General features: G+C 41.7%; 55 protein-coding genes and 3 pseudogenes (1 of these 58 running past the window's edge). 42 read left to right on the top strand and 16 right to left on the bottom strand.

The features are described 5' to 3' along the window. A protein-coding gene (locus A6049_RS26570; protein WP_063567490.1) for a CocE/NonD family hydrolase crosses the window boundary here: on the bottom strand, nt 1–196 show its 5' portion. Its footprint begins 1,562 nt before the window's first position; only the first 196 of its 1,758 coding nucleotides appear in the window; it begins with the start codon at nt 194–196; the stop codon falls past the left edge of the window. 530 nt (nt 197–726) lie between these two features. Here A6049_RS26570 and A6049_RS26565 point away from each other — a divergent pair. Next, nucleotides 727–1,344 (top strand): TetR/AcrR family transcriptional regulator, encoded by a 618-nt coding sequence (locus A6049_RS26565; protein WP_063567489.1) that lies wholly within the window; start codon nt 727–729, stop codon nt 1,342–1,344. A gap of 575 nt (nt 1,345–1,919) precedes the next feature. Continuing rightward, the gene (locus A6049_RS32745; RefSeq protein ID WP_082935059.1) at nt 1,920–2,048 is read left to right on the top strand and encodes a sporulation protein YjcZ; all 129 of its coding nucleotides are present in this window, start codon (nt 1,920–1,922) and stop codon (nt 2,046–2,048) included. Nucleotides 2,049–2,360: 312 nt separating this feature from the next. Here the strand turns inward: A6049_RS32745 and A6049_RS26560 are convergent, their stop codons facing one another. Further along, nucleotides 2,361–2,711 (bottom strand): winged helix-turn-helix transcriptional regulator, encoded by a 351-nt coding sequence (locus tag A6049_RS26560; RefSeq protein ID WP_063567488.1) that lies wholly within the window; start codon nt 2,709–2,711, stop codon nt 2,361–2,363. A 128-nt stretch (nt 2,712–2,839) separates the two neighbouring features. Between A6049_RS26560 and A6049_RS33780 the strand changes: the two genes are divergently transcribed. Genes A6049_RS33780 through A6049_RS26535 form a run of 5 tightly spaced genes read left to right on the top strand, consistent with a single transcriptional unit; the run spans nt 2,840 to nt 6,802 of the window. Beyond that, the gene (locus A6049_RS33780) at nt 2,840–3,499 is read left to right on the top strand and encodes an ABC transporter permease (RefSeq protein ID WP_063567487.1); all 660 of its coding nucleotides are present in this window, start codon (nt 2,840–2,842) and stop codon (nt 3,497–3,499) included. Nucleotides 3,500–3,508: 9 nt separating this feature from the next. Beyond that, nucleotides 3,509–4,423: a glycine betaine ABC transporter substrate-binding protein gene (locus A6049_RS33775; protein WP_063567486.1), complete on the top strand. Its 915-nt coding sequence runs from the start codon at nt 3,509–3,511 to the stop codon at nt 4,421–4,423. Continuing rightward, nucleotides 4,407–5,207: an ABC transporter ATP-binding protein gene (locus tag A6049_RS26545; RefSeq protein ID WP_256336225.1), complete on the top strand. Its 801-nt coding sequence runs from the start codon at nt 4,407–4,409 to the stop codon at nt 5,205–5,207. Before A6049_RS33775 ends, A6049_RS26545 begins: the two co-directional genes overlap by 17 nt. Next, nucleotides 5,204–5,830, top strand: a complete 627-nt coding sequence (locus A6049_RS26540; protein ID WP_063567485.1) for an ABC transporter permease — start codon at nt 5,204–5,206, stop codon at nt 5,828–5,830. Before A6049_RS26545 ends, A6049_RS26540 begins: the two co-directional genes overlap by 4 nt. A 6-nt stretch (nt 5,831–5,836) precedes the next feature. Then, nucleotides 5,837–6,802, top strand: a complete 966-nt coding sequence (locus A6049_RS26535) for a zinc-binding alcohol dehydrogenase family protein (RefSeq protein WP_063567484.1) — start codon at nt 5,837–5,839, stop codon at nt 6,800–6,802. 518 nt (nt 6,803–7,320) lie between these two features. Here A6049_RS26535 and A6049_RS26525 read toward each other — a convergent pair. After that, nucleotides 7,321–8,340: an alpha/beta fold hydrolase gene (locus A6049_RS26525; protein WP_063567482.1), complete on the bottom strand. Its 1,020-nt coding sequence runs from the start codon at nt 8,338–8,340 to the stop codon at nt 7,321–7,323. Between the two features lie 143 nt (nt 8,341–8,483). On the opposite strand from A6049_RS26525, the gene A6049_RS26520 reads away from it, so the two are divergent. The 7 genes and pseudogenes from A6049_RS26520 (at nt 8,484) to A6049_RS26495 (ending at nt 14,756) form a co-directional block, all read left to right on the top strand. Continuing rightward, nucleotides 8,484–9,392 (top strand): LysR family transcriptional regulator, encoded by a 909-nt coding sequence (locus A6049_RS26520; RefSeq protein ID WP_063567481.1) that lies wholly within the window; start codon nt 8,484–8,486, stop codon nt 9,390–9,392. A gap of 263 nt (nt 9,393–9,655) precedes the next feature. Then, the gene (locus A6049_RS26515; RefSeq protein WP_063567480.1) at nt 9,656–10,063 is read left to right on the top strand and encodes a GNAT family N-acetyltransferase; all 408 of its coding nucleotides are present in this window, start codon (nt 9,656–9,658) and stop codon (nt 10,061–10,063) included. A 298-nt stretch (nt 10,064–10,361) separates the two neighbouring features. Then, nucleotides 10,362–10,797: pseudogene (locus tag A6049_RS26510) on the top strand (hypothetical protein). A 284-nt stretch (nt 10,798–11,081) separates the two neighbouring features. Beyond that, nucleotides 11,082–11,228 (top strand): hypothetical protein, encoded by a 147-nt coding sequence (locus A6049_RS33655; protein ID WP_162842462.1) that lies wholly within the window; start codon nt 11,082–11,084, stop codon nt 11,226–11,228. Nucleotides 11,229–11,609: 381 nt separating this feature from the next. Beyond that, nucleotides 11,610–12,347 (top strand): hypothetical protein, encoded by a 738-nt coding sequence (locus tag A6049_RS26505; protein ID WP_063567479.1) that lies wholly within the window; start codon nt 11,610–11,612, stop codon nt 12,345–12,347. A 241-nt stretch (nt 12,348–12,588) separates the two neighbouring features. Beyond that, the gene (locus tag A6049_RS26500; RefSeq protein WP_145921956.1) at nt 12,589–12,843 is read left to right on the top strand and encodes a hypothetical protein; all 255 of its coding nucleotides are present in this window, start codon (nt 12,589–12,591) and stop codon (nt 12,841–12,843) included. Then, nucleotides 12,825–14,756: a fructose-bisphosphatase class III gene (locus A6049_RS26495; RefSeq protein ID WP_063567477.1), complete on the top strand. Its 1,932-nt coding sequence runs from the start codon at nt 12,825–12,827 to the stop codon at nt 14,754–14,756. The genes A6049_RS26500 and A6049_RS26495 overlap by 19 nt, the downstream gene beginning before the upstream one ends. A gap of 191 nt (nt 14,757–14,947) precedes the next feature. On the opposite strand, the gene A6049_RS26490 is transcribed toward A6049_RS26495, so the two are convergent. Then, nucleotides 14,948–15,871 carry a helix-turn-helix transcriptional regulator gene (locus tag A6049_RS26490; protein ID WP_063567476.1) on the bottom strand — a complete coding sequence of 308 codons (924 nt, stop codon included), beginning with the start codon at nt 15,869–15,871 and terminating at the stop codon, nt 14,948–14,950. A 111-nt stretch (nt 15,872–15,982) separates the two neighbouring features. Between A6049_RS26490 and A6049_RS26485 the strand changes: the two genes are divergently transcribed. Both A6049_RS26485 and A6049_RS26480 read left to right on the top strand, forming a co-directional pair. Further along, nucleotides 15,983–16,564, top strand: a complete 582-nt coding sequence (locus tag A6049_RS26485) for an LOG family protein (protein WP_063567475.1) — start codon at nt 15,983–15,985, stop codon at nt 16,562–16,564. Nucleotides 16,565–16,879: 315 nt separating this feature from the next. Continuing rightward, the gene (locus A6049_RS26480; RefSeq protein ID WP_063567474.1) at nt 16,880–17,854 is read left to right on the top strand and encodes a phosphotransferase enzyme family protein; all 975 of its coding nucleotides are present in this window, start codon (nt 16,880–16,882) and stop codon (nt 17,852–17,854) included. A gap of 270 nt (nt 17,855–18,124) precedes the next feature. On the opposite strand, the gene A6049_RS26475 is transcribed toward A6049_RS26480, so the two are convergent. After that, nucleotides 18,125–19,528 carry an MFS transporter gene (locus A6049_RS26475; protein ID WP_063567473.1) on the bottom strand — a complete coding sequence of 468 codons (1,404 nt, stop codon included), beginning with the start codon at nt 19,526–19,528 and terminating at the stop codon, nt 18,125–18,127. Between the two features lie 452 nt (nt 19,529–19,980). Beyond that, nucleotides 19,981–20,514 (bottom strand): YbhB/YbcL family Raf kinase inhibitor-like protein, encoded by a 534-nt coding sequence (locus A6049_RS26470; RefSeq protein WP_063567472.1) that lies wholly within the window; start codon nt 20,512–20,514, stop codon nt 19,981–19,983. A gap of 179 nt (nt 20,515–20,693) precedes the next feature. Between A6049_RS26470 and A6049_RS26465 the strand changes: the two genes are divergently transcribed. The 7 genes from A6049_RS26465 to A6049_RS26435 all read left to right on the top strand — a co-directional run bounded on the left by A6049_RS26465 (nt 20,694) and on the right by A6049_RS26435 (nt 27,999). Continuing rightward, nucleotides 20,694–21,359, top strand: coding sequence for a GntR family transcriptional regulator (locus tag A6049_RS26465; protein ID WP_063567471.1), 666 nt, complete (start codon nt 20,694–20,696; stop codon nt 21,357–21,359). Nucleotides 21,360–21,663: 304 nt separating this feature from the next. Continuing rightward, complete coding sequence (locus A6049_RS26460) at nt 21,664–21,930, top strand: CD3324 family protein (protein ID WP_063567470.1); 267 nt, start codon at nt 21,664–21,666, stop codon at nt 21,928–21,930. A 156-nt stretch (nt 21,931–22,086) separates the two neighbouring features. After that, nucleotides 22,087–23,169 (top strand): hypothetical protein, encoded by a 1,083-nt coding sequence (locus A6049_RS26455; protein WP_063567469.1) that lies wholly within the window; start codon nt 22,087–22,089, stop codon nt 23,167–23,169. Between the two features lie 216 nt (nt 23,170–23,385). Continuing rightward, a complete protein-coding gene (locus A6049_RS26450; RefSeq protein ID WP_063567468.1) occupies nt 23,386–25,359 on the top strand; it encodes an elongation factor G in 1,974 nt (657 codons plus the stop codon). A gap of 160 nt (nt 25,360–25,519) precedes the next feature. Continuing rightward, on the top strand, nt 25,520–26,083 hold the full coding sequence (locus A6049_RS26445; protein ID WP_063567467.1) for a GNAT family N-acetyltransferase: 564 nt from the start codon (nt 25,520–25,522) through the stop codon (nt 26,081–26,083). 96 nt (nt 26,084–26,179) lie between these two features. Then, on the top strand, nt 26,180–26,755 hold the full coding sequence (locus tag A6049_RS26440; RefSeq protein ID WP_063567466.1) for a TetR/AcrR family transcriptional regulator: 576 nt from the start codon (nt 26,180–26,182) through the stop codon (nt 26,753–26,755). 203 nt (nt 26,756–26,958) lie between these two features. Continuing rightward, a complete protein-coding gene (locus A6049_RS26435) occupies nt 26,959–27,999 on the top strand; it encodes an NADH:flavin oxidoreductase (RefSeq protein ID WP_205412046.1) in 1,041 nt (346 codons plus the stop codon). A gap of 882 nt (nt 28,000–28,881) precedes the next feature. On the opposite strand, the gene A6049_RS26430 is transcribed toward A6049_RS26435, so the two are convergent. After that, nucleotides 28,882–30,732 carry an ABC transporter substrate-binding protein gene (locus A6049_RS26430; protein WP_063567465.1) on the bottom strand — a complete coding sequence of 617 codons (1,851 nt, stop codon included), beginning with the start codon at nt 30,730–30,732 and terminating at the stop codon, nt 28,882–28,884. 125 nt (nt 30,733–30,857) lie between these two features. Here A6049_RS26430 and A6049_RS26425 point away from each other — a divergent pair, with 125 nt between their 5' ends. Together A6049_RS26425 and A6049_RS26420 are read left to right on the top strand one after the other, a co-directional pair. Beyond that, nucleotides 30,858–31,472 carry a non-canonical purine NTP pyrophosphatase gene (locus A6049_RS26425; protein WP_063567464.1) on the top strand — a complete coding sequence of 205 codons (615 nt, stop codon included), beginning with the start codon at nt 30,858–30,860 and terminating at the stop codon, nt 31,470–31,472. After that, nucleotides 31,465–32,430 carry a DMT family transporter gene (locus A6049_RS26420; RefSeq protein ID WP_240321552.1) on the top strand — a complete coding sequence of 322 codons (966 nt, stop codon included), beginning with the start codon at nt 31,465–31,467 and terminating at the stop codon, nt 32,428–32,430. Before A6049_RS26425 ends, A6049_RS26420 begins: the two co-directional genes overlap by 8 nt. Nucleotides 32,431–32,762: 332 nt before the next feature. Here A6049_RS26420 and A6049_RS26415 read toward each other — a convergent pair whose 3' ends face one another. Next, entirely contained in the window at nt 32,763–34,088 is a 1,326-nt protein-coding gene (locus A6049_RS26415; RefSeq protein WP_063567463.1) for a hypothetical protein, read from the bottom strand. A gap of 1,071 nt (nt 34,089–35,159) precedes the next feature. Here A6049_RS26415 and A6049_RS26410 point away from each other — a divergent pair. After that, nucleotides 35,160–35,882 carry a class I SAM-dependent methyltransferase gene (locus A6049_RS26410; protein WP_161490639.1) on the top strand — a complete coding sequence of 241 codons (723 nt, stop codon included), beginning with the start codon at nt 35,160–35,162 and terminating at the stop codon, nt 35,880–35,882. A 214-nt stretch (nt 35,883–36,096) separates the two neighbouring features. Here the strand turns inward: A6049_RS26410 and A6049_RS26405 are convergent, their stop codons facing one another. After that, on the bottom strand, nt 36,097–37,086 hold the full coding sequence (locus A6049_RS26405; RefSeq protein WP_240321551.1) for an NAD-dependent epimerase/dehydratase family protein: 990 nt from the start codon (nt 37,084–37,086) through the stop codon (nt 36,097–36,099). 166 nt (nt 37,087–37,252) lie between these two features. Continuing rightward, nucleotides 37,253–38,263 (bottom strand): type I glyceraldehyde-3-phosphate dehydrogenase, encoded by a 1,011-nt coding sequence (gene gap / locus A6049_RS26400; protein ID WP_063567461.1) that lies wholly within the window; start codon nt 38,261–38,263, stop codon nt 37,253–37,255. A 211-nt stretch (nt 38,264–38,474) separates the two neighbouring features. Here gap and A6049_RS26395 point away from each other — a divergent pair, with 211 nt between their 5' ends. The 6 genes from A6049_RS26395 (at nt 38,475) to A6049_RS26370 (ending at nt 44,993) form a co-directional block, all read left to right on the top strand. Continuing rightward, nucleotides 38,475–39,074 (top strand): TetR/AcrR family transcriptional regulator, encoded by a 600-nt coding sequence (locus tag A6049_RS26395; protein WP_063567460.1) that lies wholly within the window; start codon nt 38,475–38,477, stop codon nt 39,072–39,074. Between the two features lie 502 nt (nt 39,075–39,576). Further along, a complete protein-coding gene (locus A6049_RS26390) occupies nt 39,577–41,535 on the top strand; it encodes a beta-glucoside-specific PTS transporter subunit IIABC (RefSeq protein WP_063567459.1) in 1,959 nt (652 codons plus the stop codon). Nucleotides 41,536–41,594: 59 nt separating this feature from the next. Further along, entirely contained in the window at nt 41,595–43,037 is a 1,443-nt protein-coding gene (locus tag A6049_RS26385) for a glycoside hydrolase family 1 protein (RefSeq protein WP_063567458.1), read from the top strand. A 17-nt stretch (nt 43,038–43,054) separates the two neighbouring features. Further along, nucleotides 43,055–43,906 (top strand): PRD domain-containing protein, encoded by an 852-nt coding sequence (locus A6049_RS26380; protein WP_063567491.1) that lies wholly within the window; start codon nt 43,055–43,057, stop codon nt 43,904–43,906. Nucleotides 43,907–44,325: 419 nt separating this feature from the next. Continuing rightward, nucleotides 44,326–44,673, top strand: coding sequence for a hypothetical protein (locus tag A6049_RS26375; protein ID WP_063567457.1), 348 nt, complete (start codon nt 44,326–44,328; stop codon nt 44,671–44,673). 29 nt (nt 44,674–44,702) lie between these two features. Next, nucleotides 44,703–44,993: a beta-xylosidase family glycoside hydrolase gene (locus A6049_RS26370; RefSeq protein WP_143806487.1), complete on the top strand. Its 291-nt coding sequence runs from the start codon at nt 44,703–44,705 to the stop codon at nt 44,991–44,993. A 187-nt stretch (nt 44,994–45,180) separates the two neighbouring features. Here the strand turns inward: A6049_RS26370 and A6049_RS26365 are convergent, their stop codons facing one another. Further along, nucleotides 45,181–45,726: a TetR/AcrR family transcriptional regulator gene (locus A6049_RS26365; protein ID WP_063567455.1), complete on the bottom strand. Its 546-nt coding sequence runs from the start codon at nt 45,724–45,726 to the stop codon at nt 45,181–45,183. A gap of 323 nt (nt 45,727–46,049) precedes the next feature. Between A6049_RS26365 and A6049_RS26360 the strand changes: the two are divergent. The 3 genes and pseudogenes from A6049_RS26360 to A6049_RS26350 form a co-directional block, all read left to right on the top strand. After that, nucleotides 46,050–46,343: pseudogene (locus tag A6049_RS26360) on the top strand (cyclophilin-like fold protein); the annotation flags it as partial. A gap of 86 nt (nt 46,344–46,429) precedes the next feature. Next, nucleotides 46,430–46,996, top strand: a complete 567-nt coding sequence (locus tag A6049_RS26355) for a sugar O-acetyltransferase (RefSeq protein ID WP_063567453.1) — start codon at nt 46,430–46,432, stop codon at nt 46,994–46,996. Nucleotides 46,997–47,065: 69 nt separating this feature from the next. After that, nucleotides 47,066–47,290, top strand: a complete 225-nt coding sequence (locus tag A6049_RS26350) for an alpha/beta hydrolase (RefSeq protein WP_063567452.1) — start codon at nt 47,066–47,068, stop codon at nt 47,288–47,290. 137 nt (nt 47,291–47,427) lie between these two features. Here the strand turns inward: A6049_RS26350 and A6049_RS26345 are convergent, their stop codons facing one another. Continuing rightward, nucleotides 47,428–47,685, bottom strand: coding sequence for a GlsB/YeaQ/YmgE family stress response membrane protein (locus tag A6049_RS26345; RefSeq protein WP_024630063.1), 258 nt, complete (start codon nt 47,683–47,685; stop codon nt 47,428–47,430). A 153-nt stretch (nt 47,686–47,838) separates the two neighbouring features. Here A6049_RS26345 and A6049_RS26340 point away from each other — a divergent pair, with 153 nt between their 5' ends. Further along, nucleotides 47,839–48,018, top strand: a complete 180-nt coding sequence (locus tag A6049_RS26340) for a response regulator transcription factor (RefSeq protein WP_063567451.1) — start codon at nt 47,839–47,841, stop codon at nt 48,016–48,018. 239 nt (nt 48,019–48,257) lie between these two features. Here A6049_RS26340 and A6049_RS26335 read toward each other — a convergent pair whose 3' ends face one another. After that, nucleotides 48,258–49,280 (bottom strand): MBL fold metallo-hydrolase, encoded by a 1,023-nt coding sequence (locus A6049_RS26335; RefSeq protein WP_063567450.1) that lies wholly within the window; start codon nt 49,278–49,280, stop codon nt 48,258–48,260. A 166-nt stretch (nt 49,281–49,446) separates the two neighbouring features. Between A6049_RS26335 and A6049_RS26330 the strand changes: the two genes are divergently transcribed. Together A6049_RS26330 and A6049_RS26325 are read left to right on the top strand one after the other, a co-directional pair. After that, nucleotides 49,447–50,457: a fumarylacetoacetate hydrolase family protein gene (locus A6049_RS26330; protein WP_063567449.1), complete on the top strand. Its 1,011-nt coding sequence runs from the start codon at nt 49,447–49,449 to the stop codon at nt 50,455–50,457. A 92-nt stretch (nt 50,458–50,549) separates the two neighbouring features. Continuing rightward, nucleotides 50,550–51,125, top strand: coding sequence for a TetR/AcrR family transcriptional regulator (locus A6049_RS26325; RefSeq protein WP_063567448.1), 576 nt, complete (start codon nt 50,550–50,552; stop codon nt 51,123–51,125). A 52-nt stretch (nt 51,126–51,177) separates the two neighbouring features. Here A6049_RS26325 and A6049_RS34230 read toward each other — a convergent pair. Beyond that, nucleotides 51,178–51,308, bottom strand: a pseudogene (locus A6049_RS34230) (transposase); the annotation flags it as partial. Nucleotides 51,309–51,842: 534 nt separating this feature from the next. Here A6049_RS34230 and A6049_RS26320 point away from each other — a divergent pair. Continuing rightward, nucleotides 51,843–52,226 (top strand): DUF2750 domain-containing protein, encoded by a 384-nt coding sequence (locus A6049_RS26320; RefSeq protein ID WP_063567447.1) that lies wholly within the window; start codon nt 51,843–51,845, stop codon nt 52,224–52,226. Nucleotides 52,227–52,582: 356 nt separating this feature from the next. On the opposite strand, the gene A6049_RS26310 is transcribed toward A6049_RS26320, so the two are convergent. After that, nucleotides 52,583–52,783 (bottom strand): hypothetical protein, encoded by a 201-nt coding sequence (locus A6049_RS26310; RefSeq protein ID WP_063567445.1) that lies wholly within the window; start codon nt 52,781–52,783, stop codon nt 52,583–52,585. A 494-nt stretch (nt 52,784–53,277) separates the two neighbouring features. Beyond that, nucleotides 53,278–53,493: a response regulator gene (locus tag A6049_RS32730; RefSeq protein WP_275078675.1), complete on the bottom strand. Its 216-nt coding sequence runs from the start codon at nt 53,491–53,493 to the stop codon at nt 53,278–53,280. A 426-nt stretch (nt 53,494–53,919) separates the two neighbouring features. Between A6049_RS32730 and A6049_RS26305 the strand changes: the two genes are divergently transcribed. From A6049_RS26305 to A6049_RS26285, 3 genes are all read left to right on the top strand, one after another. Beyond that, on the top strand, nt 53,920–55,110 hold the full coding sequence (locus A6049_RS26305; protein WP_063567444.1) for a glycine C-acetyltransferase: 1,191 nt from the start codon (nt 53,920–53,922) through the stop codon (nt 55,108–55,110). Between the two features lie 37 nt (nt 55,111–55,147). Continuing rightward, complete coding sequence (locus A6049_RS26300; RefSeq protein ID WP_063567443.1) at nt 55,148–56,107, top strand: L-threonine 3-dehydrogenase; 960 nt, start codon at nt 55,148–55,150, stop codon at nt 56,105–56,107. Nucleotides 56,108–57,081: 974 nt separating this feature from the next. Further along, nucleotides 57,082–57,279, top strand: coding sequence for a hypothetical protein (locus A6049_RS26285; protein WP_063567440.1), 198 nt, complete (start codon nt 57,082–57,084; stop codon nt 57,277–57,279). Nucleotides 57,280–57,671 lie beyond the last annotated feature (392 nt).

Genomic DNA, 57,671 nt, shown 5'->3' with positions numbered 1-57,671 from the left:
CATCTCTAAGTTTTACCGGTACATCTTTTTCAAAAATCACATCACACGGCAGTGGCATAAAACGTTGATCTACTTGATAGCCTTTCTTTAGCACCGTTGTACCCGGGTTAAATTGGCTCAGTATACCGTGCTCTACTCCATCATCGATATATTCGAATGATGGGTTGAATAACATCATTTCTTTTACTTTATCCATAGTTGCTTCCTCCTTAAAATTGAATTGCATTCTTTGATTTAAAAATCTTCACTCGTTAGTTGATATCGTCCCCGTGCATCAAAACGTTATTCGCATTTTAGAAAACCTCGTTTGGGGTACGGAAGAAATTTACCAGGCTTGTCCGGATGTAACAAATTAACATAAATTATAATATCAACCTTCATTTTGAGGGGAACATCCATTTTGATGATTATCTCTTGATTTCCATAAGTGAAGTAGTCACGACTATTTTGCTCAAACCTTATACAGTGTCATGGGGATGTGTTGGTTTCAACTTTGCATAAAAACTCCGTTTATTTATATCGATTTTTGCTTAGCTTTTATATTCGTTTTAATTTTGCCTGTATCCCCTCCCAGATGATAAGTTATAATAAATGAACAACCTGTTGTTTATTACAATTCAAATTATAAAATTGGAGAAGTCTATGTTCAATAATTAAAAATGGCAAATGTGTTGGTTACGGAACACCTTTAATCATTGTGTTGGATAAAATTAAGGAGGAATTTACTTGCGCAATATTAACCCTGATTTACGTGTCATTCGGACAAAAGAATCCATTCGACAAGCACTAGTTGAACTAATAAATGAAAAAGGTTTTAAAGCAATTACGGTTAAAGACATAACAACGAAGGCGAACATTAATAGAGGTACGTTTTATGCTCACTATCAAGACAAATTTGATTTAATGACTAAATGTGAGGAAGAAATTATGCTTGATATGTCCAGAATTACAAAACAAAACTATCCAAGTGTTATTGCCGCACTTGAAAGTGACTCTGAAAAATTAATTCCATTTTCCTTAACCGTTTCAATATTTGAGTATTTAAATTTGAATGGTGGATTTATGAAAGCTGTGTTAGGTCCAAACGGGGATTTAACATTTCAAACCAGATTGAAACAATTTATGTGGGAAACACTCTATGGAAATAATCCAAACTCATTTGTAAAAGAAGAAAATCTTCTTGTTCCAGGACAATATTTAGCTGCTTATATGGGGACTGCAATAATAGGGGTAATTCAGCAATGGTTGGAAAGTGGTACGAAAGAAACTCCTCAAGAAATGGCTCGTATCCTAACGACCATATCAGTTAATGGTCCATTCTATGCAGCTGGTTTAAAAAAATAATTCAGTACAAAATCATTCATTGTAGAGAACGCCGAAAACAGCCTGTGTTTATTAAATGACCGCTAAATTTCATTTCAAACCGTTGGCAAAAGCACGTCTACGATGATGGAGGAACGATCAACCGGCATTATTACGAAATGGCCGTTCTGACAGAGCTGCGCAATTACGTTTGTTCCCATTGTCGGGAGCCGTCAGTATAAAGATTTCGAGAAATAACTTGTGCCGAAAGAGGATTGGAAAGGTTATAGAAACTCTGATGGAACTTTTCTTGAGTTTGTAAGATAAGAAGATGTAATTGAGGGAAAATCTTGATAATTATTATTCACATCTTATTTTTATTAGCATATCTTAAAGTAACACCTTTTTTTCTTCATTGGTATTCCAAAACCACGCTTTGTGGGGGGGGTTGTTTGTCGAATTGAAAAAGGGTGATACTCTTGTTCTAACATAACTCGTGAATACGATAACAAGACGAGATTGAACTAAACTCTCTTGTAGAAACCTTTCATTTTAGCCGTGTCAAATTAAACATTTCTGAATAGCTTAATATATATCGAAAATGAGGGGGAAGAAATATGAGTGAAGTTGGATATGAGTATGGCAATGGAAGTATCGGAGGGTTTGGTGGAGGTTATAGTAGCACAGGTGCAATATTGGTACTCTTCATCCTGTTAGTCATCATTTCTAAAGCATTCTTAGTTTAATATAGTAAACTTTAAAAAATTTCCGCTACATTTCCTTGGCGGATTTTTACATAGAACCAAGTAAAGGCTAAAAACTAACCCGGATAATTGGAGAAATGAATTATAACGATTGCCGGAATGGGTAAGAACATGTTCCCATTACCGATTAGATATCTATCTAATCTTTTTTTCCTCAGCGGAGGTACTTATAAAACCTGCTTTTTATACCTTTAGTTAGGAAGCATGAACACTTTTACAATTTCACAAAAGGACTCACCAAAAAACGAGCGCATCCTGAACATGGATTCGCTCATTTTTCTACTATCCGTAATCCTATTCGTCTGTATCGGTCGAAGTATCCTCATTGAGCTTTTTATAATCCATTCCCCATGTTTCCATCACACTAATGATGGGTCTCAGCGTATTACCTAAATCGCTCAAGCTGTATTCGACTCTGGGCGGTACCTCCGCATAGACGGTACGAATGACGATACCGTCTCCTTCCATGGAACGCAAATTTTCGGTCAATACCTTTTGGCTAATTTCCGGAATACTTTTGCGAAGCTCACCGAACCGTTGGGTTCCTTTCAGAAGATCTCTCATGATAAGTAATTTCCATTTGTTACCTATCAAACCGACAGTTGTTGCTACAGGGCATTCAGGCAACTCTTTTTTGGTAAACATTTAAGCTAATCCTCCAATAGTTACTTTTTGGTTCCTATCTAATAAAAAGGTGCCTACTTTCAAAACGATTATAATGCTTATATTATAAAGCTGTCGAGGGAAAAGCAACTTGAATGAAAGGAGGGAACATGTTGCAAGAAAGCTTGGGAATGCAATTGGCAACCTATTTCTCAGACAATTGGAGTGCTTTCTTCGCTCTGGGGCGAGAGCATATAGAGGTCAGTTTACTGGCATTGCTTTGTTCTGCATGGATCGGAATTACACTGGGATATCTGACCATCACATACAAACGCTCGGAAAAGTGGATTGTATCGCTGATTCAGATTCTGCGGATTGTACCTAGCCTGGCTGTTTTACTCCTATTAATTCCGTTGATGGGCACTGGCATGAAGCCAGCATTGGTTGCTTTAATCTTATTGGGGGTACCTCCCATATTGATGAATACCATTTCCGGTTTGAATCATATTCCTCTATCTGTTCTTGAATCTGCTAAAGGGGCGGGGATGTCTGATCGTCAAATGATGTGGAAGATCAAGTTCCCTCTTGCTGCACCACTCATTCTGACAGGAATCAAAACAGCTGCCATTGAAATTATCGCCAGTGCCACCTTGGCAGCCAAGATCGGAGCTGGTGGATTCGGTGAGATCATTTTCACCGGTCTAGGACTCAATCGAATCGATTTGCTTCTAATTGGCGGGGGATCTGTGGCGATATTGGCCATCTTAATCGGAGTCTTGCTTGATATATCCGAACGAATTTTATTTCGATATCAATTTTTGCAAAGGTAGGAAAACGACATGAAAAACAAAAAGAAAAAAATCTATATCATAACTTCACTTATCATCGTATTATCGCTCCTGTTGAGCGCCTGTGGTGAGCAAAAAAATCAGCCTTCGGAAAATAAAGAGACATCGATTCGAATCGGCACCAAAGATTTCACTGAAAATCTGATTGTGGGAGAACTTTACGCCTTGGCCTTGGAGGATGCCGGCTACCAAGTAGAGCGTGTACCTAACATTGCAGGATCTGTGATCCATTCTTCCATTGTGAATCAAGATATTGATATGTATCCGGAATACACAGGCACCGGTTTGTTAGCCATCCTGAAGCTGGAGTTGTTGACTGATCCGGATGAAGTATATGCCAAAGTGAAGGAAGAATACAAAAAGCAATTCAACTTAACCTGGCTCGACTATTCCAAAGCCAATGATGGAGCAGGGCTCGTCATACGTGCAGAAGCCTCGGAACAATGGGGAATTAAGACGATTACTGATTTACAGAAGCATGCAACCGAGCTTCGATTTGCCTCTCAAGGAGAAGTGGATCAGCGTGCGGACGGTATTCCAGCATTGGAGAAAGTATATGGCAAACTAAACTGGAAGTCCTCCAAAGTCTACGACAATAGTTTGAAATATGAAGTGCTTAAAAATAATGAGGCAGATGTTGCACCTGCATATACGACGGAAGGACAACTCGTAAATAAAGATCAGTACATCCTATTGGAAGATGACAAACAAGTATGGCCCCCTTATAACTTGGCTCCTGTCATCCGTGATGAAGTACTGTCTGCACATCCAGATATTGCTGAAGTCATCAATAAGATCAGTTCGGCACTGGACACAGACACGATCACGGCACTTAATGCCAAAGTTGATGTCGATCAAGAAGAATATGAAGACGTCGCAAAAGCCTTCTATGAATCCATCCAATAAACGTAGTGGTAACATGGGGCCACCAGCCATCAAATTTCATAATGTGTGCAAAACATATTCAAAATCCAATGAATACGCAGTGAATCATGTCAATTTGTCTATTGAAGAAGGGGAGTTTATTACCATACTGGGCTCCTCTGGATCTGGAAAAACGACGCTTTTGAAAATGGTAAACCGTTTGTACGAACCTTCTCAGGGGAACATTAAGCTGTTTGGAGAAGACATTGTATCCATAGATCCCGTGATGCTAAGAAGAAGAATCGGTTACGTCATTCAGCAGGTTGGGTTGTTCCCACATATGACCATCGCGAAAAATATCGCTACCGTACCTCGTCTGTTGAAATGGGATAAAGAGAAAATCGAGGAGAGGGTCTCCGAACTACTGCATCTGGTGGGACTGGACCCTCGGACGTATGAACATCGCTATCCTTCACAATTATCGGGAGGGCAACAACAGCGAATTGGACTCGCCCGAGCTTTAGCGACCAATCCTGCGATCATGCTTCTGGACGAGCCTTTTGGTGCTTTGGACGCGATTACCCGTCTACATTTACAGGATGAATTATTGAAAATTCATGGAGGGTCGAATAAAACCTTCCTGTTCGTCACACATGACATTAATGAAGCGTTCAAGTTGGGCACCCGGGTCATAATTATGAATCAAGGGAAAGTGTGCCAGTTTGACACGCCTAAAGAAATTGTTAATCATCCTGCAGATGAATTCGTAGCGTCGCTTATTCAATCTTCAAGGGAGCAAGAACGTTTCTGGGAGGCCTTAGAATGATCGATTATGCCATCAAACATCCAGATAAGTGGGGAAGCGCACTGTTCGAGCATGTGGAGATACTTGTCATAACCATGGTGATCTCAATTATTGTCGCCGTGCTTCTAACCATCGTAATCCTGACTTCCGACTGGGTGTCACGCATTTTCATTTATGTTTTTTCCATTTTGTATTCCATCCCCAGCCTGGCTTTGTTCACCATCATGATTCCTGTGACGGGACTGGGTACAACGACGGCAATCATCGTGCTGATTCTATATAATCAATACATTCTTCTGCGCCACTTTATCGCAGGTTTGAATCATGTGGAACAACCTATTATTGAGGCAGCTACCGGGCTGGGCATGAGTCGTATGCAAATATTGATTCAGATTCGGGTACCCTTGGCGATTCAAACCCTATTTACAGGACTGCGACTTGCCTCCGTATCTACGATTGGCATGGCGACCATTGCTGCATTCATCAATGCTGGCGGGTTAGGGACGATCTTTTATGATGGTTTACGCACCATGAATATCGATAAAATTCTGTGGGGAAGCATCCTGTCCGCAGGACTTGCCTTGGCGACAAATACATTATTCATTCAGTTGGAAAAACGAATCTACATCGGAGCGGGGAGATGAATTTTGATGAAAGCAGTTGTACTGGAAGGTGCCTGTGAACCTCAAGAACTAAAAGTACGGGAGGTTCCCATTCCCGAAGTTAAACCAGGCTGGGTATTAATCAAGATCAGAGCATTTGGCATTAACCGCTCGGAAATGTATACAAGGCAGGGGCATTCACCATCCGTTCAATTTCCACGGATCATTGGTATTGAGTGTGTGGGGGAGATCGAGGACGCATCGGACAGCACTTTCCAAGAAGGACAGCATGTCGCTTCTCTGATGGGAGGGTTGGGGCGAGAATTTGATGGAAGCTATGCCGAGTATGTTTTGATTCCTTCAGAGCAGGTGTATCTCATTCCTGGTGGAATGGAGTGGACTACGCTCGCTGCCATTCCAGAAATGTATTACACGGCATATGCATCTTTATTTGAAAGTCTTCAATTAACTAAAGGAGAAGTGCTTCTCATTCGAGGCGGGACCAGTTCCGTTGGTCTGGCTGCCCTCCAGCTTGCCAAAAGTGTAGGAGCCACCGTTATATCGACCACTCGTGACAGCGGAAAGCTGACATATCTTCAGCAGGCGGGTGCGGACCTCGCATTACTTGATGATGTACATTTTACGAATAAAGTAGTTGAAATTGCTCCAAATGGAGTGAACAAAGTGTTGGAATTGATCGGGACGGTGACCTTGAAGGAATCTTTGAAATTGGTCTCAGAACGAGGAATCTTATGTATGTCAGGCATATTAGGCAATGAATGGACCCTCGATTCCTTCGAACCATTGATTGATATACCAACAGGTGTTTTCTTTACGGCTTTTACAAGTGAAGTTATTAAAGAAACGGTGCTGGTCGATCTATTTAATCATATAAAGGACCATGCACTTATTCCGCCCATTGCTAAAGTGTTCAAACTAGAAGCAATAGCAGAGGCTCATCTGTTAATGGAGAGTAACTCAGCAAATGGCAAAATTGTAATCATGAATGAATAGGATGTGCCTAAAAGAAAGGAAGAATAAAAATGAATTTCACAGAGATGGTGCGGATTATGGATATCAAGTGGTTATTGCAACGGATGGAACCTCAACTATTAGGGAGGAATGGCAATACTATGCAATGAACAACGTGGCCACTAAAATGACAACTGAAGAAAAAATTGTCCGAGGACAAGAACTTGTTCCTATTCATAGGAAGGTTAATTGAATTTTGTCACATACTTCAAGTATGCGAACGATAAAAAAAGTAAGGTTGACTTACAAGATTAAAGACAGGTTACAGTCTCTTTTTTTACAAAACCTAACATCATCCAATGTGGATAAAAACTAGAACTTCAGACTTCATTTAATTCGTTAAAGCTAGTAAAAACACAGAAAAAAAAAGAAGAGGTCGAACCAGTAGGTTCTGGTGACCTCAAATACGTTAGATTAGGTTGTTAATTCATGAGAGAAATATACCGGCTAAAGAATAGGGATCTTGCTATGCCTGACAGACATCCAATACAGGTGACGATTTATTCTTTTGTCCTAAGCGACAACAATTGCTTCAGATTGTCATCAATAAATTGATTATCGGTACTGTTGATTCCACGACCGGCAAAATGGCCCCAGATCGATTGAATTGGTTTCAAGACAGCATGAGGTATACGCTTAGCTTCGTATTCATTATCGTCCGCTGTGCAGAAGAGATCCGTGCTTCCCGGCATGATACAGGCAAGAGCTTTTATGCTCTGAAGTGCTTTATCAAAGTCTCCCTTATAGGAAGGGTTGGCACTAATATCTGCATGTTGGCCTGTCCATAACATGGACAGAACATTGTGCGGATCCATATTCATAAAGCTCTCTTCCCAGACACCAGCTATAAAATCCTCCAATGTGTCAAATCCCATCTCACGATAAAGCTCTTCTCTATAAAACGCATGCGATAGTCCCCATCCTGCATAGACCCGGCCAACGGCGCGCATGTCAGTAGAAGTCAATTGGTTTAGTTTACTTGAGTCGAAGCGGACTGCAGATAGCAGGGAAGCTTTTACACCTTCCAGAACTACATATGTGTGAGGCCAAGGTTTGGCGATTCCCCCGAAAGGTGCAATTCGTTCGACCATCTCTGGATAACTTGCACCCCATTGAAATGCCTGAATGCCGCCCATGGACCACCCTACGACGAGAGCAATCTTTTGAATGCCGAATTTCTCGGTCAGCAGTTGCTGCTGAAATCTAACGTTGTCATAGATGGTTACCTGTGGAAAATTAGCCCCATCGAATGGATGAGGTGTGTTACTGGGAGATGAAGATAGTCCATTGCCCAGCAAATTTGGAACGATAATAAAATATTTCTCTGGATCCAATGCCATCCCGCTGCCAATTAGCCATTCATTTTGAATATGCTGATCCCCAAAAGCAGTTGGATAGACGATAACATTATCTTTCTGTCCATTTAATTTTCCGTAAGTTTTATAAGCGAGATAAGCGTTAGGTAACGTCACTCCTGATTGTAAGAGTACATCACCCAAATTAAAAATTTCATAGTCCATCGTATGGTCGCTCCCTTCAAAATGAAAAACCACATGTCACTGTGATCTCTTGTGCTCAGTATAGAGCCATGATACCATCAATAAAAGTGAATAAAATTCAAGATAGTATTCAATATAATTGAAAGATGAAGGGGGAGCATCGGATGGAATTGCGTCAACTGAATACGTTTTGTACGGTTGCAACAACATTAAATTTCACGCGGGCAGCAGAAGTGCTGAGCTACGTTCCTTCCAACGTCACGATGCAAATTAAAGCATTGGAAGATGAGCTAGGTGTTCGCCTCTTTGATCGGTTGGGCAAGCAACTCGCGCTCACAACTGCGGGTAAACGCTTTTTAACACACGCCCAAGGCGTTCTTGAAAAAATGGAGGAAGCTCGTAGTGCTGTTCATGACAATGAAAATCTAAGTGGCACCCTAACGATAAGTGCCAATGAGGTTATTTGCTCCTATCGGCTTCCGCCTGTCTTTCAACGGTTTCGTTCGCAACATCCGGGAGTTCGTCTGATCTTTCGCTCAGTTCCAAATCAAGAGCTCAAGCAAACGCTTTTTGAGGGAACCACGGATATTGTTTATATGTTGGATGAACCCATTCGCTCGAGTGGACTTTCCGTGGAACCGCTGCTGGAAGAACATTTCAGATTGTTAGCTGCTCCAGATCACCCGCTCGCCAAACGAACTGTGCTGCAATTGGAAGATTTTCATGAAGAAGTGTTCCTGACCAATGAGAAGGGTTGTCCATATCGAACTATGTTTGACCGGTCATTCGAGAAAGAAGGCGTTGATAGCATTACGTATTTAGAGTTTCAAAGTGCTGAAGCCATTAAAAAATGTGCGATTTCTGGAATCGGTATTGCCTTTCTTCCTGAAATCGTCGTGGAAGCTGAAATTGAACGCGGAGAACTTGTTGTCCTTCCATGGGAAATTCCTGATTTGCAGGTGTATACACAGATGTTGTGGCATAAAGACAAGTGGCTTTCACCAATCATGTTATCTTTCATTGAAGCAGCAAGGGATGTTTTTCGTTTACAGAATGAGAATAAAACCATATAGCCTATGTATAAAAGAGGCATCAAGAAGTATTCTGATGAATTCTTTAATGTAAACAAATCCAAATTCCACTTCAGTTAATCCATTTTCTCTACATATGTTTAATAGTATATTGAGGTAAATAAAGTGATCATTCACTTTGATAAATCCGAAACTGCTTTGTCGGTAATATTTTATGGCTTCGTACAGGTTGTAAAACCATCGAAATATGGGAGTTTAAAACAAATGTTGTGCCGTAGTTAGTTTTATGAAAGGAAGTTATAAGGATGAGGAGTATTTATTACGATTCAAGCAAAGAGGATATCACTAAGGATGCACTCCAGGAGTTATTTCTTTCGGTAGGATGGGAGTCTGGCAAGTATCCAAACGAGCTTTTACAAGCAATCGGAGGGTCTCATTCAATTGTTACCGCTTGGGAGGGAGGAAAGCTTGTTGGTTTAATAAATGCTTTGTCAGATGGTGTTTTAACGGTATATTTTCATTATATGCTTATTAATCCGAGTTATCAGAGTATAGGTATAGGTAAGGAAATGATGAATATAATGCTTGATAGATATAAAGGGTGTAAAACAAAAGTATTAATTTCTTATCCTTATGCAGTGGATTTCTATAATAAATTGGGCTTTAATACAGAGGATGGAGCTACACCAATGTTTATCTCAGAGTTGATATGATTGAACTAACGGGGAACGATAGCTCAATAAAACTAAGAAGAAGGCATCAAAATGATCAGAAAACGGGAATATTATATTAGAGTGATGATGTCTTATTAAGCTATCGGGCAGGTTAACGTGGAAGCATATTTCTCATACTTAAATTCCATGTTATGGTAGTATAGAGTTGGATTTAGGAAAAGTGTACAAGGGTGTGTAAACGAAATGGCTGAAAAACCGTTTGTCTTTCTAGCGTGTATAATATGTTTTATCGTTAAGAATGGAAGAATGTAAATAGTACATATGGAGGTAATTAAGTTTGAAATCTCACTACTATCTCAGTTGGTTTAATGATTTCTTTCCAGAGAAGCTGGTCAAATTGTTGCATGAGGATATAACAGACAGAAAATCGCTTGTTATGATTAGCGCTGATCCGTCTGGTTATACAGGTGAGCAAATTAACTTTGATGATGTTTCTGAATGGATATGGTTGAATCAGGCTAATATTATTTTTGGTTGAAACAAGTACTATTTATGATGGTATTGGCTTTGATCATTTTGCCTATGAATCTCATTCTCAACGCGACTACGCCACGTTTGTTCAAGGCTACCTGTTCCCCTTGTCTGAAGAGATTGATGTTTACGCGGCAGAGCAGGAGAGCGCTATACGTGTAAAGGACGGCAAAATAGAAATAATGGGTCCTGTATATTTAATTTCCCACTCAAAGATTCAGAAATTAGTTGAGACGCTCTAATTAGGGTGAGTGGCCGTGAACTAACAGAATTAATTCCTTTTATGTATAAAATCAAGGCTTACAGTGAATCATCTCAGGTCTCCTCTCTATGCTCGGAGGATACTGTTGAATAGCCCGAGTCTAATACTTTATTTTATTTGAATACAAGGAAAAAATCCCTTTTACAATCATTGTCAGTACGTTATAATACAATCACCAGGTGGATTACCCAACATAAAAAGTGAAATATTGTAATTATTTAGTGAAGTCCTTATTACATAATAGATATCGGAGGAGGTGTAGTTATGGTCAAGAAAAAAATTTCCAAAGCCCTCAGCGCAGCTTTAATCGTTTCTATGCTGGCTACTGGCGTAATAGTCGCTCTTCAAGGTCAAACAACGTTTGATGTAGCGAAGTCAGCTGGGGATAAAAAGGTTGAAGTTATTAAATAGTTAATTCATTTACCTCAGCTTGGTTAACTCAGCTGAGGTTTTTTCATTCCCATTATGCATTGAAAAAAATGAAGATCTAGATGGAGTAAGAATAGAAAAATAAATTGTAGGGTGATAAAAACATTACATAAGATGCTCCAAAAAACTGTCGTTAATCTAAAAATGAGATCGACGGTTTTTTTGTGTGACCGATTTTTAAATGGAATAAAAATGAAGGAAGCATAAAATACGAAGCAAAAGTAGTAAAAACCAACTTGCCGTAACAGGCTGGGAAGTCCTCGATTGGGAGAAAGCGAATGCTATGAGACTATGGAAAAAAGGCAATACAATGAGTAGACATCAACAAGAACTCCATGGGAAAAATAGAGGGAGATGAGCGTATTGTATCTAAAAGCATTTGATCTAGATTTACCTTATATAATTGATGATGAAAATGTTGAATCAATAATGAAAGAAGAAAAATGCGAATATGACGATGCGACAAAAAAGGATTACGAGTTAAATTGGAAATGGAAACGGCGTTCATTTAGTTTGGAGACGCGTTGTATAACTGCTATGTTTGAACGTATATTCGGAAAACAAAAAACGAAAGATTGTTGGAAAATTCTTGTGGATTGCGTTGAAAATATTTCGGATGAGAGGATTATTAATGATTCAGGAGTCTGTGTAGTACAAATCAAATTTAATTTGGATGACTTCAGCGTAAAAAGTGAGACGGAGAAAAAAAGAACAACGCTCCAACTGCTTATGAATGGAATAGAAAAACTGGTTTTGGATAAAAATTGGGATATTACACCATTTAAAGAGACTGCTCTGAAAATTGAAGAGTTAGGGTATGTAAATGAGTGGGTCTGGAAGAAAGTGATCAAGAGTCCTAAAAAGAACTACAGTGCTAAGGTTATTTGTCAACACAATGTAGAAAGCATGGATATATATCTTTCTATTATGCACCGAGACGGGACACAAATACTGTTAGAAAAAGTGATCTCAGAATTTCCAGATGAATTTGCATATGCTAGACATCTAGGTGAGCTTAAATGGATATCTGATTCTGAAGTTGCTTTAATTGATGAAGATAATGATGGGATGGTTTCAATAAATCTAGAGAAAGCAAAATAAATTATTAAGGAATCTGCAACGCGATGGGGGGCTGGGAGGCGGCACTGCTGTCGGGGGACAAGAACATAGTCCCATTGGATGTCGCTATTTTAGCGGCTTTCTTGTTTTATCGGTACAAGTTAGTGTCCCGAGCCAAGGAGCTAATTCCTTTAACGAATGGTTGCTCATAATCTCGCTTCCTTCCTAATCCTGTTTTCAAAAGTTTTAAGCAGCGGGATAACACATGAGTCAGTGGACTTAAATGAGCAACTCCAAAATACATCCCTTTAATGAAATTTGTTCATATATGAGAAACTGGAGTATGATGGGGGAAGGCAATGCTGATAATCACCATATAAATAATTTTATATTTATTGTTAACCATACAGGTAAAGAGTTAGCAAAAACCCAATGTTTTTCTATGGTTCAAAAGGGTTGTCCTTTGAAATTTCCTGTAAAATTAATGCCACATAACTTCCTTGAAGGGGGACATCTGTTTTGGATGAGCAGTTTCTAGATTTATTGGCCCAGAAATATGATACGGAAGAAAAAATTATAACAGAGATCATCAATCTTGAAGCGATCTCCAATCTCCCGAAGGGAACCGAGCATTTTGTCAGTGATTTGCATGGGGAGTTCCAGGCTTTTCAGCATGTACTAAGAAACGGTTCGGGTACCGTCAAAGAGAAAATCAAAGAAATATTCCGGGAGGTTTGGACGGATCAAGAAATCAATGATTTTGCGGCGTTGGTTTATTATCCGGAAGAAAAAATACAGCTGGTTATAGGGGAACTGTGCAATAAACAGGCTTTGAACCAGTGGTATAGACAAACGATTGAACAAATGCTTAAGCTTATTTCTTATGCCTCTTCCAAGTATACGCGCTCGAAATTGCGTAAAGCTCTGCCGGAGCAGTATGTATATATTGTAGAAGAGCTTCTATACAAGACGGATTCGACCAACAATAAGGATCCTTATTATGAGGAAATATATCGGCAAATTATATCCTTGGGCCAGGCGGACAAGCTCATTATCGGCCTTGCTTATACAACCCAGCACCTGGTGGTTGACCATCTTCATGTGGTTGGAGATATCTATGACCGGGGGCCGGACCCCGATAAAATTATGGATACGTTAATCAACTACCATTCTGTAGACATTCAGTGGGGGAACCATGATGTCCTCTGGATCGGTGCCTACGCGGGTTCTCTGGTCTGCCTTGCGAATATTATCCGGATCTGCGCCAGATACGACAATCTGGACATTATTGAAGATGTATACGGAATCAATCTACGCCCACTGCTAAACTTGGCGGAGAAATACTATGAAGACAATTCGCCCTTCAGACCGAAGCTACAGGCTGGCCATACCGTATCGGAGCAGGAAATTCTGCAGATCACCAAAATTCACCAAGCCATTGCCATGATCCAGTTTAAACTTGAAATCCCGATTATCAAGAGACGTCCATACTTTAATATGTCTGAAAGACTTTTGCTGGAGCAGATTGATTACGAGAAAAATGAAATTAATATCTGTGGTAAAACGTACCTGCTGGAAAACACCTGTTTCGCAACCGTAAATCGGCAGAATCCTGAACAATTGCTGGAGGAAGAACGCCAGGTGATGGAAAAGCTTCTGTTCTCCGTTCAGCATTCCGAAAAGCTGGCCAGACATATGAATTTTCTCATGAAAAAGGGAAGCCTTTATTTAAAATACAACGGGAATTTGTTAATCCACGGCTGTATTCCTTTGGATGAAGAAGGAAATATGGAAGAAATGCAGATTGAAGACAAGACATATGCAGGCCGTCAATTGCTTGATGTTTTTGAAGATTATTTGCGTTACGCCTATGCGCACCCGGAAGAGACAGAAGATCTGGCGACGGATATGGTATGGTACATCTGGACAGGGGAATGTTCCTCGCTCTTTGGAAAGAGAGAAATGACCACTTTTGAACGGTATTTTATCCAAGATAAAGAAGCACATAAGGAGAGAAAGAATCCTTACTACCATTTACGTGAAAATGAAGAGACCTGTCGAAAAATCTTGCTGGAGTTTGATTTGAATCCGGACCATGGACATGTCATTAACGGCCACACGCCAGTCAAAGAAATTCGTGGAGAGAACCCTGTTAAAGCAAACGGAAAAATGATCGTGATTGACGGCGGTTTTTCCAAAGCCTATCAATCCACAACGGGCATTGCCGGATACACCTTGTTGTACAACTCCTTTGGCATGCAGCTCGTCGCCCATAAGAAATTTAATTCAAAAGAAGATGTGTTATGTAACGGAATAGACGTGTTATCTGTAAAAAGATTAGTGGACAAAGAACTGGAGCGGAAGCTGGTGAGGGAAACCAATGTCGGGGAGAAGCTGCTGCAGAAAATCTCAAATTTGAAGGATCTACTAGAATATCGCTACATGAAATGAAACGATTGCTAAAAGTACACACCCGGATCAACCGTTTGAGTGCAATTCGACGTAGACGCTCGTATTGGGCAGGGAAGTAATAATACCCTGCCTGTGCGAGCCTTTCTTTTTTTACAGAGTGATTTAACACGAGGCAGGGGATATTGAAAGGCGTAATAAAGGTGCCGATGGAAGAAATCGATGCGTTTTTTTTAAGTGGAATAGATTTTGTGAATACCCTCAATTCGTTTGGTTAACTCGCTTCTTACATGTTCAGGCTCGATACATTCGCATTTGTCCCCAAAGCTAAGTAAATGAGTATATCCATGGTCATTTGCAATGAAGGGGAACTTTGCTATCCACTTAACACCTTCATATAAGCGAATGTTGTTCTCTCCACAGTACTCGCTCATATAAGGAATAAGTGTTTGGTCAAAAAGCAGAGTTAAATGAATAATTTCTTTCTCCGTAATATCTAAAACCTCGTCTTCGATTTGTCTTTTCCTAAATGTATCATGGTGAGTAACAAGAGAAGAAATGCGGGAAACCTTAAACATTCGGAACCCCCCTTTTTCTGTACAAAATCCTTGCATATACCACACTGAATTCTTCAATACTAGTCGGCAAGGCTCAATGGTGAGTTCCAAAGGAGTCATACCTTCAAAAGGATCTAGATATTCAAATGTAATTAAGCGGTCCTCTTCAATTGCGGTTCGAATTTGCCCCAATTCAGGTGGTTTGACATGAGTACTTCCGAACCAAGGTGAAGGATCTATTGCTATTAGTTTATCTACCAGTCGATTTTCATCTTCCGAGATCAAAGATTTCACTTTAGCAATGGCATTCAATACTTCGTCGCTAGAAACAGTCGAATGGATACTGTTTAATCCAAGTATTAAAACTAGTATCTCCGCTTGAGTAAAGATCTTCTTCTCAAATTTGTAACGTTCCATAATACTGAAGCCCCCATTCACACCAGGGGAAGAGGTGATTGGAATTCCGGCTTTGGTAATAGTTTCGATATCTCGAAAGATAGTACGAGGAGTGACCTCAAACATTTTCGCTAATTCAGAGGAACTCACTTTTTTACGTTCTAACAAAAGTAACACTATCGATAGAATCCTTTCAATTTTCATGGAGATCCCCCAAAATTTTTAATCTAATTATGACATAAAGATGTCATAGTTTCACCTGTAATATATAGAAAGTATGAAGCAGTTAACAAAAGAAATGGAGAAAATGTATCTATGAAATCAATCGCTGTATTCTGTGGTTCCAAAGAAGGAAAGTCTGCAATATACAAAGAGGCTGCAATAGAACTGGGTCATGAACTAGCCAGACGAGAAATCACCCTAATTTACGGAGGCGCTATTACTGGGCTCATGGGAGAAGTTGCTGATGCAGTGTTAGAAAAAGGGGGCCGTGTAATTGGAGTGCTTCCTCATTTTTTACAGACTCGTGAGATTGCGCATAAAGGTTTGACTGAACTTATTATGGTCGACTCTATGCATGAACGTAAAGCCAAAATGGCTGAATTAGCAGATGGATTTATTTCACTCCCGGGGGGGCCAGGGACGTTGGAAGAATATTTTGAGATATTTACTTGGGGCCAGCTTGGCCTGCATCAAAAGCCTTGTGGTTTATTGAATGTTAATCAGTACTTCGATCCCATTGTATCCATGTTTAATGTTATGGACCGAGAACGTTTCATGCAACCGAACGTTCGGGATATGGTCTTAATAGATCAAACTCCGGAAGGGATACTTAATCAATTTTCAATGTATACTGCCCCTCCTGTCAGAACGTATCTCACGGAAAAACGTACTTGATTAAATGACGCTATGTGTGTGAGGGATCGAGGGTTTCAACTGGTGAGAAAATCCACAATCTGCTCCATGCAAAGTCTTTTCTATAAACAACGGCGGTTGTTTGTATGGTATGTCCCGACCCCTGAAAAATTGCACAAAAATCGGTCTTTCCTACGAAAGCATTAAGAAAATCATTTACTCTAAAAAATAGATTCACTTGTAAGTCACATCGAGCTTTCCGATGTGGCTTTTTTGTAGAGTTTGATTCTGAATCAAATTCAGTATATTTCCTATCAGCACCTTTTGTTACCATAAAAGTAAAGGGGTGAGGTTAATATGGATAAAAAGATTAAACGACTATACACACACGATATATTGAGACAGTCCGCGCAATGTTTTGGAATACGTGAAGACTCCATTTTCGAATTAAATGGGTTTCAAAATTTCGTTTATTCCGGGGTTATTGGAGATCGAGAAGTTATTTTAAGAATTGCCCATGTCACACATCGAAATGAATTATTAACAAGAGCGGAACTAGATTATATCATGTTCCTGGCTGAACGAGGAATGAAAGTAGCGAGACCCATTCAGTCTTTATCCGGGGATTTTATTCATATCATTGACGAGTCCTTTGTTGTGACAGCTTTTGAGAAAGCACCCGGCAGAAATGCAGTAATAGCCGAGGAGAGCAATACGTTTTATGAGAATATCGGTCAATTGGTCGGGAAAATACATAAGTTTTCACTTCATTATTCGTCCCAACATTCACGCTTTGAATGGAATGATAATGCCCTATTAGCCTCATTCAAGAAGTACTGTCCGTTAGAATTACACGATAACTTTGATCGTTTAATTACTGAAGTTAGCGCTCTACCCAAGGAAAAAGATACGTACGGTCTTATTCATGGGGATATCAGCCCTGGAAATTATCTTAATGATGGGGACAAAGCTATTATTATTGACTATGACGATGCGGAATATAGCTGGTTTGTTTCTGATATTGCTACACCATTACTTTATGAAATTCCTATTCCGTGGGTTGTGTCTGGAGATGTAAGGAGGGAGATTGCAAAGCGTTACTATTGCAACTTTTTAAACGGCTATTGTAAGGAAAATACTGTGAGTCAAAGTTGGTTAAACAAAATCCCATTATTTATTAATCTAAGGCAAGCTAGAGTATTAGCCGCGTTCTATAGAAGCAGAGATTTTAACGCTCCTGATTGGAGCGAATGGGATGAGCAAGCCCGACGCTTCTACTATGAAAATTTGTTAAATGACACTCCCTATATTGATATGGACTTTTTGTGTTAACGGGTACGATACTTTGACAAAGCCAGAAAAGGAAGGGCCATCCCATAAAGGATGGCCCTTAAACTTGCCGTTACAGACAGCACGGAGAAACCGTAATAAGTGTGATTCTAATTAACAGCATAGAACCTAAGAGTTATAGATTCTCAGCAAGAAGAATGTCTCTTATTAACTTTAAATGAACTGGTATGCAGATTTTTTGATTAAGCAGTCTAGATTTGATTATTGAAGTTATCAAACCCGATCTGACCTAGCATTTCCATATTACCGTGACTAAGTAACTGGTTCGCTATTCATCTTTTCGTCCTTAGCCATTGTACCTGTTCGCCTGAATTGGACATAATATAATGCAGCTACGGCAACGATAAGAATGGGAAGTGTCAGGAAAATATTGCTATATACGAAAGTTGCACTGTTTTGTGGTATCGGATTTAAGTTAATGGTCGATGTGCCCAAATCTAGTATCTTGCCGATAACAGCTGTTGATGTGGCCGTAGCAATAAAAGTGACCATCGAGAATAATCCCATCCCTACGCCGATATTCTCTTTTGAGAGTGTACGTGAAACCGTGTTTGACATTGCAATTTGCATGAACGATTGACCAAGAACACCAAAAATAAGAAAGATCGCTATAAATACTGGCGACATACCAACAACTGAAGACAAAGAGAGAAAACCGATAATAAGAAGTGCAGCTGCAGTAAACACAAGGAAACGATTTCCCTTATCATCTGCTAATTTACCGCCTTGTCGACCCAAAAGCGCGGCCATTAAAGACGACGGCAACATAACTATTCCGATGAAAACCGGTGACAAGTGGTTTACAGAAGAAAGTAGCTGAGGTGTAATGAATGGAAAGGCAAAGCCAATCCCGATCATGACGAAGGTAATAATTAGACCGAATGAAAACGGTTTGTTTCGAAATATGGCCGGGTTTATGAATGGGTTTGGAGTATAGCGTATACGTAGTACGAAAAAAATGAAAATAAGAATCCCGCCTAAGGCAAGCCAAACACTTCCGTTTGTTAAAGCCAGTAACAAAATGGCTACAGTACCGGCCAGAAGTATTCCGCCAATATAATCCATTTTTCTGGAAACTCCTTTTTCATCATCTAAATATTTCCGATACATCGGCAAAGTAAGTAATGATAAAAGCGAGATTACAAATAGTACCCGCCAGTTCCATGTACTGCTTACCACGCCGGCAATGATCGGACCAATGGCCAAACCCAATGAAAATCCGATTGCAACGGTACCTAATGCACGACCGCGCCTTTCAGATGTAAAGTAACGAACGGGTACAATCATAGAAATCGCCGGAATGACTGATGCACCAGCTGCCTGTACAATTCGCCCCACAATGACCATCCAATATTCACTAGCCACTAAGCCGATGACAGATCCACTTGCAAAAAGTAGTAGGCCAAACGTCAATAAATTCTTCAAGCTGTATCTGTCTGTCAATTTACCGTAAGTTACAGAGCCAATTGCGTACACAATCATATAGCCTGTGATGATCCAACTCGCTTGTGATGAAGAAATTTGAAATTGTTTACTGATATTAGGGAGTACAATATTAAACATGGTTGCATTCATGACGGATATGATGAGTGTAAAGACAAGTAAACCAAGTAATAATTCTCCTTTATTTTTTTGAACGCTATGATTGGTTTGCATTGGAATGCCTCATTTCTATAGGATAAAACTATATTGATGAAATAACGAACCTGTATTCATTTGATGATAAAAGTTTCATCTGAATAAACCGACAATGTAATGTTTTAAATACTTCGCTGGCAGAGATGTTCAACGCTAATTTACTGAAAAGTCCTCAATGATGAGGACTTTTCAGTTTTTCTGGATATATTTTAAATTTCACTTTGTTTTTAATCTTGCTCCCACAGCCGCAAATGACGGTATGCTTCAAAATTATAATTGGCTGCTGGCAATTGGGGCATACATGATGATGTGGGTGATCGTTCAGCTTCACCACTTCCTCCGTACTTGACTCCGCATTGCATGGAGTACTTATTTTTCAAACCCTGTTGTGTGCAAAAAAAAAATCGTAAACACGCATAAGATACTCGGAATTTTTCATATCATTCTTTCCTATGCTTCAACATCTTGGTTTACTTGATTTCCCCTGTTGCCATGAGAACTGCTCTCCCCAGCGTATGACTCAGCATGGTGAATCCAAGGAGAGCTGGCGTGGAATTAGGGGCGACACTAATATTTTCGACGTCCAGCGCATGAACGACAAAATAATATCGATGCGGACCGTGTCCCGCTGGAGGCGCTGCACCGATAAAGCGTTCAAGTCTCAAATCATTCGGTAGTTGCAAGGAGCCTTGCGGCAAACCGCTGGAATACTCGTCACCTGCGCCTGTAGGTAGCTCGGTTACGCTGGCAGGGATGTTGATAACGGCCCAGTGCCACAACCCCGATCCAGTTGGGGCGTCCGGATCATATGCAGTTACGACAAAACTCTTTGTCCCGTCGGGTGCACCCGACCACTTCAAATGGGGCGAGAGATCTTTACTTCCCTCAAGTGTTGACATCTCCGAATAATGCTGGGTCGGTAGAGGATGTCCCTCCATAATGTCATTACTCTCCAATTGAAAGATTGCTACTTCTGGCAATTTGGAAAATGGATTGTTGTTCATTGTAAATTACCTCCTTTTATTTTCATTTTCGATAATACATTAAATAATCGATTCTGTAAATAATAATCGTTTTTATAATTCACTATCGAATTTAATGTTTGTTTTTTATTGATAACGGTGTAAACTATCTACATACAATTACGTAGAATTATAATGTGTATGAAGGAAGGTGCTGCTTCATGGCCAAAAGGAATGGTTCGTCCACCTTAAGCGAGAATGTCAGGAAGAAACTACAATCCGATATTTTGACTGGACAATATGAACCGGGTTCTCCATTAAAAGTTGCGGAATTAGCTAAAGGTTTCGAAGTCTCAGTTGCTGTTGTTCGCGAAGCGTTGACGCGATTGGCGACTCAGGGTCTGGTACAGCAAAATCCTAACCACGGATTTTCAGTAAAGACGGCGTCGGAAGAAGAACTGAACAACATCATACAAGCGAGGTTAATCAATGAATCCGAAGCTTTACGCCTATCCATCGCCCATGGTGATCTCACATGGGAATCCAATGTAATTGCCGTGCATCACAAGCTATCGCAAACGGCTGAGTACAAGGAAGTGAATGAAAAGCTTGTTGTCCGCGAAGAATGGTCCGAGATTCATCGTCAATTTCATTACGAGCTTATTGCCGCATGTCCGAATCCAGTTCTCTTGGATATCTGCAGTAACCTTTGGGATTTGAGCGAATTTTATCGACATTGTTCCCCCCCGCAACAGCAAGTCCGCGATGGGCTCGCTGAACATAAGGCATTAGCAGATGCAGTTCTTAGCCGCGATGGTGAACGTGCTACACAGATCTTTAGAGCACACATCCAACTAACCGCAGAGGTCTTATTCGACAACCAATAAGTTGTTTATAAGATTCAAAAGTTTAAATCAAAACTTATCGGTACCTGGGGAATTGGATAGAGACGGAGATACTTAATATTCGCATTAGCGATTTCTTGGTTAATCTAACTATTTTCTATGGAGGTGAGGCTATTGAAAACAATCGGGGTAGGGTTCTTATATGCATGGCTCTATGCAAAGCCAGTAAAGGATATGGCAATGCTTTGCATAGAGCTTAGGGACAATCACATTGCCAACGACAAATCGTAATATTCTACTAACTGGCTTTGCACCTTATTGATTTATTAAATAAGGAGTGAGGCTCATGAAATATTCAAATGCCGAGTTTGTTTTTCCCGAAGAACTGCTACGTATCATTCAAGAATACGTTCAAGGCGAATTGATTTATATCCCCAAACCCAAAGAGGAACACCTAAAATGGGGAGAGAAAACACAAAGCAAAAGTAGGGTCTCTGCTCGAAACGCTGAGATCAAATCCTTGTTTCGCAATGGAGTCAGCATAGAGGAGTTGGCAGGTCAGTATTTCTTGTCCTACGAAAGCATAAAGAAAATTGTTTATAGTAAGAACTAATGAAACCCGCTAAATGGTCGTATCGACGGTTTAGCGGGTTTTGTGCAAAGTTGGATTAAATCAACTTATACATAGAAACCGCACCTCTACATCGATAGACTCAAGTTAAGGTTGTTGGGATGAAGAACGGCCTGCTTATACGAAGGGGTGTAACGAATGAACGAAATCATGAAGAAGAAGCTGCTGGGCAAAAATGAACTGCTAATTAACATGGTTATCGAACGCGCAAAAAAAGATTTTCTAGACGATATCGCCATTATTGGGCTTACGGGTTCATTTAGCACCGGGGACTTTCACGAGAAGAGCGATCTTAATTTGATTATTATCAACAATACAGAAAGGGGATGGGAAATATCCGATTGCTTCATCTTGGATGACGTTGGATATGACATCTATTGCACGCCATGGGATTCAAGAATACAAGAGCAATCCACACTAGAGAGTCCCAACGTATCAAGCCTAACCGAGCTCAAAATACTCTACTATGCAAAGCCTGAGGATTTGGAGAAATTGAATGACTTCAGGCAAAAAGCTCTTGATGCACTTGCAAGCCCGATAGGAGAAGCGTGTCTTAATCGAGCAAAAAAATGGATTGATCTGGCTAAGCAAGCATACAGCGATACGATGCTGAGTGAAGATATCGGTTCAGTGCGACATGCATCTGCCGACGTTCTTTACAATCTAGTCAATGCCTTGGTCAGTATGAATAACACGTGTATCAAACGAGGAATCAAGCGATATTTGGAAGAGATATGCTCGTTTCGCTATGTTCCTGATGATCTCGAATCCTTATACATGTCAGTCATCGAAGCTCATACCATTGAAGATATCCGAATAGCATCATTTCATATGTTGAATAGCGTTACAAGGTTACATAGTACGATGTGCGATAACTTTATTGTTAAACCTGCTCCTAACTTTGATAATCTGAGGGGAACATACGAAGAATTGTGGTGCAACTACTACAATAAAATCTTGAACAGTGTTACAACGAATGATGCTTCCTACGTCTTTCTTTCGGCCTTTGGAGCACAAGGGTATCTTGATGAAATGGCTGTGGAGAAGGGGATCAAGAAATTTGATCTTATGCAGTACTTTGATGCAAGTGATTTACCAGTAATGAAAGAGAAGTTCCTTGAAGTGATGGATGAATATCTAGACGAGTATGATAAGGTGGGCAGAGAAGTCAAACGCTTTACAACCTTCGAGCAACTATATGACTATTATATGAATCATTGACCTACCTTATAAAGGGCCGTGAAGAATTAGTTTCTTTACGGTCTTTTTCATTTTGAGTTTATCTAGATGGATAACGAATCTGATGTTGAAGGTTTGTAATAAAATTCATAAAAAGTATAATAAGAGTATTACATATAAGGAGCGTGAATAGTATGCGAAAAAATACTATGACTATACAAAAGGAGAATAATATGAAAATAAAAAGGATGATAACGTTTGAAAAATATAAATATAGGGATTCTTGCGCATGTAGACGCAGGAAAGACGAGTTTAACTGAAAGATTACTTTTTGAAACGGGTATCATATCTGAAATCGGCAGTGTTGATAAAGGAAATACGCAAACAGATTCTATGGAAATGGAACGACAACGAGGAATTACCATTCAATCTGCTGTCGTTTCCTTTACGGTTAATAATGTGAAAGTGAATTTGATTGATACACCAGGTCACCCCGAGTTCATCTCTGAAGTTGAGAGGGCTTTACGAGTATTAGATGGAGTCATCCTTGTCATTTCATCTGTCGAAGGTATTCAAACTCAGACACGAGTTTTGATGAAGACACTTGCTAAATTGAAAATTCCTACAATCTTTTTTATCAATAAAATAGATCGTATGGGTGCAAGGTACGAATCGTTACTAACTGAGATCCATGATAAATTGACACCCCATGCTTTAGCAATGGGCTTTGTTAATAATATCGGTACATCAGCCGCGCATATGGAATTGTTCACGGAAAACAATCAGAAATTTATGGAGGGCCTAACAAATCGTTTAGCTGATAATAATGAACGCTTTCTCGAACGATATCTTTACAGCGCTAAAGACTTAGCCCCCGTTGACTTTGAATTGGAGTTTCTAGAACAGTTCAAACAAGCACAGCTTTATCCGGTGCTATTTGGTTCGGCAATTACTGGTGAGGGCATTCCCCATTTGATTACAGCCATACAGAATTGCCATTCTTCCGTTCATCATGAAAATACTCCTTTTACAAGAGGGAGAATTTTTAAAATTGAACGTGGAAAAAACGACGAAAAGATCGCTTACGTACGAGTTTTCTCTGGTGAAATCAAGATACGTGAGAGTCTTTCCTATTATCGGATGAATCAAACAGGAGAAATTATTAAATTTACCAACAAGGTCACGGGGTTGAAACACTTCTTTTCTGGAAAAACAACAGATGGAACAATTGCTGCAAGTGGAGATATCGTAAAGATTATGGGGTTAACAGACTGCCAGGTTGGCGATGATATCGGTGTTCCTTCCAATGAAACGACTGAAACTCTGTTCTCGCCGCCTAGTTTAGTAACAACGATCAAAGCCTCTGACGAAAACGAGACCATTCATTTATTCAGAGCATTGAAAAAATTAGCCGAACAGGATCCATTTATTCATATCAAACAGAATTCTCTTCAAAGGGAGCTATCTATTCATCTTTATGGTGAAATTCAAAAAGAAGTGATTCGGGATCAACTGAAAAAAGACGCTCAAATCGATATCGAATTTCTTATGACACAGCCTATTTATATTGAAAAGCCTATCTTTACAGGGGAGGCAGTTGAGAGAATGGGAGACAAGGGAAACCCATTTTATAGTACTATAGGCTTTCGTATTGATCCGAATCCTCGTTCAACCGGTATTGAATATCATCTAGAAGTAGAGCTTGGCTCCCTACCTTTATCGTTTCATAAGGCAATTGAAGAAACCGTCTATGAGACGCTTAAGCAAGGACTATATGGTTGGGAAGTTCGCGATCTAATCGTGACACTTACGGATACCGCCTATGCAAGTGCAGTTAGTACAGCTAGTGATTTTCGAAAATTAACGCCTCTTGTGCTAATGAGAGCACTAGCTGAAGCAACTACTCAAATTTATGAACCCATTCATCGGTTCGAATTAGAGGTTCCTGCTAATTATCTAAGTAGGATTTTATTTAAACTAACTCAAGCCTCTTCAACCTATCAGGATCCGATTCAGAATGACCAGGTATTTATGATATATGGCATGATCCCGATTAAGAATATTCAGTCATTCAAGAACCAACTTCCGGGTTGGACCCAAGGTGAAGGTGTATTGCTATCCGAATTTTATGGCTATCAGTCCTTCGATGGTGAAGTGCCATCATGTACAAGATACGATCATAATCCATTAAATCGGAAGGAATATCTCTTACATGTCTTGAATTCGGTGTAAGCTGATAAAGCGAGTAAAAAGCAGCGTACAAGTGGTGTACTCTGCTTTTTCTTTGATTCATTTATAAAAGAACTAGCCAGTAGAGTTCCTTCTACAAACGTTTAACAGTGTTATTAGCAGAGGCGGAAATTGTTATGATAGAAATCTGGAGGCGAATGAGATGCTGGAATTAGAGTTTACTACTATAGAGGAGTGGGATGAAGCATTGTGGGCGCGGATGGAGCGAATCTATCATGAGGCTTTTCAAAGCGGCGCTAAGACCAAAGCGATTCTGCGCAGTATGCTGGACCGGGGAATTGGTTATTTACACACGGGCGTGCATCATGGAGAAGTGGTTGCGATGGCTGTTACTGGACTGGAGGGGAAGGCTGTGGACCGCATCCTGATCATCGATTACCTCGCGGTTGAACAGAAGCTGCGCGGGTTGGGCATAGGGACCTGGATGCTGGAGCAGCTTAGAGCCTGGGCGTTAAGGGAACACGGGATCAAAGGTATGATTATCGAGGCGGAGTCCGGAACAACGGAGGCTCATCAGGAACGCATTCAGTTCTGGCAACGCAACGGGTTCATCCTGACTTCCTATGTCCATCAATATAGAATGGTGCCAGAGCCGTATCAGGCAATGATGTTTCCACTGGATAAAAGTACGCATGTGCCTGATGAAGGTGAAGCACTATTCCGTTATATCAATGCTTTTCACAAGGTTGCTTACCGGAAGAGTTAGACTGCATTCAAGGGACCTGCAGGAAATTTCCGTAGAGATTAGGATGGAAGATGATCAGTTATTGACTGCATGGTCAATAACTGATATATTAATCCCATGAGCAGACCAAGAGAATTTGATGTCGATCGTGTATTACACCAGTCTATGGAAGTGTTCTGGAATCAAGGCTTCAAAGCAACTTCTTATGAGGACCTTACGCGTACCACAGGAGTCAAAAAGCAAAGTTTGTACTGTGTTTTTAAAGACAAGCGATCGTTGTTCCTGAAGGCACTGGCACTTTACCGTGAACAGGTTATAGCGAAACTGAAGGAGATTGAAGCCCTGGATTCGTCTCCCGGTGATAAACTGGATGCCTTACGATATTCCCTTTTAGACGATAAAACTAACTGCCAAGGGTGTTTAATTGTGAATGCATCACTCGAATTCGGAACAGATGACGAGCAGGTCACACGCGAAGCTGAACTCATGGTAGAAGAGATTCAACTGGTATTAGAGAAGATCATAAGTAGTGGCCAGAAACAACAGTTAATTTCCAACCGGTATACGAGTATAGAGCTTGCATCTTATCTAAATAACACCATCCTGGGTGTGAGAGTTATGGAGAAATCAGGTTCATCCCGTGAACAGATCGAGATGGTTCTGCGTACTTCATTTGGCATGATCATGTCTTGATCTTTTTTTTGTGAAATTCTTGACTGCGAAGTCAAAAATAATTAAGGCGGATTAATACACCACGAAACCTTGAAGGAGGTGGGGCTTTTCAATAAAAATCGTGTATTGATTTATTTGGAAGTAACGTCTAGCTGTTAACCAGGCTGGTTGCTGTTTAACATCTCCTAGGTCAACTATATAAAACTAAATATGTGGAGGTTATTATGAATTTTTCTCAATCCGTAGAAGCATTGTTCCAACCTATAGAGTTAGGTCACTTGAAGTTATCCAATCGGATCGTTATGGCGCCAATGACGCGTCAATTTTCTCCAGACGGTATCCCGGGTTCAGATGTTGCGGGCTACTATCGCCGCAGAGCAGAGAATGCAGTGGGGCTTATTGTGACGGAAGGGACGATAATTAATCACCCGGATGCATCCAATCAACCCAATGTGCCGCATTTTTATGGTGAAGCTGCAATGAATGGTTGGGCACATGTTGTATCTGAAGTACATGAAGCTGGCGGTCGAATTATTCCACAGATCTGGCATATGGGAGCCAAAGGTCATGTTAATGATTATTCGGAAGCTGAGATTGCTACAATCGTTCAGGAATTCGCACAAGCAGCCTCAGAAGCGAAACGCGTTGGGTTCGATGGTGTTGAAATCCATGGAGCACACGGCTATCTGATCGACCAATTCCTGTATGAGAAAACCAACTCTCGTACGGATCATTACGGTGGAGATATGATGGCTCGCACACGTTTTGCAGTTGAAGTGATTGAGGCTTGCCGTGAAGTAGTTGGACCGGACTTCCCGATTGTACTGCGTTTATCTCAGTGGAAGACAGATGATTATCAGGCTAAATTGGCTGAAACACCGGCATTACTGGAGCAGCTTCTCGCACCGTTGGTTCAAGCTGGAGTCGATATCTTCCACTGTTCCACACGACGTTTCTGGGAGCCGGAATTCGAAGGTTCTGATCTGAATTTTGCTGGATGGACCAAAAAACTGACTGGAAAACCGACAATCACCGTTGGTTCGATTGGTCTTGATGGTGACTTTACAAGTCTGTTCACAGAAGGTAAAGGTGCAAGTAACGTCGGTATCGATGGATTGGTACAACGACTTCAGAATGGTGAGTTTGATTTGGTTGCTGTAGGGCGTGCTCTTCTGGTCGACCCTGAATGGGCTAAGAAAATTCAAGAAGGACGTACCGATGATCTGCTTCCATTTACAAGAGAGGCGATGACCGTACTTACTTAATTGCAATTATATTCATTAGGAATATGTATGTTATAAAGAAAAGCAGTGACAGACCAACGAAGCGGATGGACTGATCACATAACGTGAGACAAATAAAACACCTTCAAGAGAATGAAACCTTGTCGTAAGATAGGGAGATCATCTTGGAGGTGTTTTTTAATGAAAACCTCAGAGTGAGTTATCCGGTGGAATTAAAGATGAAAGCCATAGAAATGAATTGGCAAACAGAGATGTTGCGGGACAAAAACATTGTTCCATACAAAGTCGCTATTATAGCGGCTTTTTTGTTTTAAGAAATCAAGTTCTTGTCCCATGCTGAGGACAAGAACAATGTATCATTTCGGATTAGGTTATTATCTAAATAGAACTCGATGGAGATCATGTGACTAGATAAAAGCATACGATTATCAGACTTCGCTTGAATAACGATTTTTTCATTTAAGGAACTAGGTTTTTTCGACCAAAGCCAAAGAACTAGTTCATTGTTGAAAAGGTTAAGAACATGGTATTAATGTTAATAAGATTCTTCATCTGTTTCATTAAGCTAACGGGTAGGTTAGTTGAATAAAAGGAAGTTTCTAGGGTGTTCTTGATCTTGCTTAAATTTTTTGTGATATTTTAGTTTAGTAGAAAATTTACTTTGCGATAGAAAATCAATTGCTTAAGTCTTTCATCATTAAATCAGATGATAACTCGAAGGTTGTTGATATGCTTGTCCGTATAGAAAGGGGACTGTGTTTGATATTTGATATAAAGTCACCATTTTATTTATCTGAATAAGTTCCTGTCTCGAAACGAGGATGGGAACTTATTCAGATTAACGATTGAAGGTACCTAAATCAAAACCTCCCAAGTTTACTACTCCTGGATATGGAAAAATCATTAGTGCTTGGACGGTCGTAACGCAAGTCTATAAAAATCTGCCCAACCATAAGCGTTTGTTTGCATTCCTATTAAACGATTGTCATAGTAAGTAAACTGATCTAGATGGTACAAAAAGGATATAGCCAATTTATCTTTAAGCCATTGTTCTGTTTCCTGAGTCATTCGGATCCGTTTGTTTGCTTCAAGCTCATTTTCGATCTTGCGTAATCTTATGATTAGATGTTCATAAATCTCAGGGGATAGATGCCTACGTATGACGTGACGATCGTCAAACATAAGACGTAAGAAAGAAATTACCGAATTATCATTAACAACAGCGTTAGCTAATACAAGATCCGCGGCATCGATAATCTCCGTACGAATAAAATCTTCATAATCTCGAACCTCCACGTTAATCTTTATTCCATATTCAGCGCATTGTTCGCTAAACCAGCGAGCATTTCGCTCCAAGGAATCACCCAGTATATGATATGTCAGAATTGATAGTGGTTGCTCTGGATGAAAGGGAGGTGCATTAAGAGGATCTGGTTCAGTATTAAAATAGCTGGGGCCATCATTCATATATTCACGCTTTAACATTTGTTCGGTTATTATGCTCCAATTGGGAAAAAAACTGTACGCAGGGGAATAGGTATGATTATTGAGACCAACATTCATGCGGTGTGGGTTGGCCGCACGACAAAGCCAATGTCGAAAATCGTTAGATTCCAAAGGTCCCGGCTTGTTCAGTTGAAATGTCATATATGTGCATCCCGTTTCTACTTGTTTAATATCAGGCGGATGATTGTTCCGTGTGTGAAGTTGAAAAGGGTGAATATAAGGGAGGGCTTCTCCTGCTATTTCCTTAAGCGGCAATGGACGATAACGTGTCTCTGCTATGATCCACAGTTCAATCCGGTCGAGTTGAGCTCGTCCCGAGAAATAAGAAGGAAATGCCTCGAGAACAATTTGGGAGTTATCATTCTCAATCACTCGGAACGGTCCACTTCCAATAGGTAGACGTGCAAAATCCCTAGGCAAACGTTCTGCGGAAGAAAGGGGGAGGATCGAAGCCCGCGGAGAAGCGAGCAGTTGTAATAAAAGATGATAAGGTCGTTTAAGACTAATCTCAACACAGTAAGGGCCCTGTGCCCGGATTTTATCCAATGGAAGCTCAGTCCATTCCGTTCGTCCAAAATCTGTAGACGTTAAACGTTTAATTGTATAGACAATATCCTTAGCATGCAGTTCAGTATTATCGTGAAAAAGTACCCCTTTAAGTATGTAAAAAGTCCATATACATCCAGTTTCGTCAGCCTCCCAGTAATAAGCCAAATGAGGGAGGACTCCGCTGTTGTCATCCTCGGTAAGAAGCGTATCAAAGAGTTGGCGAGCCATATGCCACTCCGTGCGCCGAAGTGTGAAAATCGGATCTAAATTAGGCATACTACGGTAAAAGGGTAGACGCAGCGTATCAAGTTGATAATTCTCATTCTTATCTACTCGGTAACCATACTGTCCTTCCAGCCATTGTACAAAACGACCACGTATTGCATCGTCTACGTCATGCTCTTCAAGATATCTTATTCCATCATGAAATCTTCCTTTATTCGTTGCTTCCTGGGCAAGTGCAAGTGCTACCTCGGCTTCCGAAGTTAATATAGTCAACGTTGAGCGATTACCTCGTCCGCGACCTGGGGACCATGCGATCCACCCAGCCGTACACAAACGACGTATGATCCACTTTACATTTCGTGGTGTACAGTTCCATACTGTGCCGAGCTCCTGTAATGTCGTCTTCTGTGAAATTTGCGCTTCGAGCTTACCAAATAAGTTCTTGAGATTGAAGAAATGTTCCGATAACTGCAAAAGATTCACCTCCACAATAAAAAGGGGAAGTTTCCAATTAAAAAGTATACTCTTTTTATTTCCCTTTTTTTAACTACAATCATAACATACGAACTATAAGTGTAGCTAAATAGGAGGAGAAAGTTATGGAAATTGTCTTAGCCACGTGGAACCCCAGGAAAATAAAAATGCTTATGGAAGAACTAATGGAATTACCGATCCAAACCAGGGCGTTATTTTCAGGTGAAGTGGACGAAGTTGACGAGAATGGATTAACTTTTGAAGAAAACGCGCTTTTGAAGGCCAATGCAGTGCAGCTAACATCGAATAGGATAGTAATTGCGGAAGACTCAGGGTTATGTGTAGATGTTTTGGATGGAGAGCCTGGTGTTCGTACTGCCCGGTGGGCTCCAGGTACAGATGATGATCGAAGTTTAAAATTGCTTAAAAAATTAAAACATGTATATAACCCTCCACTTCGTAACGCACGATTTATGAGTGTAATTGTAATCCGTTTCCCGGATGGTAGTAGTTCAGTTACATATGGAAAGTTAGAAGGAAGAATTGCGTTCAGTCCACGTGGTGAGCTAGCGAGTGGTTATTCTCGCATTTTTGAGTTGCCTAGCGGTTTAACCATTGCTGAAAAAGGATCACCCACTATTGAAATTAATGATCATCATCGGCAGGCTTTAGCAAAGGCAACGGAGTGTATCAAAGAATGGCTCATTGCTCAAGAAGCAAGAGGTGTCTCTATTGACTAAGGAAGACTCAAGTCGTGTAGGTACAGTCAAAGATCGTTATTTTCTCGCCATTGGTGCAGCCGTATTGGTCACTTTGCTCTGGTCGACTTCTTATATCTTAAATAAGTTTGCGTTTCAGCATAATATTGGACCTTTTACGTTAGCTGGATTACGATACACTGTTTCTGCAATTACATTGCTGCTAATTCGGTTGATTCTGGTGAATCGAACTATGATCATGCCAAAACCGGATACTCAAAAGGGAAATGCACGTATCAAATTACGACCCTATTATTTGGTTGTTCTTGGAGTAACCGGATATCTAATGGCACAGGGACTACAGTACGCTGGCCAAATGTTTATAACACCAACACAAACGAGTATGATACTCTCCGTTGGTAATACTGCAGCTTTACTTATACTCGACGTTTTTTGGCTTAGAGAGTTACGTGGTCGCTCTTCATTTATAGGTATAATGGCTGCACTTGCTGGAATTGTTGTTTTCTATTTCCCTTGGGATTTTGGGAAAAGCCATTTTAGCGGAATTGTATTAATACTTGCTTCTTGTGCTGGATATGCTATCCATTTGGCCTTTACGAGGCACTTACTAAAAAACGGCAGAGCAAAGCCGGGAGATCTTGTTCTCATTCCTATGTCGATTGGTGCCTTCGGTATGTTAATAATAGGACTATTATTTGAAGGGTTACCGAGCTTCTCTTGGCCACTTATCGGTATTCTACTTTGGCTGGGGATCATAAATGGTTCATTTGCATTCTCCTTATGGACTTGGAGTCAAAAGTACTTAAGAGCCTATGAAAATAGTCTGATCAACAATTTGATGCTATTGGAGGTCACTGTATTAGATGTTCTCTTCTTACATCGTAATTTATCATTTGTTGAGGTGCTGGGGCTACTGATGGCAGGGTTGGCTATAGTATTTGTGCAAATATACTCGCATTTAAAACGGCTTACTCAGTAACTGATAGTACTAACTAAACTGTTAAAAGTGTTTCAATTAATAAGACATAACACAACCTAAAATCAACACCGTTCAATAAACTAGGTCTGTTAGCACCTTGGTGGCATCGAGCTGAAATCTTACCAGTTTTCAAATATGCGATGCTGGTCTTATTGAAACAACGGGAAAACGTTAGCTTAATAAAACCAAGAAAGCAGCTGACCAACGTGATCGGCTGTTTTTTTATTCAACTAACGGACAGAATAGTTGAATTGTGGTGGCCCCACATCGGCACGCAAAAATCTAGGCTGCCCGCAGCGAGGTGTTCGTGGGGTTGCCTAGTTTTGTTGTGGTTATAAGCTGTAATCGATGTCTTCGTAAGCGCCTGTGAGGGCGTTTATGTATACGTGAGAAACGCCTTCGATTCCAGTGACAGAAAATGCGTATACAAGCTTGCTGTTGCGGATCTCCAGCTTTGGCTTACCCGAGACGTTTACTTTTGGTCCGAGCTTCTCAAAGGCTTGCTTCGCTGTCAGTTTCGGGTGAAGTGGAAAGGTTTTATTGTAATTGTAAAAATAATTATACGCATCAAAGCTCTTTAACGCACCAGTACGGCGATCAAACTCCCATAAAACTTGCATCTGCGGAATGGAAACTTGCTCCCGAACCGGAATATAAGTGATATGAATTGAGGTGTTTTTTATTTCTTTTGCTACTATTGTCAGACGTTCGTCAGACCAACGCGCCATCCAGGTGTCTGCTACCGAGATAGCCTGCTTTAAGTCCATCGATTGCTCCACAGCTTCTTCTTCGGAGGTCGAGCCGTCGCGTGTCACTTGGAGCACGTGTCCGCTTTTACTCAGTGTTGCAATATAGGTGCTGGTTGGTTTTCCAGCGGTGTCTGATAACTTGAAATCCATGACTTCTCCTAATTGGGGGCTGCTCCCGCCTGAGACCATGTTGACGATTTGCTTACCTGCTCCTGTATTCCAAGCTTCGCCCATGAAGATTTTCGCTTTGGCCGCAAGCTCCGTAGCCTTATAAGTGGTTTCACCGGCGAAAACGGTTCCTGGCTTCGGAGGTGCGTAAGGATTCTGATTGTACAGGAACTCGTTAAAGGCTTTATTGCCGTACGTGGACACCGAGTCGAGTTGAGACAAGGCCTCTTCCATTTCGGTCGAGATCCGTTCTATATCCGATAAAGAGGTGCCGTCACCTTTCTCTCTCATCAGATCAAGATACGGTAGGGCGGTCCTCGCGAACTTTCTCAGACGCTGAATTTGTTCTAATTGATTCTGGTTGAGCGAAATTTTCTTCTCGCTGGCGGGATAGGCCAAGTAGCGACTGCCGTTCGTGATAAACGATTCATACGCTGGCCAAGATTGAATGTTCGTTGTAGCGGATGCACTCCTTATTAATTGCAATATAAGATTGGCATTTTCAATCGCAGATTGAAGTGCTGCTTGCCGATCTGCAAACGTAGGTGCCGCAAGGGACTCCGCAAGCGCATAGTCGAAATTGCCCAAGTAGATCGATTGCATATGCGACCAGTATTGCGTATTGCGCTGTTGTTGCTGCTCCCATTGTCGATTATCCTGATGCTCCGTATAACTGAAATACGTGCCCGCTAGTGTCGTCGCGCAAAGCAGACCAATCATGGATTTAGTGAGAACGTTCATGTCTATTAAAACTCCCATCTTTGTCTTGATAATGCTTATCCACTTTAACAAAGAAGAGAACACAGTTTAATAAGTAAATATTACCAATGAAAATCGCTAGCCAGTTCTCTGATCAAGTTGTCAGTTACCAAATGAAAATCAATTGAGCAGATGAAGGATCAGTCTTCTTCCGATGTTGCATTCAAATACAACTTTGATGAGCGCAGTTCATCCAGCAGCATTGAGTATTAACTTTTAAATAAAAAGAACCGTTCTTTAATAAATGCAAATGTCCTTATCAACATGAAAATGCTAAATAAGAAATTCAATCGATGATCCTTAAACCGAGAAGTGGGGATTTACACGGCAATCAGTACAAGAAGTAAAATAAAAAGACCGCTCATCCGATACTCGGGTGAGCGGTCTTTAAGGGTTATTGTCGCGGCGCACAAACATTATTCCTTTCAAAGTCGCTATTATAGCAGTTTTTTTATTTTAAGGAATCAAGTTCTTGTCCCAAGGTGAGGACAAGAACATTGTGTCATTTCGGTTTAGTTAATTATCTAAATAGTATCATGATGTAGATCATCTGGCGAGATAAAAGCACAGGAGTGCGGTTTCGATCTCTTGAATGGATGCTTTATAGTCCATTAAATTCCCCTGCCTGTCTGAATCATTGTCTATATTACTTCGACAAGTAGCCACGAAATCCTTCCCTAAAGAAACAACGTTAGATCATCTATATTGAATGCGAATTACATAATGATTTTAGAATAAAAAATTTCAAGTTTTAAAGTTGATGTATCATATAATTGTTGTATCTATGATTATAATATTAACAATGCTACACATAGTATTAATGCAGGGAATTGAAGCAAGAGAGTGTTCTGGATAATTCGTTTCCGTTACTTGAGAACGGCTCAAACGCGAACCAGAAGTGCTTGCTTCCAATTGAACGGTTTTACTGTAGGAAGCTGTATTCTGGCGAGGAGATATTCAACGAAAGTATGTGAAAATTTAATTTTATTAGAACTTTTGTTAATGGAAAAATCATTGACTTAAGCCCTGATGGGAGAAGGGAAGGATGTTTGCATGAACAGCAAGGAAACCAACGGTGCTTCGTACGAAAGTGTGACAGATCAGCAGCTTCAAGATCAGTTGAAATATTATAAAGAACGAGCTCCAGAGTATGATGACTGGTGGTACCGTCGAGGCACATTTAATCAAGGAGACGAAGCTAACCAAATCTGGTTCGATGAGATCAGTACGATTAAGAATGCTTTTAAAGCTGAACATTTTCATGGTGACTTTCTTGAACTTGCGGCGGGGACTGGCACTTGGAGTAGTCTGTTCTTAAAAGAAGCCCTTATATTGACCCTTGTAGACGGTTCCGAAGAAATGCTTTCGCATAATCCGGTAGTATCTGAACCCAATGTAAGAACGATCATTGCAGATCTTTTCAGTTGGTCTCCGGATCAGTTATACGATTCAGTTGCTTTTACTTTTTGGATATCTCATTTACCCAGAGAGAGACTGGCGAGCTTCTTCACCATGGTATCACGCTGTTTGAAGCCCGGAGGGAAAATGTTCTTTATCGATGATCGAGAAGTAGCAGGAACCCGTGAGTCTCATGTAGTGGGGACATCTGGGCAAACGATGGTTCGGAAGCTTAATAATGGTGATCATGCTACTATAGTGAAGAATTTCTTTGGCGATAAAGAGATTGAGCAAATTGCTGCTAGTGCGGGAATTGAATTGCATGTCCATTGCACCCCTAAGTACTTTCAGTATGGGATAGGGTCCAAAACTGTCTAAAGCAGCAATTATCCGATACTTAATGAAGTAATCACTAAACTAACGGAGCACTTTAGTTCAATAAATAAAGGAGCAATATCGCCGGCGGCGACTGCTCCTTTACGCTAATAGGCTTTTGATGATCCAGTAGTGCTCATGCTTACCAAATTGGCTAAAAGAGCCAGCCCAGAGAACAACTTACCATCGATTGCCGTCGTTTTTGTCCTTCAAAGCCCTATCTTCGAGTAGATGGTTCCTCATAGCATTGCAAGCCGGCGTCGCGCAAAGTTCTTCCGACATAGCCTAACTCTCGACGTGCAGCGGCATCGTTGACGGTGAACTCACGCCCAATCATGCGTATCATCGAGCGTGAGATCGGCGGATCGCCGTCTTTCTGCGTGATGTCCCAGATCGTGTCGAACAGCCGGCCAATCGCAGAGACGAGCCAGTAGGACAGCGAACGCATCTTATCGATGGACAAGCCCTGCAAGTTCGCAAGGGAGGCGACGAACTCACGGAAAGTCTGCCTTTCCTGGTCCTTGATGAAGAAGGCATGACCGCCTTCTCCGCGTTCAAGAGCGCATTGTATGGCTTCAACCACATTGTCCACATGGCAGGTTGAAAAAGGGTAATCGCCGCGGTCGATAAACGCGAACTGTCCAGATCTGACTGCATCGGGAAGCGCTCTGCTAAACGGATCACCAGGTCCCCAGATAGCCGGTGGGCGAAGCGCGAACGTGCGACAGCCGGGTTTGTTGGCTGCCAGAACCAATGAATCTGCCCGTGCCTTGCTCGCCAGATAGGCGGAGAAGTGGTTGGGGTAAGTCTGTGCGCTTTCATCAGCGTCGCGGATGAGCGTACCGCCGTTATCCATATGGATAACGGCCGCGCTGATGTATACGAATGTCTTCGCACAGGCGAACTCGGCTGCCTTCAGCAATGCTGCAGTGCCATCAACGTTGGTACGGAAGAATGGTTCGCGAGGCCCTGAAAAGCGGAAAAGGGCGGCCGCATGCACAACCGCATCGATGGCCGGTAACACGAATGGCGTGCTGCTTTCGAGATCAGCATCGACCGGCGTCGCACCCATGGCCTTGAGTTTGGCGTGAGATGATGCAGAGCGTGTGAGGGCGAAAATCTGGTGACCATCCTCCGCGAGCTTCGGAATCAGGCGGCCGCCGAGCAGGCCGGTGCCTCCCGTGACGAGAATTTTCAAAGTGATCATCCTTTCGGTTCGAAATTCGGGATAGTCCGCCTGGTGCCGCCACGGATTGATGGTTTAGCTCAACCGACGCGCATCCGGTCAAAACCAGACTAATACCGAACAATCGATCATCGTACTGTGGAGCGCATCCTTCATAGAATTTTACTTCTCTCCATCTTACGATTATTTATCTAGCGATCTTAGCGAAGTGCTCCAGAGTACGAACCAATTGGGCTGTATAAGACATTTCGTTATCGTACCAAGCTGCGGTTTTCACCAATTGATGGTCACCGACAGTCAGAACTTTCGTCTGTGTGGCGTCGAAGAGCGAACCGAATGTGATGCCTTTGATATCGGAAGATACAATTTCGTCTTCCGTGTAGCCGAAAGCCTCTGGATCGGAAGCTTCTTTCATAGCAGCGTTAACTTGCTCAACTGTTACCTTGGTATTCAAAACGGCAACGAGTTCAGTCACAGAACCTGTTGGTACAGGTACACGTTGAGATGCCCCATCCAGTTTACCCTTCAGTTCCGGAAGAACCAAACCAATGGCTTTTGCGGCACCGGTGGAGTAGGGAACGATGTTCTCCGCTGAGGCGCGCGCAGCTCGGAAATCTCCTTTTGGATCCGGAGCGTCAAGCGTGTTTTGGTTACCCGTGTAAGCGTGAACGGTCGTCATCAGCCCGGATTGAATACCAAACTTGTCGTGTAGAGCTTTAGCCATAGGGGCCAGGCAGTTGGTTGTGCAGGAGGCGCCGGAAATGACGGTTTCCGTTCCGTCCAGTGTTTCATGGTTCACGTTGTATACAATCGTTTTCATGTCTCCTGTAGCAGGGGCGGAAATGACGACTTTCTTCGCTCCGCCTTTCAGGTGAAGCTCGGCCTTTTCTTTTGTAGTGAAGAAGCCTGTGCATTCGAGAACAATATCAACGCCAAGCTCTCCCCAAGGAAGCTCTTCAGGATTCCGCTTAGCCAAAACCTTAACCTCTTTGCCGTTTACTTTGAAGGTTCCGTCATGGACTTCAATGTCACCTTGAAAAGTGCCTTGCGTCGTATCATATTTGAGCAGATGAGCTAACATTTTAGCGTTCGTAAGGTCGTTAATCGCTACTACCTCGACCCCTTCCACATCTTGAATTCGGCGAAAAGCGAGTCTTCCAATTCGTCCAAAACCGTTTATACCTACTTTTACAGTCACTGAAAATCCCCCTATAAGTTTTATTTATTCCAACAAGCCAATGCCTACAATGAAATAAAAATGACCCAGCGCTATTTCATTCTAGAATAGCTTATTGTATAATTTGAAAAGAGACCGTTAGGTATCTTTATATTAGCATGATATTAGTGAATTGCAAGGACGAATTGGATAATTCGTTTAAAGCAAATATACGGTTCATATGGAGGAGATCATGAAAAAAGGGGACAGAACACGAAAACACATCATTATGAAATCGGCTGAAATTTTTAACCAGAGAGGATATGCCGGTACATCGCTAAACGATATTATTGCCGACACAGGAATTAAAAAGGGGGGCATTTATCGACATTTTGCTAGTAAAGACGAGATAGCGCTTGAAGCCTACAATTATGCTGCCAGTATGGTCGCCAGTAAATTTTCTGAAGCGGTCGATCAAGAGCAGTCTGCGTCAGGAAAGTTGGTTGCTTTTTTTCGTGTCTATGAGAATGTCGTCAACGACCCCCCATTTATTGGTGGATGTCCCATGCAGAATACAGCTGTAGAAAGTGACGATACTCATTTGGAGCTTTGTGGTCAGGCAAGGCAAGGGATGCATAACTTCTTGGATATGATGAAAAGTATTATTCGTGACGGCATTCAAGCTGGAGAGTTAAAGGAGGATCTTGATGTGGATGCGCTAGCATCATTTGCATTTTCCTTGTTGGAGGGAGGGATTTTGCTCAGCAAGTTGGATGGGGATAACAAGCACATGCTGATGAACAAAAAAATTTTCTCTTCCTATTTGCAGGAATGCTGCTTAAAGATTAGTTAATCTGGTGTACTGGCACATCGGAATAAAGCTGGGCATCATCGATGACAACTCAAGTTCAGAATCTAAACTTTCGATGGATCGTCTCTTTTAAGTATAAGCTGTCTTATGCAATAGCCCGAACGGGTGGTTTTTATATTTTTCACGCAGTTATAAGAAAGAATGTTTTTTTTGTTGCAGTAATGTCGAGGGACATGAACATCATTAAGCACCGAAATACATGAAAATGTTCACATTGTTGCGGGACAACTGACACGATAAAAGTAAAACATAAGTGTTTAGGTATAAAGAAAAATGTCGAATAAAGTGATTGCTAACTAAATTGTTGTGTGATATTATGATCCAGTAAACGTTTACATCAATAATGAATTGAATATTAGCAGTGTTTGGCTGTTACTGGTAAAGCAGGCATGACCAAAATGATTTTGCATTTTCCTTATGTGAGTAGGGGGAGGCATATCGTTTTGGTCTTTTTTATATCCAATTTCAGAAATGAGGCAAAGGTATGGATTATCGCAATTTGGGACAAGAGATTACGGAATTGGTTGGAAAGAAGGATAATATCGCTCGGCTTACGCACTGCGCAACCCGACTTCGGTTCGAACTGTACGATATCTCCAAAGCGGAGACAGAAAAACTCAAAGCTCTTCCAGGTGTCATTACCGTTGTGAACAATGGTGGACAATACCAGGTTGTCGTGGGCAATGAGGTGCAGCAGGTCTACCGAGTTATCACTCAGCAGATGGGTTCAGCAACCCAAAGTGCGGAGTCCAAATCAGATTCCGGCAAAAATAACGGACCAAAGCAGAAACAGAGCTGGATTTCCAGATTCATAAGCGTAATCTCGACGACATTTACTCCGGTAATACCGGCAATTATTGGCGCGGGTATGATCAAAGCGATATTAGCCGTACTTGTGCTGACAGGCCTCGTAACTACAGAAAGCCAAAACTATTACATCCTTAACACCATTGCGGATGCGGCGTTTTATTTCATGCCTATTCTGCTGGCTTATGGAGCTTCCATTAAGTTCGAAACAAGTCCAATTCTGGCGATGACCGTTGCCGGTGTTTTGTTACACCCGGGATGGAGCGCCCTGATGGCGGAAGGAAAAGACGTGTTTTTCATCGGTGTTCCAGTTCGACTAACCGATTACGCAGGTTCCGTGCTGCCAATTATTATTGTCGTTTGGCTCATGTCTTATATTGAACGTTTCGCGGATCGAGTATCGCCCTCAATGATCAAATTTTTCACGAAACCGATGATTGTGCTATTGATTACAGCACCTCTTGCATTGGTGGCGATCGGGCCTTTCGGAACGTACCTGAATGATCTGGTTGCGCTGGGTGCAGAAGCGATTAATGCCAGAGCCAGTTGGCTGATTCCTTTGTTAATGGGAACTTTGCAACCGTTCCTGATCGTGACAGGCACTGCATGGGCGATGACGCCGATTGCAACTAGCCAACTGACCAAAAATGGATATGAAATGATCAACGGTCCGGGAATGCTAGCGTCCAATATTGCTCAAGGTGGGGCTACGCTTGCTGTAGCATTAAAAACCAAAAACAAAAAACTGAAACAGCTCGCTGCTTCATCCGGTTTCACCGCTGTGCTGGGCATCACGGAACCCTCCTTGTACGGTGTAACACTGAAACTGAAGAAACCCTTGATTGCCGCAATGATTGGTGGTGGCGTAGCAGGGATATACGCTGGTCTGACCGGATTAGTACGTTATGCCTTCGTTTCTCCAGGGCTTGCCGCGTTACCTGCATTCATTGGCAGCAATCCGATGAACATCGTTCATGCTATTGTGACTTGTCTGATTGCTTTTATCGTTACCTTTGCCCTGACATGGATCATTGGTTTTGAAGATCCAGTAGACGATGAAGAAGAAGGCAATTCCAATGTTAACGATGACAAGATGCTTTCCGGGCAGCCTGTTAAAGACAACACGGCCGGCACGCAGTCTGTTGCAACAACAAATGCAAATGTACCGAGCCAAAATGAATTACGCCCACTTACGATCGCCAGCCCGATGCAAGGGGAATTAGTCCATCTGGACCGTGTACCAGACGATGTTTTCTCTTTGGGATTGCTGGGTAAAGGCGCTGCAATTATCCCTGCAAAAGGAGAACTGTATGCACCAATCACAGGTGAAGTTACGGCTTTCATGGACTCCAAACATGCGGTCAAATTAAATGGTTATGATGGAGAAGAGGTACTCATTCATATTGGAGTGGATACCGTCAACCTGAAGGGGAGACATTTCAACTCTTCCATTAAAGTGGGGGACCGGGTACAACGGGGTGACTTGTTGATCAGCTTCGATATCGATGCCATCAAGGCGGAAGGGTATGAAGTCATAACCCCGATCATTATCGCCAATTCGAATCGTTTCCCGGATATTAAGCTGGAGAAGCAGAGTCCTGTGGAGGTTGGAGCGACTATTATCCACCTTTCATAACAAGCTTAATACGGTCCGTCATATATCTTGATCAATATTAAAATGAAGGAGTGCTTGAGATGTTATATCAACACATCAAACTATTCCCCAATGAATTTCTGTGGGGAGGCTCTACCTCTGCTTATCAAGTGGAGGGAGCCTGGAACGAAGATGGCAAAGGTCTGTCCGTCATCGATATGTGTGATCATCCGGCCGGAACCGCCGATTTCACAGTAGCGAGCGACCACTATCACCGATTCAGAGAAGACGTGAAGCTTTTTGCAGAGCTGGGCCTCAAAGCATATCGTTTTTCGATTGCATGGACTCGAATCTTGCCTTCAGGCACAGGAGCTGTTAATGAGAAGGGACTCGATTTTTACCACCAACTGATTGACGAATTGCTGCTCCATGGTATCGAACCCATTGTGACCATGTACCATTTCGACTTACCTTATGAGCTTGAGAAAACGGGAGGATGGAACAACCGGGAAACGATCGATGCTTTTGTCGAGTACGGGCGTATCTTGTTTGAGCATTACGGGCATAAAGTGAAATATTGGTTGACCATTAATGAGCAAAATACGATGATTCTTCATCCGGGTGCCATTGGCACACCGAAGGGCGGACGTTTGCTTTCCAGTAAGGAACTGTATCAGCAAAATCATCACATGTTTGTGGCTCAAGGCAGAACGATGCTACTATTTCATGACATGCTCCCGCAAGGCAAGATCGGTCCTGCATTGAACATGACTTCCATGTACCAGGCAACCTCCAGACCAGCAGATGCAATCGCTGCACATAACTGGGAGACGATTCGCGGATGGGGTTTTCTCGACTTATCAGTATGGGGACGGTATAACCCATTATTCTGGAGTTATTTACATGAACGTGGCATTGAGCCGGTTATTGAGCAGGGTGACATGGATGATATCCGGTCTGGCCGTCCCGATCTGGTAGCAATCAATTATTATTCGACGGCAACCATTGCCGCCAGTACGGGCAATGCGTCGGATGTTACAGCTCGTGCGGGTGATCAGCAAATCATGCTTGGCGAGCAGGGAGTATACCGGGCCGCGGAGAATCCTTATACCGAAAAAACAAAATATGGCTGGGTCATTGACCCGGTTGGCCTGAGGCTAACATTGCGTAAGGTATGTGAACGATATGGTCTCCCGATTCTAATTACGGAAAATGGTATAGGTGCTCCGGATGTACTGGAGGCAGATCACACCATTAACGATACGTACCGGATTGATTTTATTGAGAAACACCTGGAACAGATCAGACTGGCTCTAACGGATGGGGTAGATGTGATTGGTTATTGCCCTTGGTCCGTGATTGACGTGGTAAGCACTCATCAAGGTTATGGGAAACGTTACGGCATGATCTATGTAAACCGCGGTGAACAGGATCTGAAAGACTTGAAGCGCTTGAAGAAGAAAAGCTTCTCGTGGTATCAGGAGGTCATTAAACAGAATGGCAGATGTATCGGAAACTCGGATCAGGCGGTCACGAAAGAATAAAGGATCGTGATGAATGCATGAGAGTAATCAAAATATTGAATAACAGCTTGCTTCTGACCAAAGATGAACAGGGACAAGAAATGATTGTCATGGGAAAAGGCTTGGCATTCAAAGGCAAAGTCGGCGAGCGACTCGATGAGGAGCACATCCAGAAACGATTCATTCTTCAAAATAATCCGTCTGCCCAGGCTTACGTACGAACCATCGAAAACATGCCAGAAAAACATGTGAATGTCATAAACAAACTGATTACCAATGCCAAAGAAAAGCTGTCTCTTGACGATCAAATCTTCTTTACGCTTATGGATCACTTGTCGTTTGCTATTGAACGATGGAAAAAAGGTGTAGCATTACAGAATCGCATGTTATGGGAGATCCAGAGGTTTCATCCTGTCGAATTCGAACTGGGGGTTGAATCCGTTCAGATGCTGAATCTAGAATTGGGCATTGAACTGCCGGAAGAAGAAGCAGGGAATATCGCTTTTCATTTCGTGAATGCCCAAACACATGAGCAGAATATGGAGCGCACGATGCAATCCGTTAAGATGTTAAAAGATATTTTTAACCTGATTCAATACACCTTTGATATACAATTGAACAAAAATTCCATCCATTATGTGAGACTCGTCACACATTTGCAATTCTTCATCCAGCGTTTACAAGAAGGGCGTCTGGGCAATTCGGCGAAAGATTTTATATTTCAACACATGGCGAAGGAGCATCCGCTTGAATACAAATGCGCGGAGATGATCAAAACCTACGTGCAAAACATGCTGGATATCTCCATATCGAACGAGGAATTATTATATTTGATGATTCACATTGCTCGAATTGTGCAGGAGGAGCAAGGTGACGAGGGAGGATTATAAAACAAAGCTAAAGTTATATTCCCTTACTTAGGAGGAGCGATTCTCTGAATATCTGATGCCCTTGATTTCTAGTATGTTCATATGCCTGTTAATAGACAGGGAAAAAGATACTTTTTAACTATGACCGTTTTCCCGTATTCTTTCGGGAAACGGTCTTTTATATTTGCAAAAATCTATTCGTATGGTGCCTGTCGATGATTTATTTATGAAAAAAATAGTTTTCACCTACTTTTTTTATTGAAATTTGGGTTCACTTCAGACCGGATTTTATTTACGCTTCATGAAGAAAAATATCCCAAAGGAAAGGAGAAGACAGCAGAAAATCCAGAGGCAATAATGATGAATTCTACATTTAAGCGAATCAGGAGGCAATAGAAATGAAGTAGTGCTATAACCTTGTTAAATGGATGGTTATTCGTGTGTTGGTCGTAAGCATCTGTGCGGTTATAAGTTACGTTCCCGGCAGGGTGGCCGCCGATGATTCGGTTATCCATACCCAGCCAGCAATCTTGGAGACGGTAAGCCCGTCAGGATTCGCACATCCTTCCGTGGGTTTCACTGGTGATGCGCTGAAGCTAATGCAGGAGAAGGTTGCCATTGGTGCAGAGCCATGGGCGAGTGCGTTCGAGGACTTCAGGAAGCGTCCCAGTGGATCGCTGGATTATGATATTCGAAATCAGAGTAAGCTGGATAAAACGAAACCTGCATATGATCGCTTGCAGGCGTTTCCATTCAATATCATGAAGGAGTATTCAGAGTATATGTGAATTGTTATAAAGGGGAAGGCATACACCAGATGGACAATGGTATTTTATGGGCGGATTACTGGTCTCTCGCTGAACAGCCGGGACATTTGCGACTGAAGGGATTCAGACCTATCAAGGAAAGTGGCTTTTTCCGGGCTGGCAATACGCTATCTCAACGTTACCTCATGACGACAGGGCTACAGGTGGATACCAAGCTTGATCTGGTGGGAATGTCGGATGGACTTCGAGCGGGCCTGGTTCATTTTAATGGGGGCGTGGATTATGCCATGGGTTCTGCGCAAGGGTATAGAGTCTGGTGTCCGTTGGGATATTTGTTGTAAATACGAATAGTTTCAAATTGACTTTGCTTGCCATGATGAACGAATTACGATTTCGAGGAGTATAATCATATTGAATAGGCACGGATAAAACCTCTCTGCTAAACAGGGCTCAAGCTGCCGAGAATGTCTCGATAGCCTGGAGCTGCTGAATTAGCAGCTTTTTTGTTTCGTTCGTTTGATATCCCTCTTATACAACCCTCTCAAGCAAGACCCCAACCTGGTTTGCCATGACATGAGGTGGATAAGGCATCCCGTTCGTGATCCACCATTCCACTATTCCTACAAAAGCTGTTCCCATAAAGGAGCCCACAATCAATTCATCCAATCCCTGGTTTCTTTCTTCGTTCATATTTACTTCACCTTTATATTCTTCAATAAGAAACTCAAGGAACCGGGCACGAAAAGAAGGAGCTCCTTTACTCGCCAACATCGTTGAAAAGAATAAATAATTGCGCTCAAAGTATTCGAAATAGACCAGATTCGCTTCACTCCACTCCATTTCACATGCATATTGGTTGATGTCCTTCATGTTGTTAATATGCTCTTCAATCAGTTTATCCAGCAGATCAAATTTATCTGTGTAATGCAGGTAGATGGTTGCCCTGTGAACATTTGCCCTGTTGGAAATCTCCTGGATCGTAATGGAATCGAAATTCTTTTCTGACATCAATTCAATGACGGCCTTTTTTATTGCTTCCTGTGATTTGAGTATTCTTCGATCTATTTTAGGCACGTATTTCCACCAAGCTCTCTTAGTTAATAGTCAATTCAGGGGATTTTGTAGAATAATCGACAAACACAGATCATTTAACGATTGTAAGTGCCTAGATTCAATATAATATTATACACATGTCGTGTAAACGATCAAAATCGCGTTTGACTAAACGACTACATTGCGGCAGAGACAACCCTGAACCGGTTCGAATGGAGAGGATTCGTAAAATCTGGAGGTAACGGCTGAAACAGTAGATCATCAGACGGAGGAAAACAGCGTTATTCCCATCCATATTATTGTTGGCGGCAGCACGTTTACAGCAACTTTAAAACAATGAAACGACACAAGCCCTGATAGCGCAATTTCCGATGACCATCCAAATGAAAGAACTGAATGGGCTAGAAAAGTATAATAATCTGCCCGAGGAGCTTCCTGCTGCATCTACCGAACGCCCTGAAACCATTCATGCCGGTGAAATTATGTCCTGGTCCGGAAACACTTTGGTGCTTTTTTATCAGACTTTCTCCAATTCTTATGGCGGTTATGTACTACTCGGAAGTGTTGACGATCCGTCTAATTTGGCAGCTACGCTTGGTTCAGGGCATGTACAAGTCACCTGGTCGCTTGCAGAATAAACCGCAGGAATGTTTCCAGAGGTGAAGTTATCTAGAGAAGTAAGACTACTGATTAGTTTATCTATATGGAAAAGGAGTAAAGTGAAATGAAACCCAAAGACATTCTTGAACGAGATAAAAATGGCGAGTTAATTTCTTTAAATGACCCGGAGTATTATAAAATTCATGATCTTATTGTTGAAGCACAGAAAATTACAATGCAATTAAACAACTCATATCATGAAGCGAAAGAAGTCAGAGGATTGTTTTCGAAATTAACGGGAGTAGAGGTGGATGAATCGTTTGGACTTCTTCCTCCTTTTTACACGGATTTTGGCAAGAATATCAGAGTGGGAAGAAATGTGTTTATCAATCATGCTTGTACTTTTATGGACAGAGGTGGGATAACCCTCGAAGATAACGTATTGATAGGTCCAAAAGTTAACCTGATTACCATTAACCACCCGCTGGAACCAGCTGAAAGACGCTCCACGATATCTACTCCAATAGTCATCAAGAAAAACGCTTGGCTTGGTGCAGGCACGATGATCATGCCTGGGGTTACGATCGGAGAAAATTCTATCGTTGCTGCAGGTGCAGTGGTCACCAAGGACGTTCCACCCAATACGATTGCTGCAGGTGTTCCTGCGAAAATTATAAAGAATTTGGAATAGAAACGCTCATGTAATCGGGAATATATAGAAAAATGTAGAATGACATAAAGTTACCAACATGACTGAGGAGTGACATCAAGTAATGATGGTGTTCTGAACAGGGAAGCGTGGGGAAAAGCCAAACCCAATCTTCCGAAAAAAACGACATTCGAGAGTATAAAGGGTGGCAACCATGATCAATTTGGCTCCTACGGAATGCAAAAGAGAGACAGCGTGCCTAAGGTTACAGGACAGGAACAGCTTCAGCAGATTGTTCAGGCACTGAAAGAATGGATGAAATCAGTACAAAAATAAAAAAAAGGATCGTAAGTGTTCATCTTCCATCGATGAATGCTTTCGGTCCTTTTATGTTTATCCTGTACCTTTATGCCCTGGCAGCATCTTTATAAAAATTTTTAATGAACGACGGTATCGGTTTCCGCCTCTCTTTGTTAACGTCTTCGGAAGGCTCCGCCGCGTGCCAGAGCGAAGAAGATGAGCAGGGCAATAATCGAGCCAACGATGGCGGGAATAATATGAAATCCGCCAATCACCGGCCCCCTTGGTCCCAGCAATTCCGTACCTAACCAGGAACCGATAAAACCCGCAATAATGTTCCCAAGTACACCGCCTGGTACGTCCCGCCCAATCAAGTTGCCGCTTAACCAGCCAATAAGTCCACCAACAATGAGTACCCAGAGCAGATCCATGGATTGTTCTCCTTTCTTCGAGTTTATTACAAGTTATGTTGGACTGAGTGGAATATACCTCACCTTCCAGTTGGTGGAGCAATCTAAAGTGTCTGTGCTAAGATGAGGGTGAATTATGATTCAAGCTGGGGAGCAAGGCTAGAAGGGGTGCACTTGAAGAAGATACTTGTCATTGACGATGAAGTCGCAATCAGAGATTTAATTGAGCTCGTACCGAGAAGAGAAAACGACGTCGTTCAAACGGCTGAAAACGGTAAAATAGCCTTGCAGCTGCTGGATGCGGTACTCTATCATATAATGGTAACATCTTTAAAAACTGCTTTAAATTATTGATAGATCTTTGTGTTATTAAATTATCGGATAAAGAGAGAAATGCACTTAAGATCAAATTTTGGTTATATCGTTTTAGAAGAGTTCTACTAGTAAGTCATAAGTCCAACTCCATTTTTCTTCATAATCGGTTTTTAAGCACCCATTTTAATTCCGCGGAACAATTCAAAAAAACGGCCGCTGTTCGCATCGTTTGCGACAGGGCCGTTTTTTGTTTTTCGTAGGCTAGCATCAATTGCTATTCATTCTTGCCAAACACTCATAGGGTCCCATGGCTTGATTTGATTACCATATTTTCCGGCCAAAAAAACTTTCATGTCTTCCAGCTTAGCAGGCACCTCGTTCCAAATTGGAAGGGGTGGTAACCCTCGTTTGCTTTTCAATAGGATGTCCACTGTAACATACAAGCGTTCTGGCTGAATCCAATGAAGGAAGCGGGAAATATCAATTTGCTTGGTCAGGGACAAGGCATCAATTTCGTCATTGTAATGCTTGTTGAACTCGCTGATCAGGTTCAGGAGGTAGTCTCTCTGCTCCTTCACGAAGTCCAGGCCGCAGATGGCGCCATGTCCTGGAATAACGATTTCGGGTTTAATTTCATCGATAATGCGGTCAAGCACTTTAACCCAATTGAGGGTTCCCTCTTCGCTGTATGCCGTACACCCGTTAAACACCACATCGCCGGCGAACAGCACTTTTTCTTTTGGCATCCACATCAGCAAGTCACTGTCAGAGTGGGCCGGAGCAACATTGTAAATCATTACTTCCGTATCGCCAAGACGGATGTTTATATCGTCCTTTATCTCAATATTCGGGAGCAACCATTCTACGCCTTCCAGGTCGAATCCTTCAAATTCCGCTGCAAAAAACCGCTCGCCCGAAGTAGATTCCGGAGAATCCTTTCCTCTTCTGATGACGCTATCCATCCAGGAGATATTTTCGGTAAGACGCTCTCTGGACGCTTCCTTGTGCATAATAATGCAAGCATCTTCAAACACTTTGTTTCCCCAGGCATGGTCGCTGTTATAGTGCGAGTTCACCACATATGCGGGAGAGCCGCCGTTGCTTACTTCCATAAAAGCCTCTCTCATTTCCCGCGCATGGAACAAATCGAAGAACGTGTCATACACCAGCCCTTCACCCTTGTTGATGAACCCGGCATTGGCCCAACTGATGCCGCGATACGGCGAAATACCGGCAAAAACGCCATCTGCGACTTCAAAAAATTTAACGCGAGGTTTTTGAATAATACGTCCATACTTCATGAAAATTCTCCTTTTTCGTATATGTTTTTGGTGTAAGGCATACTGACTATGGCTTTATTATAGAGAAGGGAAAACAGGAATGCAAGCAAGTACTTGCATGCAATTATACTGTACGATATGATAGTAACAGAACAACATCACACTACATGGATGGAGGCGCTTAACCATGAAACTAGTAACCTTTCAAACCAATACATCCCAGGAACCGTTGTTTGGGCTTGTAATAAACGAGAAATTTGTCGTGTCTTTTGCCGCAATCATGAAAAAGCAGGGAACATTCGTTGACAGTCTTGAAAGTATGGACAGCTATCTTCATTATTTGCCGGCAAGTGATGATGCCGCTAAGGAAATGATGCAATATGCTATCGAACAGGTTCATCAATTCAATGAAAATGAAATCAGCCCGATTGCAGCGGTAACCCTGCTACCGCCAGTTCCAAATCCGGCTGCGCTTATCGATTTCGGGCTGACGCCAAGACATCTGAGAAATGCTGGCGTAAATCTGCTGCGAAGAGAATATACAGGGCCGGAAAGAGAAGAGCTTACACGTAAAATTGCTGAAAAATTCCAGCAAGATCTGAATAAAGTAACTTTCAGTTATTATAAGTGTAACCATAATGCATTAATTGGCGATGGGGATACAATTCATTGGCCTTCGTACTCTTCCTACCTGGATATCGAGCCGGAGCTGGCTTTTGTTACAGGGAAGGGGAACTGCATTGCAGGTTATGTTATTTTTAACGACAGTACTGTCCGCGATGTGCAGTGGCCGGATTTCCAGGCGATGACCGGACCGACGCGCTGCAAAGATTTCGATCGCAGCAAAGGAATCGGACCATTTCTGGTAACGCCGGATGAAATCGACAACCCGCTGGCATTGGACGTGGATGTGCGTATCGGGGAGAGACTGCACTGGAAGGGAAGCACATCCGAGTATTCTGCACACCCTGCAAAAGTGATGGAGGAGGTTCTCAAAGTTTTCACGCCACTCCCGGGCACGATTATAGGAATGGGGACGATACCGGATTGCTGCGCAATCGAGACCGAAGAATGGCTGTTGCCCTCTGACCGAATCCAGATTACATTTGATAAATTAGGCACGCTCACGCAATTGGTGCCTGATCATGTCAAGATTACGGAACCAAGCCGCTGGGATAAAAGAAGTGATTTACCTTAAATAAACGTTTATGAAAATGATGAACCCCTACCCTGCTGCATATACAAAACTTGTAGTAGAATAGATTTAACATATGCAAAAGGAGAAATATAATGCAAACTTCAGACAGAATCATTGAAGCCGCGACACAGCTCATCAAAAAGAACGGCTACCGGGGAGTAAGCACCAAAGCCATTGCAACGGAAGCTAAAGTCAATGAATCTACGATTTTCCGGCAATTTGGAAGCAAGCAAGGCATATTGGAAGCCATCATTGAAAGACATTCGGATATTCCGCAATTTGAGAAGCTGTTAAAAGAGGACGCGACCGATAATCCCGAAGTCGATCTGATGAATGTAAGTCAGCAGTACCGATTGTTTTTCCATAAAAATGCGGACATCATTTTGATTGGCATCCGCGACAAAGGAATGTTTCCCGAATTGGACAGAGTGCTGGCCGATCCGCCGGTGAAGCTGCACTCCTTGCTGGTTGAATATTTTGAACGCCTGCAGAAGAAAAAAGTTATAGTAAGACAGGATGAGCGCCTTGCCGCCATGTCTTTTCTCTCCATGTGCTACGGATTTCAGATGAGCGAGCTGATTCACGGGCAATATCAGTCCCAACTCGTCACCGAGGAAGATTTCTACAAGCACAGTGTCTCATTGTTTGTAAAAGGAATTTTGTCTTAGTCATAAGCTTTGTTGATTTATTTAAATATGCCAAAGACTGCTTTTGCTCGACTAGCTTTACCATTCGTTTCACATTCACAACAAATGCTGTGAGATATGTCTGTATTCGCATACGAAATAGACCTCGGTACTTGGCTGTTGCCATACCGTGAACCTCTTCATCTCAGCATTTTTAAACTCAATATCCAGTCTGCATTTATCAGTAGTTACTCAAAAAAGAATCACTTCCCAAAAGTTATACGGGAAATAGGAGTAAGAGTCCACCTAATTATTAGGCGGACTCTTTTAGTTATTCTTATTTGATGATGGATTTTTCTAAAGAGCAACATAAATGAGGTTGTTTATTTATAATTTCGGAGATGAATTTCGATCGGTACTCCCATGGGGGAGATCACCTTGGGATAAGCACTTATGTTCAGTATTATTTTGATGAAGATACATGTATCTTCATTCTTTCAAAGAATGAGTCTATTAATCAGTACAGATTAGGCAATGCTCTGTCAGATATTTTGCATCATATTAATATAAATTTCCAACAAAACAGGAGGAGAGTAGGGAACTTGGACAAGTTTTTGTCCCGATTACCGTAATGGACAAGAACATGATCCGATTGCCGATTAGAAGTATATCTATTCTATCTCTGCCTGCTAATTCATTAAGCTAACGGGCAGGTTAGCGTGGTATATTTAATTTAAAGTTCTAACAAGGAGGTCGCAAATGAATTCGATAACCTCGAAAGAGTTTGAAGCTGTTATTAAACTCCCTGCGAATATTCGATATGAATATTTTATAAAGAAGGTTACTGATTCAGAAGAAATTTGGGGGTTGTATGATGACGGTTGGGCAATGTCTTCAGATGATAAAGAGAGATTGCTTATTTCATTCTGGCCTAGGAAAGAGTTTGCAGAGTACTGTGCTTATGAAGAGTGGTCAAATTATAAAGCACATTGTATCTCATTAGACGAGTTCATTAGTGACTGGTTACCCAATATGGTGGAGGATCAGCATAAGCTGTCGATCTTTTGGAATAGAGATGATTCTGCAGTTCTTGAGATTCAAGTGCTACTAAATGATTTAGAGAAGGAACTCGAAAAGTATTGATCCATCGTTCCGCTAACGGGAAACGTTCCAGAGAGCTTGAAGGAAATGAACCGGAGAATGTTAGGCGAATCGATCAGATTGATGAGATGATCAATGACATTAGTAAGATATTTGAGGTTAGAGCCGGACACAGCTCAATAGAAACAAACTCTATATATCTTAAAACAGAAGATTCTATTTTCTGGCATGGGTGCTTGTAGGGGAGAATGCATGTTGGAGGAGATATATTTCATTATTTTCTGAAGATAAGCAGAAAAAAGGCATCTCCTGAAGGAGATGCTTTTTTTCTTGAGTAGAAACATTGTTAGGATTGCTACTGGGTATCATTCGTCCTAAATCGAGGAAGTATAAATATATTACTCTCTTTTTTCATTATCTAATCGCTGACGAAATACCAAAGCCGAAACAGCAAATATAATAAAAGATAATGTTGAAGCAGCAGTAACCATCTTCAACACATTTCCTATTGGAGGGTTAAACAACAGAGCAATTGAGATGATTAAAACAGCACCTGTTAAACCCATTCCCAAAATCGAGATCGCTAAAATCTTGTTCATCAAATCACCTCACAAGGGATATTATACCATTTAAAGAGACTGCCCAGAAAATTAAAGAGTTAGGGTATGTAAATGAGTGGGGCTGGAAGAAAGTTGTCAAGAGTCCTAAAAAGAACTACAGTGCTAAGGTTATTTGTCTTTCCGATTTGATGAATATCTAAGTGAGAGTGGTGATCTCTTTTGAGTGATTAAAGATAATGAGCGATATGGAAAAGATCCTTTGGTTAAATGAAGTTGTGGGGATTACAGAAAAAGTATGAGCTGTTATTAAAATCAAATCCACTTGAAATCTTTACATAGTGAAATCTTTTCTTGTTAAGCAAAAAAACGATATTTTGAGATATTCTAATTGAAATTATGGTGTTACTGAGATTAAATACATTACGTGGCCAAGATATAAATTTTTATTCAAAATTATTTAAGCTGCGACCGTTTCTCAGATTCTAGCTGGAAACGGTCGTTTTATTTATTACTAAAGTCGCAAACAAGGATCATCATGCTGCGTTTGGAACGCCTCTTAAGACTCCCCTCCCTATAACTCCTGCCTGAAGGGCCGGTACGATATGACTGCGGTCGGAAAAACTGGTCAAAATGATGATTCGTGTATCCGGATACGCTTCCGATATGAAGCGACTGGCTTCAATGCCGTCCATTATTAGCATGTACAGGTCCATCAGGATAACATCAGGTCGGAGTTTGCCATTCCATATTTAGAATGAGAAATAAAGTAGATGCGCAAATCGAGGGCGAAGTTAAACTAACGGGCAGGATAGTTTAACATGAAAGCTGGCTAGTATATAAATAGTATAAAATCATTTTGGCCTAATACCTACGATGAAAGAAGATAATGAAAAAGTTTATTGCGTGTCGAGGGACAAGATCTTATACCGATTACCGTAATGGACAAGAACATGATCCGATTTCTGATTAGATAAATGTCTAAGTAGTGGTGGAGGATCTTATTTAGAACGCGCTATGTTTTTGTGCGGATATTTTTATTTTTTGTCCGCCACATGTGTACAATAAATAAAAAAGATGATACATTGAAATTAGTTTAATCCCTTTTAAAACAGGTTTTTTTGGAGGATTCTTATGTCTCCTGTACGAGGACATACGTATATCGAGGAGGGAATGGGATGTCAAGTCAAGCCTTGGACCAATTTTTAAGTTCGAACATCGAAGATCTAAAGACTAAAGGTCTATATAACGTCATCGATACGCTGCAGGGTGCAAATGGTCCTGTTATTCGTATCGACGGAAAGTCCCTAATCAATTTGTCTTCCAATAACTATTTGGGACTGGCAACAGATTACCGCGTGATTGATGCTTCAGTTAAGGCGTCGCAGACATACGGGGCAGGCGCAGGGGCTGTGAGAACAATTAATGGTACGATGGATCTTCATATTGAGCTTGAAGAAAAACTGGCCCGTTTCAAAAAAACGGAAGCCGTTATCGTGTATCAATCGGGATTTAACTGCAATATGGCTGCTATATCCGCGGTAATGGACCAGCATGATGCGATTTTATCAGATGAGCTGAACCACGCTTCAATTATTGATGGCTGCCGCCTGTCGAGAGCCAAGGTGATTCGCTTTAAGCATTCGGATATGAATGATTTAAGACAGCAGGCGAAAGATGCCAAGGAATCCGGTCAGTACCATAAAATTATGGTCATCACCGACGGGGTTTTCTCCATGGATGGTGATATAGCAAAGCTGCCCGAAATCGTGAAAATAGCAGAAGAATTCGATCTGATTACTTATGTGGATGATGCCCACGGTTCGGGCGTTCTCGGAGCAGGTGCGGGAACCGTGAAGCATTTTGGATTGTCCGACCGCATTGACTTTCAAATTGGTACTCTTTCCAAAGCGATCGGCGTTGTCGGCGGTTATGTGGCGGGTAAAAAACAACTGATCGAATGGTTGAAGCTGAGAAGCCGTCCGTTTCTGTTCTCGACATCGCTACCTCCGGCTGCAATCGCTGCTTGCAGCGCTTCTGTCGACATTTTGATGAATGACAAAGAGCTGATCGAGAAGCTGTGGGAGAACGGCAATGATTTGAAAAATGGCTTGAGCCGGCTTGGATATGATGTAGGCCAAAGCGAAACGCCGATCACACCTTGTATCATTGGCGATGAAGTAACCACCCAACAGTTCAGCAAACGGCTCTATGAAGAAGGCGTTTACGCCAAGGCAATCGTGTTTCCGACGGTTCCCAAAGGAACCGGAAGAATACGCAACATGCCGACAGCTGCCCATACCAAGGAGATGCTCGACCAGGTGATCTCCGTTTATGAGAAAGTTGGCAAGGAAATGAAGCTGATTTAGCTGCATTCGCGGGAGTATATTTCGGGAGGAATGTCTTATGAACAAGATTTTGGTGACCGGAGCACTGGGCCAAATTGGTTCTGAGTTAGTTGTTAAATTACGTGAAATCTATGGTGCGGATCACGTCGTTGCTACGGATCTCAGGTCATCAGCCCACGAAATTACCCGATCCGGGCCATTCGAGCTGCTGGACGTGACGAATGATAAGGCGATGTTCGAAATCGCCAAGCGGTACGAAGTTGATACCGTCATCCATTTGGCTGCTCTGCTGTCGGCTACCGCAGAGGAGAAACCGCTGCTTGCCTGGAATTTGAATATGGGCGGATTGATGAATGCACTTGAAATATCCAGGGAGCTCGGCTGCCAATTTTTCACTCCAAGCTCCATTGGATCTTTTGGTCCTTCGACTCCGAAAGACAATACCCCGCAGGATACGATCCAGAGGCCCAATACGATGTACGGCGTGAACAAAGTGTCCGGCGAACTGCTTTGTGATTATTATTTTCACAAATACGGCCTGGATACTAGGGGGCTGCGATTCCCGGGTTTAATATCTTATATGACGCCTCCCGGCGGAGGAACGACGGATTACGCCGTGGAAATTTATTACGCAGCCGTGACGGCTGGACGGTATACATCTTATATCGCCAAGGACTCAAACATGGACATGATGTATATGCCGGATGCCCTGAACGCTATCATCGAATTGATGGAAGCGGATTCTTCTCGGTTGATACACCGAAATTCATTTAATGTCACCGCAATGAGCGTGGATCCGGAGGCGATCGCTGCAGCGATTCGGGATGAGTTTCCCGGCTTTATCCTCGATTATGACGTTGATCCGAAGAGACAAGCGATTGCCGATAGCTGGCCGCATTCCATTGATGCGACGGCAGCGAAAACAGAATGGGGATTTCATGCTCGCTACGACCTGAAGGCCATGACGAAGGATATGCTTTCACAGCTAAGCGAGAGACAAATGCTTCGCAAAGCTTAAATTTATTATGAATTCGCTGTGCAAAGCGAGTAGAAATACAAAAGAAGCTGCATCAAGAGGTTACCCGGACCTTTTGTTGCAGCTTCTTTTTTCATCCTCCAGCCCAGACATTTCCGTGGTCTGTGGCTTATCAGATAAAGAACACGGCATAAAGTTTGCAACAGGACGGACCGAGGAATGCAAAATAAAACACAGAAGTGAAAGAAAGGGAGCTGTTTATTTCGCGGGACAAGAACATGTTTTCATTGCGATAGGCGTTTATCTAATCGTTATTTTGCCTGTTAATTCATTTATAGATATAATGCAGATGTACAATGACACAAAGTTACCAAACAATAAACAAGATAACCCTTTGAGCCACATTAATAAAAGAATAAAATGATAGTTTCATTAATCAAACAAGGAGTGTGCATATAATGGATTCTTTTTCGAAAGAAACAAAAGATAATTCTTACGTAGTAATTCCGTCAGAAAATGTAACTAAGATACAACTTGGAGATCCATGTTATATTGGTTATCAACTAGATGGGCAAGAATTCTGGGAATTAACGGGTGTCTCTTATACGACTGAAGTATCTTCGTTTAGAAGTTCGTAAATACCAATACCATATGGCAGGACATATGCATCATGCCTTATTACCGCTTAGCAAGCTGCTATAAGTTAATTTTCTATTTTGAAGAAGGAAGGGGATAACCTTGCAGGAGTACTAACTGACGCCTATAGAAATAGTAGCGATCCGTTGGGGTGTAGCACATTTTTCAAGGTAGTTCCTTTGTTTCGTGACAGTCTAATTGAAATCGGTATTAAAGAAGGTGTGACTCATATTACTGATGGTATAGTTTCAGATGATACGATTTCACACGTTGATCTAATAGCCTTTTACAAAAAAATAGGCTTTACGTTGATAATAGAAAGTTACATATGGTCTATATAGAAGCAATGATAAGATTAATTTCATTGAAGGAGGTTCGAGATGAGAAACGAAGAATGTTGTCCTGAATGTGGAGGAACAAAATTAGGGGAGGGCAAGTCGCACGGCGAAGCTAGGGTATATCCTATGAAAAAGATGCTAACATTAGGATCAGATGTTACTCATGTAATTTGTATAACGTGTGGATTTATTTTAAAAAGTTTTGTTAAAGAGCCACATAAATTTGAGGATAATAAATAAAATTGTACTGCAAGAAAGGGGACCAACAGATCAAGTTCTAACTCTGCTCAGTTAAATAAAGACTTAAGGGCATAATTGCATGAAAGTAGGGAACTTTAAAAAAATTCAGTCTTTGTTGTCGAGGGACAAAAACATGGTCCCATTGAAGTCGCTATTTTAGCGGCTTTTTTATGTTATCGGTACAAGTTCGTGTCCCGAGCCGAGGACATGAACTTGTAACGATTACCGAAATGGACAAGAACATATTCCGATTACCTATTAGATGATTATCTTGATTTTGTAAGTCTTGTAGGACGCAATATAACGATTATGGCGGCTAACACCAACTCGATCATATATGGAGCAAATTTTGCTGCACATATGGGATTCAGAAAGAAATGATTTCATACCTC

Origin of the sequence: Paenibacillus sp. O199, assembly GCF_001636635.1 — a bacterium.
Lineage (GTDB): Bacteria > Bacillota > Bacilli > Paenibacillales > Paenibacillaceae > Paenibacillus > Paenibacillus marchantiae.
Note: the sequence above shows the minus strand (reverse complement) of the source record. Positions and strands in the feature narration are given on the sequence as shown.

Excerpts from the sequence above, each read along its gene's own strand:
- A6049_RS32745 (WP_082935059.1), top strand. The coding sequence starts at position 1,920 with ATGAGTGAAGTTGGATATGAGTATGGCAATGGAAGTATCGGAGGGTTT.
- A6049_RS26560 (WP_063567488.1), bottom strand. The coding sequence starts at position 2,711 with ATGTTTACCAAAAAAGAGTTGCCTGAATGCCCTGTAGCAACAACTGTC.
- A6049_RS33780 (WP_063567487.1), top strand. The coding sequence starts at position 2,840 with ATGTTGCAAGAAAGCTTGGGAATGCAATTGGCAACCTATTTCTCAGAC.
- A6049_RS33775 (WP_063567486.1), top strand. The coding sequence starts at position 3,509 with ATGAAAAACAAAAAGAAAAAAATCTATATCATAACTTCACTTATCATC.
- A6049_RS26545 (WP_256336225.1), top strand. The coding sequence starts at position 4,407 with ATGAATCCATCCAATAAACGTAGTGGTAACATGGGGCCACCAGCCATC.
- A6049_RS26540 (WP_063567485.1), top strand. The coding sequence starts at position 5,204 with ATGATCGATTATGCCATCAAACATCCAGATAAGTGGGGAAGCGCACTG.
- A6049_RS26535 (WP_063567484.1), top strand. The coding sequence starts at position 5,837 with ATGAAAGCAGTTGTACTGGAAGGTGCCTGTGAACCTCAAGAACTAAAA.
- A6049_RS26525 (WP_063567482.1), bottom strand. The coding sequence starts at position 8,340 with ATGGACTATGAAATTTTTAATTTGGGTGATGTACTCTTACAATCAGGA.
- A6049_RS26520 (WP_063567481.1), top strand. The coding sequence starts at position 8,484 with ATGGAATTGCGTCAACTGAATACGTTTTGTACGGTTGCAACAACATTA.
- A6049_RS26515 (WP_063567480.1), top strand. The coding sequence starts at position 9,656 with ATGAGGAGTATTTATTACGATTCAAGCAAAGAGGATATCACTAAGGAT.
- A6049_RS33655 (WP_162842462.1), top strand. The coding sequence starts at position 11,082 with ATGGTCAAGAAAAAAATTTCCAAAGCCCTCAGCGCAGCTTTAATCGTT.
- A6049_RS26500 (WP_145921956.1), top strand. The coding sequence starts at position 12,589 with ATGAGCAACTCCAAAATACATCCCTTTAATGAAATTTGTTCATATATG.
- A6049_RS26490 (WP_063567476.1), bottom strand. The coding sequence starts at position 15,871 with ATGAAAATTGAAAGGATTCTATCGATAGTGTTACTTTTGTTAGAACGT.
- A6049_RS26485 (WP_063567475.1), top strand. The coding sequence starts at position 15,983 with ATGAAATCAATCGCTGTATTCTGTGGTTCCAAAGAAGGAAAGTCTGCA.
- A6049_RS26480 (WP_063567474.1), top strand. The coding sequence starts at position 16,880 with ATGGATAAAAAGATTAAACGACTATACACACACGATATATTGAGACAG.
- A6049_RS26475 (WP_063567473.1), bottom strand. The coding sequence starts at position 19,528 with ATGCAAACCAATCATAGCGTTCAAAAAAATAAAGGAGAATTATTACTT.
- A6049_RS26470 (WP_063567472.1), bottom strand. The coding sequence starts at position 20,514 with ATGAACAACAATCCATTTTCCAAATTGCCAGAAGTAGCAATCTTTCAA.
- A6049_RS26465 (WP_063567471.1), top strand. The coding sequence starts at position 20,694 with ATGGCCAAAAGGAATGGTTCGTCCACCTTAAGCGAGAATGTCAGGAAG.
- A6049_RS26460 (WP_063567470.1), top strand. The coding sequence starts at position 21,664 with ATGAAATATTCAAATGCCGAGTTTGTTTTTCCCGAAGAACTGCTACGT.
- A6049_RS26455 (WP_063567469.1), top strand. The coding sequence starts at position 22,087 with ATGAACGAAATCATGAAGAAGAAGCTGCTGGGCAAAAATGAACTGCTA.
- A6049_RS26445 (WP_063567467.1), top strand. The coding sequence starts at position 25,520 with ATGCTGGAATTAGAGTTTACTACTATAGAGGAGTGGGATGAAGCATTG.
- A6049_RS26440 (WP_063567466.1), top strand. The coding sequence starts at position 26,180 with ATGAGCAGACCAAGAGAATTTGATGTCGATCGTGTATTACACCAGTCT.
- A6049_RS26435 (WP_205412046.1), top strand. The coding sequence starts at position 26,959 with ATGAATTTTTCTCAATCCGTAGAAGCATTGTTCCAACCTATAGAGTTA.
- A6049_RS26425 (WP_063567464.1), top strand. The coding sequence starts at position 30,858 with ATGGAAATTGTCTTAGCCACGTGGAACCCCAGGAAAATAAAAATGCTT.
- A6049_RS26415 (WP_063567463.1), bottom strand. The coding sequence starts at position 34,088 with ATGAACGTTCTCACTAAATCCATGATTGGTCTGCTTTGCGCGACGACA.
- A6049_RS26410 (WP_161490639.1), top strand. The coding sequence starts at position 35,160 with ATGAACAGCAAGGAAACCAACGGTGCTTCGTACGAAAGTGTGACAGAT.
- A6049_RS26405 (WP_240321551.1), bottom strand. The coding sequence starts at position 37,086 with ATGATCACTTTGAAAATTCTCGTCACGGGAGGCACCGGCCTGCTCGGC.
- A6049_RS26395 (WP_063567460.1), top strand. The coding sequence starts at position 38,475 with ATGAAAAAAGGGGACAGAACACGAAAACACATCATTATGAAATCGGCT.
- A6049_RS26390 (WP_063567459.1), top strand. The coding sequence starts at position 39,577 with ATGGATTATCGCAATTTGGGACAAGAGATTACGGAATTGGTTGGAAAG.
- A6049_RS26385 (WP_063567458.1), top strand. The coding sequence starts at position 41,595 with ATGTTATATCAACACATCAAACTATTCCCCAATGAATTTCTGTGGGGA.
- A6049_RS26380 (WP_063567491.1), top strand. The coding sequence starts at position 43,055 with ATGAGAGTAATCAAAATATTGAATAACAGCTTGCTTCTGACCAAAGAT.
- A6049_RS26370 (WP_143806487.1), top strand. The coding sequence starts at position 44,703 with ATGGACAATGGTATTTTATGGGCGGATTACTGGTCTCTCGCTGAACAG.
- A6049_RS26355 (WP_063567453.1), top strand. The coding sequence starts at position 46,430 with ATGAAACCCAAAGACATTCTTGAACGAGATAAAAATGGCGAGTTAATT.
- A6049_RS26345 (WP_024630063.1), bottom strand. The coding sequence starts at position 47,685 with ATGGATCTGCTCTGGGTACTCATTGTTGGTGGACTTATTGGCTGGTTA.
- A6049_RS26335 (WP_063567450.1), bottom strand. The coding sequence starts at position 49,280 with ATGAAGTATGGACGTATTATTCAAAAACCTCGCGTTAAATTTTTTGAA.
- A6049_RS26330 (WP_063567449.1), top strand. The coding sequence starts at position 49,447 with ATGAAACTAGTAACCTTTCAAACCAATACATCCCAGGAACCGTTGTTT.
- A6049_RS26325 (WP_063567448.1), top strand. The coding sequence starts at position 50,550 with ATGCAAACTTCAGACAGAATCATTGAAGCCGCGACACAGCTCATCAAA.
- A6049_RS26320 (WP_063567447.1), top strand. The coding sequence starts at position 51,843 with ATGAATTCGATAACCTCGAAAGAGTTTGAAGCTGTTATTAAACTCCCT.
- A6049_RS26310 (WP_063567445.1), bottom strand. The coding sequence starts at position 52,783 with ATGAACAAGATTTTAGCGATCTCGATTTTGGGAATGGGTTTAACAGGT.
- A6049_RS26305 (WP_063567444.1), top strand. The coding sequence starts at position 53,920 with ATGTCAAGTCAAGCCTTGGACCAATTTTTAAGTTCGAACATCGAAGAT.
- A6049_RS26300 (WP_063567443.1), top strand. The coding sequence starts at position 55,148 with ATGAACAAGATTTTGGTGACCGGAGCACTGGGCCAAATTGGTTCTGAG.
- A6049_RS26285 (WP_063567440.1), top strand. The coding sequence starts at position 57,082 with ATGAGAAACGAAGAATGTTGTCCTGAATGTGGAGGAACAAAATTAGGG.